The sequence below is a fragment of the Streptomyces sp. NBC_01197 genome, assembly GCF_036010505.1.
Classification (GTDB): Bacteria; Actinomycetota; Actinomycetes; order Streptomycetales; family Streptomycetaceae; genus Streptomyces.
This window is the reverse complement of the sequence record NZ_CP108569.1, coordinates 2,888,774-2,946,444: the sequence shown is the minus strand read 5'-3', so window position 1 is coordinate 2,946,444 and position 57,671 is coordinate 2,888,774. Positions and strand designations below refer to the sequence as shown.

The window sequence follows — 57,671 nt, the reverse complement described above, 5'->3', positions numbered from 1 at the left end:
TACGTCCCCGACCTTCGTCATCGCCCGTGTCCATCCGCCGCTGGGCGGCGGTCCCGCGCTGGTGCATGTGGACGCGTACCGGCTGGGTGGCGGGCTCGACGAGATGGAGGATCTCGATCTGGACGTCTCGCTGCCCGACTCGGTGATCGTGGTCGAGTGGGGCGACGGGAAGGTCGAGGATCTGTCGGACGACCGGCTCCGGGTGGTCATCGAGCGGGGTGTGGGCGACACGGACGACGAGCGCCGCGTGGTGACGGTCAGCGGGTTCGGGGCACGCTGGGCGGCAGCGGAACAGGACGCGGACCTCGACGGGCTTCGGGCGCTGGGGGAGAGCTGAGGGGCCCCGGGGGGGGTGACCGGCTCCCGGGCTGAGCGGGCTCCCGAGCGGAGGGGGATCTGGGGCCCTGAGGGGCGGCGATGGGGCTGGGCTGCCCGGGGGTCCCAGACGAGGGTTCGGTGGGGTTTCGGGCGGCCCGGGGGATTTTCCTGGAATTTCCCGGAAGGGCTGAGGGCTTCGGATGGCCTGAGAAGCCCCTGAGGAGAAGGAACCCCCGTGCTCGGGACCGCCTGAGCAGTTCGCATACGCATCCGGAAATTCACCCCGTACTTTCCGACAAGCCGTCGGCAAGGTGTTGCACAGATCCCACCAGGCGTGGTCACATGGATACCAAGACCTGGTTAGGTCTACCTAACCATGCCTGACGAGGAGGCAGCCATGTCCGCATCGGAGACCGAAGCGCAGTCGCCGTCCCCCATGTCGATGCGCGATCTACTCGCCTCTTGCGAGGCGGCGAACGCCGTGTCCACACCACCGCGTGCCCCTGCGCCCGAGCCCGCTGTCGTCACCGGGGAACCTGAAGAGCGCGACGCCGCGTAATCCGTACGGGTTAAAGCTCGGTCGTCGAAGGGTTGCGCAGGGAGGCCGCGCGAGCCAGGCAGCAGCCGCGGGTGACTAAGCGGTCGGCTCCGTAAATCCTTCGGGGGCTGATCACGTCGCCCGTCCGACAGAGGATTCTTCCTGGTGATCGGCGGTGTGCCGGTCGAGCCTGGCCAGTAGATCGTCCAGGTCGGAGGTAGGGAACCTCCACTGGAACGGCTGTGCTGTGCGTTGTAGCGCTCTTCGAAGGCTCGGAGCCGGCCCCTGACCTGAGCGAGGTCGGTGAAGTCGTTGGGGTGGACGACCTTGCGCTGCACGACCTTGAGCTGCCCAACGGAGAGGTAGATCTCCACTTGGTTCAGCCAGGAAGCATGCACTGGGGTGCGAATCAGCACCGCGTCCGGGAAGGCGGTCGGCAAGCGGTCGGCAACCGGTCGGCAGCCTTCTTGCCGCGGTGGGAGGAGCCGTTGTCCACGATCCAGAACACGCGTTTCGCGCTGGCGTAGGGCTCGCGGGTCATGTCCTGGGTGACCAGGTTCATGAACGGGTCGATGCCGGTGGTCTTCTCACAGCGGCCGAGAACGTCTTCGAGGCGTGGACGTCGTAAGCGGCCAGGTAGGCCAGGGCGCCGCCGCGTCCGTAGGTGTGGTGCACCCGCATCGCGCGGGCCTGGCCCGGGGCGAGGGCGGGGTGGCAGCGGGCCCTGGGTGGAGGTCTTCTCGGCGCTGATACGTACTCGTCGGCGTCGGGCCAGGTGCGGGCGTACAGGTCCAGCACACGCTGGGCTTTGGCGCGGAAGTCGGGGTCGGCGATGAAGATCCAGGAGCGGTGCTGCCAGGGCTTGAGCGCATCGTCGGCCGGCCAGCGGCGCAGGGACGACGCCGACATGAACACGGCGATGCCCCGCCGGGTGGCCTCATAGGCCAGTTCCGGGCATGAGCGGCGCGACAGCGGCACTCCGCTCTCGGCGGGCAGCCGGCAGGCCAGCGCCTTGACCTCGGCAACCGCAGCGGCGTGAATACCGGCGGGCGGCCGCAGCGTTGACGGTCTTTGAGCCCGGGCAAGCCCTGTCCGGCGAACCGGCCACGCCAGCAGCGCACGGTGCCCAGGTGCCGCCCCGTCTCCTGGGCGATGCGCGCGTTGCGGCGTCCGCGTGCGGCGTGCAGCACCACTTGTGCACGCACCGCAGCCGGTGCTCGGTCTCGTGGCCGTAGGCCATCGCCTTCAGCCGCGCGCGTTCGGCGGCACTCCGGGCTATTCCGACAGGCAGTGCGGAGGGGTATGGCGGGCGAGCCGATCGGCCGAAGTGGATCACTGGCAGGCCGCAGCCTTCCGCGCCCGCCGTGGGAGCGGAGCCCAGGCATCGCGGCGGTCAGCGGGCGCCCGAGCTTGGACTCACCAGATCACTCCGTCACTGGCAGGCACTCGGCGAGCAGGCCGACAACATCGCGCCAGGCTCGCTGTGCGTGCCGTGGGTGGTAGCCGACGCCGGGGCGCACGGAATGGTCGACCGGCGGGTGGTGGAAGGCGTGCAAGGCGCCGCCATAGACCACGAGGCGCCAGTCGACGCCTGCGGCCTGCATCTCGGCGGTGAACGCGTCCCGCTGCGCGGGCGGCATGATCGGGTCTTCCGACCCGACCCCGGCCCACACCGGGCAGCGAATGCGCGCCGCCTCGCCCGGTCGGCCCGTGACAGTCGCGTTGACTGTCCCGATCGCGCGCAGGTTGACGCCGTCGCGCCCGAGTTCGAGCGCGACTGCGCCCCCGGTTCCGTAGCCGACGGCGGCGATCCGGTCGGGGTCGGTCCGCGGTTGGGCGCGCAACACGTCGAGCGCCGCGTGGCCGATGCCCCGCAGCCGGTCGGGGTCGGCGAGCAGCGGCATGCAACGGGCCAGCATCTCCTCAGGGTTGCCCAAATAGCGCCCGCCGTGGAGGTCGAAGGCCAGCGCCACGTATCCCAGCTCGGCGAGAGCATCGGCCCGGCGGCGCTCGACGTCGCTGAGCCCGGTGCCCTCCGGTCCGAGCAGCACCGCGGGCCGGCGGTCGGCACCGGCCGGGAGCGCGAGGTGTCCGATCATCGTCAGACCGTCGGCCGGGTACTGGACCGTGCGCGTGGTAATCGTCGTCATGGGACTGGACCGTAGTGATCGCCGAGTCCGGTCGGGCCGGGGTTCGCCGCTGGCAGAACAGCGCGGGTGCCCTCCGAAATGCGGCGGTGCTCACAAGATCCGTCACAACCCCGGTTCCCACGGCAGCACCTGCCTCCGCACCACGCACGCCACAGGTTCCGGAGTCAACCCCGAAGGATTTACAGAGCCGACCCTAAGGCACGACGACGATCTTGGTGCCGTACGTCGCGAGTGGCCACATCGCGTCGCCGTCCGCGCGCTTCATCCGGATTCCACCGGTCTTCTGCTGCGGGTCGGGGCTGGACATCGAGTTGTCCGTAGCGGCGCTGAACCCGACCGTCACCCCGTCGACGCTCGCGAACCGCACTACATGCTCGATCGGCACCCCGTCGGAACCCATGGTGCTGCCTGTGCGCGAAGTCACCTGGTACGTCCCCGGCCGCGGGTTCACCACGCTCGGCATGACCTCGAAGGTCCGCACGCCGACCCCGGTGTCGCTCACCAGCCACACCCGCTTCGCCCTGAGCGAGTACACGACGCGGGAGCCCGCACCCGAGTGCGGCGGCACCGCGTGGCTGTTCTGCTTTCCCGGCTTCGTCGGGGTGCCCGACGGGTTGGCAGAGGAGGACGCTGAGGACGAGGGCTTGGGGGCCGCGAGGCCGGCGGGGGCATTGGCCGAAGCCTGGTAGGCGAGGAAGCCGACCACGGCAAGCGCTGCCCCGGTGAGCCCGGCCACGATTCCCGAGCTGCTCCTTGACACCTGAGGCTCCCCATTTCTCGTACGTATTCTCGGTGACGGTAGCAGCAGCGGGCTGACTGGACGGGGCGGCGTGCCCCCGTCGCGGGAGCCGTAGGCTGTTTGTGTGCTCCTGCTCGCTGTTGATACCGCCACGCCCGCCGTCACTGCCGCCCTCCACGACGGAACATCCGTGGTCGCCGAGTCCAGTCGGACCGACGCCCGCCGTCATGGGGAGCTGCTGCTGCCCACCGTCGATCATGTTCTCGCCGAAGCCGGACTGAAACTGGACGCCGTCACGGGCATCGTCGTCGGCGTGGGGCCGGGACCCTACACCGGGCTGCGCGTCGGGCTGGTGACGGCCGCCACGTTCGGGTCCGCTCTGGGCGTGCCCGTGTACGGGCTGTGCACGCTGGACGGCCTCGCATACGCGTCCGGGCTCAGCGGCCCCTTCGTCGTCGCGACGGACGCCCGGCGCAAGGAGGTCTACTGGGCGCGGTACGACGGATTCCGGACCCGGCTGGGTGAGCCCGCCGTGGACCGGCCCGCGGACATTGCCGAACAGGTCGCGGGGTTGCCTGCGGTGGGGGCCGGCGCGTTGCTGTATCCCGATACCTTCCTCGACGCGCGCGCTCCCGAACACGTACCGGCGGGGGCCCTCGCGGCACTGGCGGCCGAGAAGCTGGCGCGGGGAAGCGGTGCTGACGGAAATGGGGCTGGCGCTGACGGAAATGGTGCTGACGGGGCCTGTGCTGAGGGGAGCAGTGGCGGCGGAATCCGGGGCGAAGGAATGCATGTCGATGGCAGTGCCGGCGGCGGAGCCGGGATCGAGACGGGTGACATGGTGATCGCTGAAGGGTTTCTTCCGGTCACGCCGCTCTATCTGCGGCGCCCCGACGCCCAGGTGCCGAAGAACTACAAGGTGGTCACCCCACAGTGACGGCCGTACTGCGCGAGATGCGCTGGTGGGACATCACGCCCGTGCTGGAGCTCGAACACGAGCTGTTTCCCGACGATGCCTGGTCCGAGGGCATGTTCTGGTCCGAGCTCGCCCACGCGCGCGGACCGGCCGCGACCCGGCGCTACGTGGTCGCGGAGACCGCCGAGCGGATCGTCGGCTACGCGGGCCTCGCGGCTGTCGGCGGCATGGGCGACGTACAGACGATCGCCTCGGCCCGGGATCAGTGGGGCACAGGCCTCGGCGCCGAGCTCCTGACGGATCTCCTCAAACACGCCACCGCCTTCGAATGCGCTGAGGTCCTGCTCGAAGTACGGGTCGACAACATCCGTGCCCAGAAACTCTACGAACGCTTCGGCTTCGAGCCCATCGGCTTCCGCCGGGGCTACTACCAGCCGGGCAATGTGGACGCGCTCGTCATGCGCCTCGAACTGCGCCCGGAAATGGGCCTCGCACAAGGAACAGAGATCCATGGCTGACGAACCTCTCGTACTCGGCATCGAGACCTCCTGCGACGAGACAGGGGTCGGTATCGTCCGCGGGACGACACTGCTCGCCGACGCGGTCGCGTCGAGCGTCGACACGCATGCCCGCTTCGGCGGAGTCGTGCCTGAGATCGCTTCGCGCGCGCATCTGGAAGCGATGGTTCCGACCATTGAACGGGCGCTGAAGGACGCCGGGGTCGCCGCGAGGGATCTCGACGGGATCTCCGTGACGGCGGGGCCCGGTCTCGCTGGGGCCTTGCTCGTCGGCGTATCGGCGGCCAAGGCGTACGCATACGCGCTGGGAAAACCGCTGTACGGCGTCAACCATCTGGCCTCGCACATCTGTGTGGACCAGCTGGAGCACGGGCCGTTGCCCGAACCGACGATGGCGTTGCTCGTATCGGGCGGACACTCGTCGCTGTTGCTGGCGCCTGACATCACTGCGGACGTCCGGCCGCTGGGCGCGACGATCGACGACGCGGCCGGCGAGGCCTTCGACAAGATCGCACGCGTGTTGAACCTCGGCTTCCCGGGTGGGCCGGTCATCGACCGACTGGCACGGGAGGGAGACCCGACGGCGATTGCGTTCCCGCGCGGGCTGACGGGGTCGCGCGACGCGGCGTACGACTTCTCGTTTTCCGGGCTCAAGACATCGGTGGCACGCTGGGTCGAGGCGAAGCGGGCGGCGGGCGAGGAACTTCCGGTGCGCGATGTGGCGGCGTCGTTCCAGGAGGCGGTCGTCGATGTACTCACGCGGAAGGCCGTCCGTGCGTGCAAGGACGAGGGCGTCGACCACCTGATGATCGGCGGTGGTGTCGCCGCCAACTCCAGGCTGCGCGCACTCGCCCAGGAACGGTGCGAGCGGGCCGGTATCCGACTGCGAGTACCTCGTCCCGGACTGTGCACGGACAACGGCGCGATGGTCGCGGCACTCGGTGCGGAAATGGTGGCGCGGAACAGGACGGCATCGGACTGGGAACTATCCGCGGACTCGTCGTTGCCCGTGACGGACCCGCATGTGCCCGGTGTCGCACGGAATCATGGTGAGGGGGCTGACCATGCCGATGTGGACGGTCCGGGGCATGGCCGGGCGGGTGGACGGGGGCTTGGTGGTGGGCCCGTACATGATCACGACCATGTCCACGAGATCAGCAAGGGCAACCTCTACTCATGACCGTCGCGCTGATGTGGGAGGCACGCGCGGCGGACGGCCGGGGCGGCGAGTTGCTGGAGTGGGCGCGGCAGCAGGCACAGGCAGAGGTTCCCAGGGAGGGCGTGGAGGGAACGAGCTGCCCTCTGCGCCGCGAGTTTCTGCGTGCTCCGCAGGACCGAGTGCTGGTCCTCACCTGGTGGGACGCTCCTTACGATGCGGACCTGCCCGAACTTCCCGAACCCGACGCTGACTTGGTCACTCGTGCGGTGCACCGGTGGCGCTTTGAATCGGTCTGGGCGGAGTAGCGGTCTGGGTGGAATGGGCCGGCTGTGGCTGTGTTCCCTGGACTGCCCACGCACGCGTTGCTCGCTGGTCATCCGGGCCGAATGCTTCGCCGCTACCTGCTCTTAGCCTGGATCGGTAGCCGGCCCTGGAGGTGCCTGGCGCCTTGCTATTCCGCGTAGTTACGCGGCGTATTGAGGTAGATGTGGCCGGTCGGACTGACCCAGGTGGTGATTCCGGTGACTGAGTCCCGCGTGACGCTCCAGTTGCCGCGGTGTTTCATCAGGTGGTGGCGACGGCAGATCGGGATGAGATTCTCCGGGACTGTCTTCCCGCCCGACTCGGGATGTCCGTGATCGAACTCCTTGACGTGGTCGAGGTCGCATCGCTGTGCGGGCATGCGGCAGGAAGGGAAGGCGCACTGCTGGTCTCGGGCGATGACGTGCCGTTCGGTTTCGGCGGTGGGGCGGTAGCTGGTGGGGTCGGTCTTGATGAGCAGGCCTGTTTTGGGGTGGGTGATCAAGCGGCGCCAGATCGTTCCCTCGGCGAAGGCGATGGTGCGGGCCTGCGTAGCGGTGATGGGACCGTAGCCCTTCAGCTCTGCGGGATCCTCACTCGCTCCGATCAGTACGTCGAGGGGCACGGTCACGTGCACGAGCGCCGTGGCGGCGGCGGGCCGACCAGAGAGGCCCTGGGGCGCCTCGGTTTCAGCGGACACCTGGGAACCGCTGAGCAGGACGGGTCGGTTGAGGATGAGATCGGCCAGAGCATCCACTCGACGCTGGCTGAGGGTACGGCCGTCCATGACAAGGGTCGTGGCGTGGGCGTCGACTGCTTGGTCGAAGCGGGCACCGAGGTCCGCAGGCACCGTGGCACCCCAGGTGATCATGCCGTCGTCCTGCGGATAGCGGACGATCTCCCGCTCCTTCGTCCGCAGTTCCAGCCGACGCTGGTAGCCCTCCGGGTCCGCCTTGATTACCTGACGGCGCAGCGCTCGGGAACTCTGGCCAGTGGCCTGGGTGGGCATCTTGGTCGCCATGGCCGTCTCGACTCGGGCGGCTGCCTTCGGTTCGAGCACCCGGCAGGCGTTGGCCAGGTTCCTGGCCTGCATGTAACAGATCTCTCCACCTTCGAGCAGGCCGAGTGTGTTGGAGTACCGGCCGGCCAGTTCCTTGGCGATCCGAAGCCGCTCGGTGGCGGTCGTGTTGCTGATGCGCAGGGCACAGGCCACCTCTTCGGCCGCGTAGTCCCCGTTGTTCAGGAGCTGGCTGTCGGTATCGCGTTCGTGCGGGGGAGGCTCTGACTCGGCATGTGCCGCGATGTCCGCCAGCAGATGGACTTGCCTGGCAGCGAACCACGCTGCGTGGCGCTCCAGTACGGCCAGAGCGTCGATACGTCCGCGCGGCGACAGCTCTTTTGACTCGAGGACTCCGAGGAGCGCAGCAGTCTGGGCTGAGGGGGCTGTCTCCCGTAGGTGAGCGGCCCAGTCGTCCGGTGTCTGAGGGCCGACTGGGTTCGGTGGAGCTGCTGGAACTGCTGGAGTTGAAGACCCCGAAGTACCCGAAGTACCCGAAGTACCCGAAGGAACTGGTGGATCGGGCAGGGCGGGTGCACCGGGCAGCCGGAGTCGGAAGTCTTTGTCCGGCCTGCCTGGTCCGTTCAGTCCGTTCGGCCCGTCCAGCGCGTCCGCCGCGCCAAATGGGGCGGGCGGGCTGGATGAAGGCGGTGGCTCAGGCTCATTTCTGTCCAGCACAGCCGTCTGGGTTACGTACGTCGACCGGTCGCTGCCGACCCGGGTTGCCTGACTGGACTGGGCTGCCCGGATGGACTGGCCTGCCTGGCCGGCGCCTGCCGTTCGGTTCGTCTGATCAGTCTGGATGGTCATGGCCCACACCCCCGTGATTGGCCTCAACTCTCGCCATTCCCTTGGCGAGCCGCACCCTAATCGTTACTCACTCTCTGTAGTAACGCCAGGTTGGGACGCGCTTTCACTCGTATGAATGGCAGATCCGGAACACGGAACTCAACATCGTTGCCCTGCTGCGCGGGACGAGCCAGTGCTGGCCGAGCCCATTGAGTACGGTCGCTCCTGGACGCACGAAGTGCCGTGCAGGGACGGGAGACGTGACTGCTGTGGCCATGAGCGAGCGTCAGTGGGCAAGAGGTCCTGGCCACCCGCCGACACTGTGTCCCCTTGGTGGCAGAGCACCCTTCAGACCCGGCCGGGGAGCCCCTGAGGTCGCGGGTGCTACCTGTGGTGTCCACTGCCACGCGGTCGGGCGCGGTCACGGGGTCGGTCCGTCCCGCCCTGCCTTACGCTGTGGCGCCATGTCCCCCACTCCGCCCGCCATGGACCTCGACCCCGCCCGTCGGGCCGCCTTCGCTCAGGAACTCCGTAACGCGCTCGCGGCGCAGTGCGCCGGCTCGGTGGCGGATCTGCGTGGTTCGCTTGCCCGGGGCACGGCGGATCCGTACAGCGACATCGACCTTGTCTGGACTGTCCCCGACGCGCAGTTCGAGCCCTGTGCGGCTGCCGTCGGACCCTGCCTGGGTGTGGTTAGAGCGGTCGTCTCGCTGCGCAGTGATCCGGATACTCAACGGAATTCTCAATGGCCTTTCCGCCGGAGGCTGTTGTTCCTCGCCTTCCGGGATATGCCACTGTTCTGGCGGCTGGATCTGGAGATCGCGGCAGTGGCCGACGAGTCGGCGGGTCCGGTAAGGGCGGGCACCGGTGAGGACCGAGCGCAGGACGGTGGCAGTGCCGCAGCAGTGTGGGATCCCGAGTGGTCTCTCGCGGCCAGTGCACTCGCCAATGCCGTGACTGTCGTCAAGGCGGTACTGCGCGGGCAGCCGGAGGTGGCAGTGGGGCTGCTGGAGCGCGGTCTGCGGCGGGTCGGCGCCAGCGGGTCGGCGAGCGGCCGGTGGCGTGCGGACGTCGTACGGCTCGCGGACGCGGCAGCCCGGAACGAGCCCGCTCAGCGCCCCCTTGCCAACCAGGTCAAACGCCTTGCGGCGGAGTTGCTGGAGGAGTGAGAGCTCCAGAGAGGAATGCCGGCTCCAGCGAAAAGTAGCAGCCCCAGCGAGGAACGTCAGCTGTAGCTCGGAGCGCGGCTGGTCCTTGGGGCCGCCCTCGCCCCGGGGCCCCACGCCTCGCCCTTCCCCTCGGGGGGCCCCGCTCCCCGCCTCTCCTCCCGCCCCCACAGCGGCCCCCTCCCGGCCCCGCGTCAGGAGCAGCCAGTCCCGTATGCCGGTACCTTCCCGTCCAGCAGATACGCGTTCGCCGTGCCGTCGATGCACGCGCTGCCGTTCCCGTAGGAACAGTGCCCCTCCCCGCCCTTCCAGGTGACCAGCACCCCGACCCCCTTCCCGAGCCGCCGCGCCATCGCCTTCGCGCCGCCGTACGGGGTGGCGGGGTCGCCCGTATTGCCGATGACCAGAATGGGCGGGGCTCCCTTGGCGCTGACCTCCATGTGCTTCATGGCTCCCTTGACGGGCCAGTACGTGCACTGGTTCAGCGCCCAAGCGAACTGCGCGCCGAACAGCGGCGACGCTTTGCGGTAAGCAGGCAGGCGCCGCTCGATCTCGTCTTTCTGCACCGGTACGCCGGAGTCTGCGCAACTGGTCGCGGAGAAGACGTTGTTGCTGTTCGAGTAGTGCCCCTTGGCGTCGCGGCCCGTCATGCTGTCGGCCATTGTGAGCAGCGCCGCCGGGTTGTGCGTACGGAGGTATCCTGCGACCGCGCTCGCCATCCGCGGCCACCCGGACCCCGGCGAGTACAGGGCGCCTTCGATCGCTGTCAGGGCGAGCGAGTCGTTGAGCTTGCGGCCTCCTGCTCCAACTGCGGGGTGCTTCTCCAGACCCGCCACGAGCCCGGTCAGTACCTTCTCGACTCCTTCAGGAGTGGCGCGGTGCAGCGGACAGAGGTACGTGGCCGCGACGCAGGAGCGCGCGAAGTGGTCCAGGGCCAGCTGAAAGCCTTTCAGCTGGTAGAAGGCCCCTTGTGTGAAGTCCTTGTCGGGGTGCATGACCCCGTCGAGCACCGCACGGCCGACCTTCCGCGGGAAGAGGTGGGCGTAGGTCGCGCCGAGCTCCGTACCGTACGAGAAGCCGTAGTAGTTCAGCTTCCTGTCGCCCACCGCCGCGCGGATCCGGTCCAGATCCCTGGCCACATTGGTGGTCGTCAGATACGGCAGGAGCGGGCCGGACTTCTTCGTGCACTGCGCCGCGAAGTTCCGGGTCGCGTCCATCCACCGCCGGACCTCGGCGGGGGTGTCGGGGGTGGAGTCGACGGCGTTGAACGCATCGGTCTCCGGGCCGGTCAGGCAGTGGACGGGTGCGCTGTTGCCGACTCCGCGCGGATCGAAACTCACCAGGTCATAGCGGGTGTTGAGCTTCGCGAACGTGGGGGTGAAGGCAGGCAGTGTGTCGACGCCCGAGCCGCCGGGACCGCCGAAGTTGTAGACCAGCGAGCCGATGCGCTTGCCGGGGCCGGTCGCACGATGCCGGATCAAGGCCAGCGGAATCGTCTTCCCGCCGGGCTTGGCGTAGTCGAGGGGGACGTTCAGAGTGGCGCAGGCCCAGCCGGTGCCGGGAGCCTTGCCGCCGCCCTGTGCCGGGGAGGGCGCGGGGCACGTGGTCCATGTCGGCCGTTCCCGAGCCGGGGATGCCGCGCCTGAGCCGGTGGCTGCCGACGGTGTGGCGGCGGGCGGTGCCGGCGCGGCGGCGAACGCGGGCCCGCCGAGCAGCAGGGAAGCGGCAGCGGCGCATCCCACGGCACGCCCGGCGGCTTTACGCGACACGCCGGCCCACGCCTTACGGGGCGGCTCGCCGGTGGACGCAGCGGCCGGCGCACGGAGCGGCGTGCCGGGCGGCATCCGGAGAGGCGTGCGGAGAAGCCTGAAGGACGGTGAGGGGAGGGACGTGCGGGACGAACGGAGCGACAAACGCGCCGACGGGCGCGACGGCTTACGAGGCGTCATGTCGATCATCCTCTGACGGCCCGTCGGATTCCGCCCGGCGCAAGGTCCGTACGGGGGACGGGCGGGCCAAGCCCCTCCAGCCCGGCCGCCCCAGCCCGTCCAGCCCGGCCCACCCCAGCCCCTCAGCCGCCCCGCCCCTCCCGGCAGACCGGGCCCGGATTACCGTCCGGCCCTACGGCTCCCGGCGTCTGTACGCGTAACCTTGAAGGCCGGGACGCACCGGCCGGGGGAAGGGGCCGCAAGTGAGCTGGTTCTGGTGGGTATTCGTCTTTTTCATGGTCGGCGGCTTCGGCTGGATCGCCGACACGGGCCGCACTGCTCTGCGCACGCGCCATGAGCGCCGGATGGAGCGGCTGGATACAGCCGAGCGGGAGCGCCGGGAGATCGAGGCGGCGCGCAGACCGCCCGAGCCGGTCTGCGGCTGTACGCATCACCTTGCCAAGCATGACCGGCAGGGCAAGTGCCATGAGACCGTCGAGGTTCCGACGTCCTGGGACGAGAACAAGAAACCGCTGAGCTTCGAGCCCGGAGTCTGCAACTGCCAGCAGTACGTGGGGCCGCAGCCGCTCTCCCAGGTGTACGCGGACGAGCTGACGGACCTGGCCTGAGGGAGAGGGGCCGCGGAAGAAGGCCTGAGGGAGAGCACCTCACCGAAGAGGGCCTGAGGTAGAGGGTCTGACGGAGAGGACCTGCGGAAGAGGAGAGTGCCAGACCAGAGGTACGGAATCGCAGTGCCCGGCTCCGTCAGGGGTTCGATGGGGGGCCCGCAGGCTGTCCGATCAGCATCGTCGGCGCGCCGGCGACGCGGGTGAGGATCACGGTGGCCGCGTTCGGCCCCTGCGGCTTGACTCTGCGTCGTACCTCTTCCGGTTCGACTGCGGAGCCGCGCTTCTTGACGGTGAGGTTGCCGACCTCCCGCTCGCGCAGCAGGGCCTTCAGTTTTTTCAGGCCGAAGGGGAGCTCGTCCGTGATCTCGTAGGCCCTCGCATACGGGGTGGGGCGCAGTTCGTCCGCTGTGACGTAGGCGATGGTCTCGTCGATCAGCCCGCCGCCGAGTTCCTCGGCGACCTCGGCGACGAGGTGGGCGCGGATGACGGCGCCGTCCGGTTCGTACAGATACCGGCCCAGTGCGCGTACGGCGGGGTTGGGGAGTCCGCGGCCGGTGAGGGTGGCCCCCGAAGGAAGCAGCGTGGCGCGGCGCGCCCCCGGATCCGTGCCGAACCAGAGCACCGCTTCCTTGACGTCGCCGCCGTCGGAGATCCACTCGGCCTCGGCGCTGTCGGGGATCATCTCGTGCGGGATGCCGGGAGCGATCTTGATGGCTCCCGCTGCCCGGGGCGACCCGCCGGACACCGGGCGGTCGGCCACCGCGCCGACAGCCCAGGACAGCGGCGGTGAGTACGCCTCGGGGTTGAAGATCCGGCCGCGGCCGCCACGCCGTGCCGGGTCGGCGAAGACAGCGTCGTACGAGTCCGTGCCGACCTCCGCCACATCCGTGCACCGCACCTCGATCAGGCTGCTCAGCCCGAGGGCGCCGGCGTTGGCTCGTACGACTTCGGCCGTCAGCGGGTCGCGGTCGACCGCCAGTACGGAGATCCCGGCGCGGGCGAGCGCCAGGGCGTCCCCGCCGATGCCGCAGCACAGGTCAGCGACGCTGCGTACGCCCAGCTCGGCGAAGCGGCGGGCGCGGTACTCGGCGACGGATTTACGGGTGGACTGCTCCACGCCGTTGGGCGTGAAGAACATCCGGTACGCGTCGTCCGCGCCGAATTTCGGCACCGCCCGCTGCCTCAGCCGAGCCTGGGCCAGGGCGGCGGAGACCAACTCGGTGGGGTACGTGCGGCGCAACCGGGTGGCGACGGCCAGCTCCTGTGCGGGGTCGTACTCCCGCAGGGATGCGAGCAGGGCCGCGCCCTCATCGGTGAACAGCGCGGTGAAGGCGTCGAGATCGGTCACCTGTCCATTGTGGGTGATCGCCATTGTGGGCGATGGCTGTCCGTTCATTGAGGGGGACAGGCGGCAAGGGGCGGAGGGCAGGGAGCAGGGGTGAACTACTGGAGGGGCGAGGCACTGGACGGACGAGAGGCGCAGGAGGAAGGCGACATGGCCGGAGCAGATTGGCACTCCGCTTGACCGAGTGCTAACTGCCGTCCTAGTCTCAGTTCTGGCACTCCCCACGGGAGAGTGCCAAATATGGCGACGGGCCGGTCCGGCACCCGCGACGACGGATCCATCCGGTCGCCACTCAGACAGTTCACCCCGTGAGATCTCCGAAGGGGGAGACCGGATCGTGTCGACAACCAGCTCCAAGGTTGCCATTAAGCCGCTCGAGGACCGCATTGTGGTCCAGCCGCTCGACGCCGAGCAGACCACGGCCTCCGGCCTGGTCATTCCGGACACCGCCAAGGAGAAGCCCCAGGAGGGCGTCGTCCTGGCCGTGGGCCCGGGCCGCTTCGAGAACGGCGAGCGTCTTCCGCTTGACGTCAAGGCCGGCGATGTCGTGCTGTACAGCAAGTACGGCGGCACCGAGGTGAAGTACAACGGCGAGGAGTACCTCGTCCTCTCGGCTCGCGACGTGCTCGCGATCGTCGAGAAGTAATTCACCGACGTATTTCTTGATCTGCGCCCCTGGCCCCGCATCTGCTGTGTTCGCACACCGAGTGACGGGCACTGGGGGCGCAGTTCGTTTTTGAGAGGACTGAATCAGCTCCATGGCGAAGATCCTGAAGTTCGACGAGGACGCCCGTCGCGCCCTTGAGCGCGGCGTCAACAAGCTTGCCGACACGGTCAAGGTGACGATCGGCCCCAAGGGCCGCAACGTTGTCATCGACAAGAAGTTCGGCGCTCCCACCATCACCAACGACGGTGTCACGATCGCCCGCGAGGTCGAGCTCGACGACCCGTACGAGAACCTCGGCGCGCAGCTGGTGAAGGAGGTGGCGACCAAGACCAACGACATCGCGGGTGACGGCACCACCACCGCCACCGTGCTGGCCCAGGCGCTGGTCCGTGAGGGTCTGCGCAACGTCGCCGCCGGTGCTTCCCCCGCCTCCCTGAAGAAGGGCATCGACGCCGCGGTCAAGGCTGTGTCCGAGGAGCTCCTCGCGACCGCCCGCCCGATCGATGACAAGTCCGACATCGCCGCTGTCGCCGGTCTCTCCGCGCAGGACAAGCAGGTCGGCGAGCTCATCGCCGAGGCGATGGACAAGGTCGGCAAGGACGGTGTCATCACCGTCGAGGAGTCCAACACCTTCGGTCTGGACCTGGACTTCACCGAGGGCATGGCCTTCGACAAGGGTTACCTCTCGCCGTACATGGTGACCGACCAGGAGCGTATGGAGGCCGTCCTCGACGACCCGTACATCCTGATCCACCAGGGCAAGATCGGTTCGATCCAGGACCTGCTGCCGCTCCTTGAGAAGGTCATCCAGGCGGGGAGTTCCAAGCCGCTGCTGATCATCGCCGAGGACGTCGAGGGCGAGGCCCTGTCGACCCTGGTCGTGAACAAGATCCGCGGCACCTTCAACGCGGTCGCGGTCAAGGCCCCCGGCTTCGGCGACCGCCGCAAGGCGATGCTCGGCGACATGGCCACCCTCACCGGTGCCACGGTCATCGCCGAGGAGGTCGGACTCAAGCTCGACCAGGCCGGTCTCGACGTGCTGGGCACCGCCCGCCGCGTGACCATCACCAAGGACGACACCACCATCGTCGACGGCGGTGGCAAGTCCGACGAGGTCCAGGGCCGCGTCAACCAGATCAAGGCCGAGATCGAGTCCACGGACTCCGACTGGGACCGCGAGAAGCTCCAGGAGCGCCTGGCGAAGCTGGCCGGCGGCGTGTGCGTGATCCGCGTCGGTGCCGCCACCGAGGTGGAGCTCAAGGAGAAGAAGCACCGTCTGGAGGACGCCATCTCCGCGACCCGCGCCGCGGTCGAGGAGGGCATCGTCTCCGGTGGTGGCTCCGCTCTGGTGCACGCCGTCAAGGTGCTCGACGGCAACCTGGGCAAGACCGGCGACGAGGCCACGGGTGTCGCGGTCGTGCGCCGCGCCGCTGTCGAGCCGCTGCGCTGGATCGCTGAGAACGCTGGCCTCGAGGGCTACGTCATCACCTCGAAGGTCGCTGAGCTCGACAAGGGCAACGGCTTCAACGCCGCGACCGGTGAGTACGGCGACCTGGTGAAGGCCGGCGTCATCGACCCGGTCAAGGTCACCCGCTCCGCGCTGGAGAACGCCGCGTCCATCGCTTCGCTGCTGCTCACGACCGAGACCCTGGTCGTCGAGAAGCCGGCGGAGGAGGAGCCCGAGGCGGGCCACGGCCACGGCCACTCGCACTGAGGCTGACACCACGCACGCTTGAGGCCCGGCACCCCTTCACTTCGAGGGGGTGCCGGGCCTCGGTGGTTACGGGGCCGGGCTCGGGTCTCCGGATTCGAGTCACCGGATCCGGGTCTCCCGGCTCGGGTCTGCGGGCTCGGGTCTGCGGGCTCGGGCCGCCGGTCAGGCCGAGTGCGTCAGGTCCGACGGAAGCACGGGATCCGCGAACTCCTGCCCCGACGCGTAGCGTTCGAGTTCGTCCAGAGCCTGGTCCGCCATCCGGTGCAGCTCGCCGCCGAGCGACCCCGCGACATGCGGGGTCAGCAGGACGTTCGGCAGGTCGTAGAGCGGTGAATCCGCGTACGGGGTCTCTGGATCCGTCACATCGAGCACCGCGTGCAGCCGCCCGCTCGCCAGTTCCGGAACTAGCGCCTCCTCGTCGATCAGCGAGCCGCGGGCCGTGTTGATCAGCGTCGTACCGTCCCGCATCGCGGCCAGCTGACGGACTCCGATCATGTGCCGGGTAGCGGGAAGCTGCGGGGCGTGCACACTGACGACGTCGCTGCGGGCACACAGTTCGTCCAGCGGCACCGGCTCCACACCGAGCGCGGCGGCTTCTGCCGCATCGACGTACGGGTCGTACAGCAGGACCCGCAGATCGAAGGGGCGCAGCAGTTCGATCACCCGTCGGCCGATCCGGGAGGCGCCGATGATGCCGACGGTGCGCCGGTAGTTGCCGGCGCCGTCCAGTTCGTCCCGCCAGTCGTGGTCGCCGCGCATCGCGCGGTACCGGTAAGCGGACTGCAGGACACGCTTGTTGGCGAGCAGGATCGCGGCGAGGGTGTACTCGGCCACGGGCAGCGCATTGGCCGCGGCGGCCGAAGCGACGGTGATGCCGCGCTCCCAGCATGCCTCGGTGATGTGGTGTTTGACTGACCCGGCCGCGTGGACGACGGCGCGCAACCGGGGTGCGGAGTCCAGGATCCGGCGGGTGAGCGGGGTCGCGCCCCAGCAGGTGAAGAGGACTTCGGCCTCGGCGAGAGCCGCGGCGACCTCGGCCGTGGGTCTCGCCAGATCGTGAGCGACGAGTCGGCTGTCCGTACGCGCCAGGGTGGTGAGCCGGACGTGATGACGCTCGGCGAAAAGGCGCTCCACGATGCCCGGAGCCATCGCAAGCAGGACGCCCGGCCGATTGTCAGTGGCGTGGTGCATGGTGGTCCCAGTGCTCCTTCTCAGTTGCTCCGGGCGCAGCCCGGTAGGAGTCGGCCCGGTCTGTGTCGGCCCGGTCTGTGTCGGCTTGGGCGGAGTCGGCTTGGCCGGCGACGGCCTCGTCGGAGTCGGCCCGGACGATCCACCCAGTACTGGAATGGACAGGGCTGGTCCAGCCAGGACTGGTCCGGTCCGGACTGCGATGGTCGGTGGCCGCTCGGCGGTGGTCATTTGACGCTTCCCGCGGTCAGGCCGGCCTTCCAGTGCCGCTGGAGGGAGACGAAGGCGACGATCAGGGGGATGACGGCGAGGAGGGAGCCGATGACCACGAGCGGATAGAAGCTCGGCTCGCCATGGGTGTTGGTGTTCCACGAGTACAGGCCGAGGCTCAAGGGGAAGAGATCACGGTCCGAGAGCATGACCAGGGGGAGGAAGAAGTTGTTCCAGATCGCCGTGAACTGGAAAAGAAAGATCGTCACGAACCCCGGCATCATCATGGGCATACCGATGGACCAGAAGGTCCGCAGCTCACCGGCCCCGTCGATGCGGGCTGCCTCCAGCGCCTCATTCGGTATGTAGCCGGCGCTGAAGACCCGGGCGAGGTAGACGCCGAAGGGGTTCACCAGGACCGGGATCAGCACCGACCAGTAGGTGTTGACGATGCCGATCTTGCTGGCCAGCAGGTACATCGGCAGCGCGAGTGCGGTGGTGGGGACCAGTACGCCGAGCAGGACGAGCCCGAAGAGTTTCTCCTTGCCCCGGAACTCGTACTTGTCGAAGGCGTATCCGGCGGCGACGCAGATCAGTGAGCAGAGGACGGCGCCCACACCCGCGTACAGCAGGCTGTTCCCGTACCAGCGGAAGTAGACGCCGCCACCGTAGGAGGCCAGGTCGGAGAGGTTCTGCCCGAGGTTGAAGCCCTTGAACGAGAAGGCGTTGCCGGAGAGCAGCCCGCCGGTGTCCTTGGTGGAGGCGGTGACCAGCCAGATGAGCGGGAAGAGCATGTAGACGACGGCGAGGATCAGCGCGCCGTTGACCGCGGTTTTCGAGAGCCAGCGGTTCTTGGCTGCCGGGCGGGGGCTCATGCGTTCTTCCCCTTGCGGCCGGTGAAGCGGGTGACGAGGAACGAGAGCAGTGCGGCGGTGAGAGCCAGGAGGACGGAGGCGGACGCCGCGAGCCCGTAGTCGTTGCGGGAGAAAGCTGCGGTGTACGCGTACATGTTCGGTGTCCAGGTGGAGGAGACGGCGGACCCGGCGCCGCTGTTGAGGATCAGCGGCTCGGTGAACAGCTGGAGCGAACCGATGATGGTGAACAGCGCGACCATCACGACAGAGGCGCGGATCAGCGGGAGTTTGATGCTGAGGGCGGTGCGCCAGCCGCCGGCGCCGTCCGCCGTGGCCGCTTCGAGAACCGAGCGATCAATGGCCTGCAGGGCGGCGTAGAAGATCACCATGTTGTAGCCGAGCCACTCCCACAGTGCGATGTTGACGACGGAGGGGAGAGCACCCGACGAGGAGAAGAAGTTGAAGCCGATGCCACCCGAGTGCATCGCGGAGACCACCGGGCTCAGTCCGGGTGTGTAGAGGTAGACCCAGATCAGCGCCGCGATGATGCCGGGAACGGCGTGCGGCAGGAAGAGCGCGAGCTGGAAGAAGCGCTTGGCGCGGGCCAGCGCGGAGTCCAGGAGCAGTGCGAGTGCGAGGGCGCCGCAGACCATCAGGGGGATGTAGATGACGCAGTATCCGAGCAGTACACCGAAGCCCTCGCGGAAGGCCCGGTCACCCAGCGCCGCCGCGTAGTTGTCGAGACCCGAGAACACGGACTCGGAGCCGCCGAACCCAAGTCCCGACTGCTTCTCGGTGAAGAGGCTGAGCCAGACCGCGTATCCGATCGGCACCAGCATCACAGCGGTGAACAGGACGTAGAACGGGGTCAGCAGGATTGCGGCGGCGCGGGTGCGGGCCTTCATACCGTCAGCCCTCGACCTTCAGTCCGCGCTTCTTCAGTTCCTGAATGGTCGCATCATGGCCGGCCTTGACCGAGCCGCTGATCGTGGAGCCACCGCCGGCGACCTTGCCGAACTGGTCCTTGATCGCGGTGTTCGTGGTGCCGGTCGCCGGACCCCAGGTCCAGCCCTGCTTGATCGAGGCTGCTGCGGTGCCGAACAGCTGGTAGATGTCCTGGCCGCCGTAGTACGAGGCATCGAAGGCCTTCTTTGCGGCGGGCAGCAGTTCGGTCGCGGCCGGGTAGGCGCTGGAAGTGCCCGAAGAGATACGGGCCTTGATGCCGTCCTGCGTGGTCGACATCCACTTGGCGAACTCGACTGCCGCGTCGGCGTGCTTGCTGTCCTTGGTCACGGCCCAGGTGGAGCCACCGAGCATGCCGCTGGCGGCCTGTCCGTCCCAGGTCGGCATCGGGGCGATGGCCCACTTGCCCTTCTGCTCGGGCAGCGTGGACTTCAGGACTCCGGCACCCCAGGCGGCGCCGAGGTACCCGATGGTGCCGCCGCTCTTGAGGGAGTTGGTCCACTCCGGGCTGAAGGAGGCCTGCGAGCGGATCAGGTCGTCTTTGATCAGCCCCTGCCAGTAGTCGGCGACCTTGTTGGTGGCGGCGTCCGTGGTGTTGACCTTCCAGGTGTCCCCGTCCGCCTTGAACCACTGGGCGCCGGCCTGCCAGGCCATCGCCTCGAAGGTGGTCGGGTCGTCAGGGAAGAAGGTGCCGATCCGGGCCTTCTTGTCGGCCTTCTTGATCTTCTCCGCGGCCTTGCGGAAGTCGTCCCAGGTCTTGGGTACCGCGATTCCGTACTTGCTGAACAGGTCCTTGCGGTAGTAAAAGGCCTGCGGCGACGCGTCGAACGGGACGGCCCAGTTCTTGCCGCCCAGCGTGGTCTGGTCGACGGCCTGCGGCAGGAACTTCTTCTTGACGTCGTCGGTCATGTACTTGCTGATGTCCTGGAGCGCGCCCTGGCTGACGTACTCCGGCAGCTGGGGGTACTCGATGGAGACCAGGTCGGGGGCGTTGCCCGCCTTGACCGCGTTGGAGATCTTGGCGTAGCCGCCGGCGTTGCCGGACGGGATCTCCTCGTACTTCACGTGGATGTTCTTGTGCGAGGCGTTGAACGCGTCCACGGTCTCCTTGGAGCCCTTGGCCCAGCCCCAGAACGTGATGGCCACGGGCTTGCCGTCCGTGCTCTTCGCGGAGTCGTCGCCGCTGCTGCCGCAGGCCGTGAGGACGGCCAGTGCAGTGGCGGCGCCGGCTATGGAAATGGTCGTTCTGCTCCAACTGCGGCTCACAGTGAGACTCCTGAGCTAGCGGCGACATTGACGTTGGCCGTGATCCTTGGCCCCGCAATGACCGAAGTCAAGAGCGAAAGATTGAATGATCGAAAAAAGATCAGAGTGTTATCGAAATCCGGACGGGCTGGAACCCGTGGAAGGCCGGTGGAATCCCTCTGGGTCGCGGTGAATCCTGTGCCTGGTTCCCCCGTGTCCGTGCCCGTGTCCGTGCCCGGGTCCGTGCCCGCGCTCCGCCGCTCGCTGGGCCCCCTCCGCCTACCGGGGTGCGGCGGCCCCGCAGGAAATCCGTACGTGCAGCCTGGGCAGCAGCGCCATGTGCTGGCCCGGCTCCTCCTGCTCCTGACGTTCCGGTGTCCGGCTGCGCGGTCCCGTGCTCAGCCGCTCGACCAGCATCCGGGTCCCGTACAGCCCGACCTGGCGCTTCGGCGGAGCCACCGCGGTGAGCGGAGTGTCCGCGAGTGCGGCCACCTCGTCGTCGTAGGCGACCAGGGCCAGATCCTCCGGCACACGTACGCCCAGCTCGGCCAAGCGCTGCACCAGATGGATGGCATCCACGTCGTTGTGGACCAGGGCCGCCGTCACGTCCCCGGTGGCCACCGCGGCCTGCACGGTCCGTACGGCGTCCTCGAAGCGGCTCCGGTCGAGTTCGGCCGGCACTGAATCGATCACGGGGTGCGGCTGCTCCAGGCCCAGCGCACTCAGTGCCTCGTCGTAGCCGGTCCGTACCGCGAGCGCGGTCGGGCTGTCCGTGCGCGCGACCAGCAACGGTGCGCCGTGGCCGAGGCGGATCAGATGGCGCACGGCCAGCAGCACCCCGTGCCCGTGGTCGGAACAGACCCGGTCCATGTCGTCGAGGGGACTGCCCAGGGCAGGCTGCCGTTCCAGGAGCACGGCAGGCACGGGCAGCCCGGACATCCAGTCGCCGTACGCCGCTTGGTCGCCCGCGGCCTGCCAGCCCGGCGCGATCAGCAGTCCCTCGGCACCCGCCGCAAGCAGACCCTGGGCGCGGGCCTTGTCCTCCTTGGGGCGGTAGTCGGAGATCCGCAGGATCAGCCGTGCGCCGGCCTGTGCGGCCGCGTCGTGGGCGCCTCTGATCACTTCGGCGAAGTAGTACGTCGCCGAGGGGACCAGCAGCCCGAGAACCAGGCCGCTGCCTCCGGGCGGTGCCGCCGTGCCGACTGCGGCTGCCGCGGACTGCGGCCAGGAGACCGAGCCGTGCACCCGGTCGAGCAGGCCGCGTTCCGCCAGTGTCTCGACGTCCCGCCGGACTGTGACCGGGGAGACGCCGAGCTGCGCCGCGAGATCGGAGACGCGGGCCGATCCCTGCTCCCGTACGAACTCGAGCAGTCGGTCATGGCGTTCGTCGGCACTCTCGCGCACGGCGGCGGTCCCCCTCGCGGTCTGGTGGATGGCTGTGTGGTGGTTGGTGATGTGGTCGCTGGTGGTGTGCTGGGTGGCGGTGTGTCGGGAGGCGGTGTGTCGGGAGGCGATGCGGCGACTGGCTGGGGAAGTTCGAATGCCACGGCCAGACCCTAGTGCAATTTGATCGAACGATGGGAGTTTCGATCATTCGTCACTCATGCATTGACGTTCGATCATTCGTGGGTTCAAGATGCCGGGCGACGACGAAGTCCGCCCCCAGGGAGCATCATGCTGAGCCCGAACCTGTCGAGCCAGCCCAGCCCGCACGGCCAGCCCAGCCCACACGCTCAGCCCGGTGCACCCGGCCGGGCCACCCCGTCCGCTCAGCTCGTCCCGTCCGGTGGGGACTCTGTCCCGTCCGGCGGGACCCTCCCGTCCGGTCGGCCTGCCTCGCTCGGCCGGTCTGTCCCGCTCGGCCGGCCTGTCCCCTCCTCCGGCCGGTCTGACCCGTCCGTTGGGCTCAGCCCGTACACCGGTTGGACCCGTGCACAGTGGGAGGGTGCGGCCGATGAGTTGCTGCTGGCCGTGCGGCCCTACGCCTCGCCCCGTCATGGTCTGATCAATCTCCCCGGCCACCGGCCCAGTTGGTCGGGCCCGCGCTCCGACGGCCTTGAAGGGTACGCCCGCACCTGGCTCCTTGCCGCCTTCCGGGTCGCCGGTGCGGAGGGTGATGATCCGCACGGCTTCCTCCCGCGTTACGCCGAGGGCCTTGCGGCGGGCACATCGCCCAGCCCGGAGGGGGCAGGTCCCGCTGATGCGGACCGCTGGCCCCGGATGGCAGACACCCCGCAGGCCGTCGTGGAATCCGCCTCCGTCGCGATCGGTCTGCGCCTCACGCGGCCCTGGCTCTGGGACACCCTCGACGGCCGCACACAGCAGCAGGCCGTCGACTGGCTACTGCCCGCGCTCGGCCCATCGCCGGTGAACAACAACTGGTGGCTCTTCGGCCTCACTGTCGCAGGTTTCCTGCAGGATGCCGGAATCGAGACCGACCGGGCGCGGCAGACGATCGACCGGGCACTGGAACGCATCGAGGAGTGGTGGCTCGGCGACGGCTGGTACAGCGACGGCCCCAACCGTTCCTTCGACCACTACAACGCCTGGGCGATGCACTTCTACCCGGTCCTGCACGCCCATCTGAGCCGGGATGAGGAACTGCTCGCCCGGTACGGGCCCCGGCTGCGCGTCCACCTCGACGGGTATACGCGGATGTTCGGCGCGGACGGCGCACCGATGCCGTACGGCCGCTCGCTCAGCTACCGTTTCGCCGCAGCGGCAGCCCCATGGCTCGGCGCCATGACCGGTCACACCCCGCTGACGTTCGGGGCCACCCGTCGCCTGGCCTCCGGAACCCTGCGGTACTTCCTGGACCGGGACGGGGATCCGCAACCGAGCCCGGCCCCCGCGCCTCCGGTGGAGCCAGTAGCCCCGGCGGACCCAGTAGCCCCGGCGGGCCCGGTAGCCCCGGCGGGCCCGGTCATCCCCAGCCGTTTGGCGAGCCGCCGCGCGATCGACGAACGCGGGCTGCTCACTCTGGGCTGGCACGGTCCGTACGAACCGATCATCCAGCCGTACTCGGGCCCGGCATCGCCGTACTGGGCGTCCAAGGGGTTCCTCGGGCTGCTGATGCCGGCCGGTCACCCGGTCTGGACGGCGACGGAGGAGCCGCTGCCCGCCGAGACGGCAGACGCCGTGACCGTGCTGGGTCCGCCCGCCATGCTGATCCAGTCCACCGCGGCGGACGGGCTCGTACGTCTCCACAACCACGGCAGTAACCACGTCGGCGAGGACGACGACCCGGGGTATTCCCGTTACGCGTACTCCACCCGTACGGGATTCACGAGCGCGGTCAGGACCGGCACGACTCCTAGCCGTCCTGCTGGTTCCGCAAGCTCGCCCAGCCCTGCCCCCACCCCCGCGGTCCCCACCGCTGCCACCGTTCCCAACGCCCCGGCCGACCCCCATGTCTCACCGCGCGACAACCACTTCGCACTGGTCATCGACGGTGAACCCACCCCTCGTGGCCCGGCCACGCCCCTCGCCTCCGGGCCCAGTTGGGTGGCGTCCGTGACCGCACCGCTCCCCGGTGTACGAATCGTCTCCACGACTGTGGTCCACGGTCGTGCAGAGCTCCGTGCGCATCTGGTCGTCGGAGCGGACGTGGGCACCCCCGTACGCCAGACCGGCTGGGCCGTCGCCACGGAGGTCACATCCAGCGCTGCCGCCGCAGCCAAGGCCACCATCACGACCACCGCCACGATCGCCACCACCGGAACAGGGGCCACGACCGCTACACCGGACCAGGCGGCCACCCGACAGACCACGCTCACCCCGCCCACCCCATCCGAACCGACCGCCGGCCACGAACCTGCCCGCCTGCCTGCGCACCAGACCGCCCCCGCGCCTGCCCACCTGACCGCCCAACTCCACCCCGTCCACGGCTACGCAGGGGCAACACGCCAACTCGCCGCAGGGTCAACCCTGTTCGGTCCGAGCTCGCAGATTCTCGCGCTCGACGGCGTCACCACGGCCCCCGAGTCACTCTTCGTCACGCTCGCCTCGCTTACCGCCGAGCGGGACCCCGCCCCCGTCGCAACCCTGGCGGACATTCATGTCAGCGATTTCCGCACGATCCACGTGACCTGGCAGGACGGCACCACCGACATTCTGCAACTCCCGGAACCGTCGCAACTCCCGGAACCTTCGAAACCCCCGCAACTCCGACAGCTCCCGGAACTCCCGCAGTCCCCGCAACCACCGGAGGAACGATGAGACTTCGCCCTGCGCCCACCCCCCTGACCTCCGCGTCCCTCACCGCACTCGCGGCGACGAGGCCGGCTGTCACGAGGCTGGCTGTGACAGGACTTGCAGTGTCCGGTCTGGCAGTGTCCGGTCTGGCAGTCACCGGTCTGGCCACCTCCGCCCAGGCGGCTCCCCACCCCGGAACCACCTTCCACGTCGACTGCGCCGCCGCACCCGCCGCACCCGCCAGGGGCGACGGCTCGGCGCGCCACCCCTGGACCACCCTCGCTCAGGCCAACACCCACACCTACGGCCCCGGCGACCGTCTCCTCTTCAAACGAGGTACGACGTGCACAGGTTCCCTCGCCCCGAAGGGAGCCGGATCGTCCAGCGCGCCCTTCACCATCGCCGACTACGGCCCGGGCAACGGCCGCGCCGCGATCAACGGTGCGGGCGCGCACGACGCCGTACTGCTCTCCAACACGCAGTACGTCCACCTGTCCCGACTGGAGATCACCAACGCCGCCGCCCCCGGCAGCGAGCGCAACGCCGTCCGGCTCCGCCTCACCGACTTCGGCACTGCCCACGGCTTCGAGATCGACCACCTCTACATTCACGACGTACGCGGCGGCGACGCCAAGACCCTTACCGGTTCCAGCGCCATCCACATAGGCGTCGAAGGCACGACGAAGGCCAGCAGTTACGACGGCCTGGACATCCACCACAACCGCATCGAGAACGTCGACCGCGAGGGCATCTACTTCAAGTCGACGTTCTCCAAGCGCGATCTGGTCGGCCGGCAACAGGACCCGAATGTCTACCCCGGCGCCTGGACCCCGTCCACCGGCGTCCGTGTCCACGACAACAGCCTGAAGTCCATCGGCGGCGACGGGATGAAGCTGGACACCACCAGCGGCGCGGTCGTGGAGCGCAACCGGGTCGACGGATTCCAGCTGCGTTCGCCCTCCGCCAACGCCGGTATCTGGACGTTCAACACCGACAACACCCTGATCCAGCACAACGAGGTCTCGGGCGGCGGGAACAGTCACGACGGCATGTCCTTCGACGCGGACGGTGCCTCCAGCCACACGGTCTTCCAGTACAACTACAGCCACGACAACAAGGGCGGCTTCCTGCTGGTCTGCCCGTACAGCGGGGCGAAGACGATCGACACGGTCGCCCGTTACAACGTCAGCCACAACGACGGCACCCGACTGCTCCAGAACTGCGCCGGCCCCATCCTCAACACCCAGATCTACAACAACTCCTTCTCCAACAAGGAGACGATCCCCGGGTATCTGGTCCAGGACGACAACAGCAGCCCTGCCACCACCCAGCACGAACAACACATCCGCAACAACATCTTCGTGAGTGGAGGGACCGGCGGCTACGGCTTCTCCAACCCGACGGCCGGCCTGGCGCTCGACCACAACGCGTTCTACGGGATCGACATGACCCGCCCCAACCCCGGAGGCATCACCACCGACCCGCTGCTGCGCGGCGACTTCCGCCTCTCCGAGGGCTCACCCGCCATCGGCGCGGGAACGGCCATCCCTGACAACGGTGGCAAGGACTACTTCGGCAACAAGCTGAAGCCGGGCGCACCCAACATCGGTGCCTACGCAGGGCCGGCCATCACCCCCTGACCAGGGCCTCTGCGACTTTCCGGAGACCCCTGCCGCCACCGCTACCGCCGCCGCTGCCGAAGGCCGTGGCTGCCGACCGTCACTGAGGACCGTACTTGCGGCCTGTCTTGGAGGTGATACCTCCGAGCAGGCCGCGCGGCGCCAGCTTCGCGGCGCCCATCAGCGCCTTGTACCGGGGGTCGGGAATCGACAGCGACTTCCCGCGCGAGAGATCGGCGAGCGCCGCCGTCACCAGCTTGTCGGCGTCCAGCCACATCCACCCGGGGATGTTGTCCGTCCCCATGCCCGCCCGCTCGTGGAACTCCGTACGCACGAAGCCGGGGCACAGCGCCATCAGCCGCACCCCCGAGCCGTTCAGGTCCCTGGCAGCGCCCTGGGTGAACTGCACGACCCAGGCCTTCGAAGCGCCGTACGTCCCGCGCGGCAGGAAGGCCGCCACCGACGCCACGTTGACGACGCCACCGCGGCCCCGCGCCCGCATCCCCGGCACCGCGGCGGAGGTCAGCCGCAGGACGGCCTCGCAGTGCACTTTGAGCATGGTCAGTTCCTCGGCCATCGGAACGTCGAGGAACTGACCCTTGTTTCCGAACCCGGCGTTGTTGACCAGCAGGTCGATCGCGTTCCGGGAGTCCGTGAGGCGCTTCTCTACGAGGGCGATGCCGTCCTCGGTGCCGAGGTCAGCGGTCAGCACCTCGGCTTCGATGCCGTGCCGGTCGTGCAGTTCGGTCGCCTGCTCCTGCAACCGCTCGGTATTGCGTGCCACCAGAACGAGGTTGTGCCCGTCCGTGGCCAGTCGCCGCGCGAAGGCGGCTCCGATTCCCGCTGTCGCGCCCGTGATCAGTGCTGTCGTCATGGGCGGAACGTTAGTGCCCCGGTCGGCACCTGCGGCGACCGGCGATCCGGCCGCCCCGTGCCCGTCACGTCAGTCCGAACTCCCGTGCTTGTCCGTATAGTCACGCGCCACGCCCAGCAGCCCCGACTCCATCCACTCCGCCGCCACCAGCGTCCGGGGCAGCAGTTCACGCTCGATCGTCGCCGCGCGAAAGAGCAGCGCCACCGTGATGTCGTGCTCCGGGCGGCGTACGACCTCGACGGGATCGCCCGCACGGAAAGCACCCGGCTGGATCACCCGCAGCAGCGCTCCGGGGGCGCCGGCCAGAGTGAAGCGCTTGACCCAACCCGGCTCGCCCACGTGTCCCTGGAATGTGCGGCAGGGAATGCGGCCGCCGGTGACCTCGAGTACGACATCGGGCCCGACGCGCCACCGTTCACCGATGAGTGCGCCGCTCACATCGACTCCGCTGGTGGTGAGGTTCTCGGCGAACGAGCCGTCGGGGAGCGGGCGTCCCAGCTCCTGCTCCCAGGCGTCCAGGTCCTCGCGCGCGAAGGCGTACACCGCACGGTCGTCGCCGCCGTGGAAGCGCAGGTCGCAGACCGAGTCACCCTCGACCCCACTGGCGCCCACGCCCTTGGGGCCCGGCTGGAAAACCCGTATGGGCCCGTCGACCGGCCGCTTGTCGACACCGGTCCGGCCGCCCTCGGCGTCCGTATACGCGGCGGTTTTGGCGCGCCCCACATTCACTGACAGAAGTCTCATGGAGAGAGGCTAGAGCCTTGCTGACACAGCGTCTCTGTCCGGGACGGCGTCCGGTGCTCTGTCCCGAGCTCTGCCGGGCACCATCGCCGCGTCGCCCATCCGCCGTCATAGCCAGTACGCGATAATCCGCGCCCGCCCCAAGTATCGCTTATGCTCGCATCATGATTGAGGCCCGTCATCTCCGCGTCCTGCGAGCCGTCGCCGCCACCGGATCCTTCTCCGCCGCCGCCCGGGAGCTTGGCTGCACCCAGCCCGCGGTCAGCCAGCAGATGAAGGCCCTTGAGACGTCATCGGGCACGACGCTGCTGATCCGTACGGGCCGCGAGATGCGCCTCACGCAGGCGGGGGAGGCCCTGGTCCGCCACGCGGGCGGGATCCTCGCCGGGCTCACGGCCGCCGAGGAGGAGGTCGCCGCCATCGCCGGGCTGCGCGCGGGCCGGGTGCGGCTCGTGTCGTTCCCCAGCGGCAGTTCGACGCTGGTGCCCACCGCCCTGGCCGCACTGCGGGCCGCCCACCCCGGTACCCGGGTGTCCCTGGTCGAGGGCGAGCCGCCGCGCTCCGTCGAGATGGTGCGCGACGGGGACTGCGATGTGGCGCTCGCCTTCCGCTACGGACCCGCCACGGACGAGTGGGACGACCTGGTCGTACGGCCGCTGCTCACCGACCGCATGATCGGACTGGTGCCGGACGGGCACCGGCTGGCCGGCGCGGATGCCATCGGCGTGGGTGACCTGGCAGGCGAATCCTGGATCGCGGGCTGCCCGCGCTGCCGCCGTCAGCTGGTCGAGGTCTGCGAGAGCGCGGGCTTCACCCCCCGGATCGACTTCGCTACGGATGACTACCCGGCGGTCATCGGCCTGGTCGGCGCGGGTCTCGGGGTCGCTGTGCTGCCGGAGCTGGCGATCGAGTCCGTACGGTCCATGGGGGCCAGGACGGTATCGGTGGAACCGGCGGTCCAGCGCGAGATCGTCGCCCTCACCCTTCCGGATCTGGCCCAGGTCCCCGCCGTCGCGGCGACTCTGGACAGGCTCGCTCGGGCCGCCGCGCGCTGATCGCTGAATCGCGGCCTGTGCCACCTCGCCACCCGCTGCCCGGCTGGCCGCTGCCCTGATGACTGTTGCCCTGCTGACGGTTGAGTCGCTGAAGTGCGGGCGGGAACGGAGGCGGTGCGCGGAAGGGAGTGCGCAGGAGGCGGGCGTGCAGAAGGCGAGCGTGCATGGGGGGCGGGAGGCCAACGTGCAGGAACGTTTCCTCTCAAGGCTTCCGGTGCTGAGCCGCTAAGCGGCCCCGGGGCCGTTCGGGCTCGTCGCGGTAATCAGCCGGTTGCGGGCGCGCCCCATCAGCTCCTCGCGTTCGTCCTCGGTCAGGCCGCCCCACACTCCGTAGGGCTCGCGTACGGCAAGTGCGTGCGCCGCGCACTCGGCGCGGACCGGGCAGCGCATGCACACCTCTTTCGCCGAGGTCTCGCGCGCGCTGCGCGCTGCGCCTCGTTCGCCCTCCGGATGGAAGAAGAGCGAGCTGTCCACCCCGCGGCAGGCCGCGAGGAGCTGCCAGTCCCATAGGTCGGCATTGGGTCCGGGAAGGCGGGAGAAATCTGCCATTGCTTGTCCCCTTGAAGCCGTTGCTGAGGCGGGGGCGGTGATGTCGACCGCGCCCGCGACCGTACATCCACGATGTAAGTAGATGTAAATATGACTCATTACGAATCTAGTCATAGACACCAGCAAAATGGAAGAAAAGCAGCTGAACGGGTCATTACCTTTCAAACTAGACAAATGGTGCGTGGGACTCTCCTCCGCGACTGTTCCCTCACGTAGAGTGTCGAAGGCGGCCGTCCGGCCCGTAACTCTTTCGAGTGACCATCGTTGAGAGTGCGTGGGCGGTTGAAACAAGAAGCGCTCGGGCACATGTCCGAGAGGCGTCGACCGCACAGGTGACGATTCGTACCCAGCCTGGAGGCTCAAGGTGACGCGCATCAGCTGCGGAGGGCGGTCATGACATCCGTCCTCGTCTGCGACGATTCCCCGCTTGCCCGAGAAGCGCTCCGTCGCGCGGTCGCGACGGTGCCCGGCGTCGAGCGGGTGACGACGGCGGCCAACGGCGAGGAAGTCCTCCGCCGCTGGGGAGCCGACCGTTCGGACCTGATTCTGATGGACGTACGCATGCCCGGTCTGGGTGGTGTGGAGACGGTGCGCCGGCTCCTCTCGGCAGACCCAGGTGCCCGGATCATCATGCTGACGGTCGCCGAGGACCTGGACGGCGTCGCGCTGGCGGTCGCCGCCGGTGCCCGCGGCTATCTGCACAAGGACGCCTCGCGCGCCGAGTTGCGTGCGACGGTCACGCAGGCGCTCGCCGATCCGACCTGGCGGCTCGCCCCGCGGCGACTCCGTTCGGCCGAAATGGGCGCTGCTCCCACGCTCACCGCGCGTGAGATCCAGGTACTCGAAGGGATGAGTCACGGTCGGTCGAACGCGGAGATCGGCCGGGAGCTCTTCCTCTCCGAGGACACAGTGAAGACGCACGCCAGGCGACTGTTCAAGAAGCTCGGTGCCTCGGACCGCGCGCACGCGGTGGCGCTCGGTTTCCGCTGGGGCCTGGTTCGTTAGAGGATGACCGGCAGGACCCCCGTCCGCTCGATTGCGGACGGGGTGGCGGACGCCCCAACTCTGTTTCCCGCGCGATGCCGCATCCTTGAGGGTGTGGAGTTCCTCGGGGACGAGTCGTTCGAGCGGGAGGGGAGGGCGCAGCGGATGAGTTCCGGCGCACCTGCTCATAACGCTTCAGTGCACAACTACGAGCGCGGTGAAGCGGATGGTTCGGTGCCGAGGCACCATGGACCGATGCGTGACGACGAGGCTGCGAATGCCCATGGGGCCATCGGCGCGCTCGTCCACCTTGCTGTCGACGGAGACCAGCAGGCCACGCACGACCTGCTGGCGCACGTCCACCCGCTGGCCCTGCGCTACTGCCGTACGCGGCTGAACCGGCTGCCCGGCGACGCCCGCCACTTCGTGGAGGATCTCGCCCAGGAGGTCTGCGTCGCCGTCCTGATGGCACTGCCGCGCTACAAGGACACGGGCAGGCCCTTCGAGGCTTTCGTTTTCGCCATCGCCACCCACAAGGTCGCCGATCTCCAGCGGGCGGCCATGCGCCATCCCGGATCCACGGCCGTGCCGTCGGACGAGATGCCCGAGCGGCCGGACGACTCGCTCGGGCCCGAGGAGCGTGCGCTGCTCAGCAGCGATGCCGCCTGGGCCAGGAAACTGCTGGCCAACCTCCCGGAGAACCAGCGCGAACTGCTGGTGCTTCGGGTCGCCGTCGGGCTGACCGCCGAGGAGACCGGGCAGATGCTGGGGATGTCACCGGGGGCGGTACGGGTCGCTCAGCACCGCGCACTGAGCCGGCTGCGGGCACTGGCCGAGCAGTAGGCACCCGCAGGCAGTAGGCACCCCCCAGGCAGTAGGCCCCCGCAAGCAGTAGGTACGGGCAGGCGGGCATCGGCCGCGCGCAGGCGCCCGCCCGGACCCATGCCCGTCCGGGGGTTCCACGCCCGCCCGGCCCCACGCCTGCGCAGGGACATTCGTCACAGCCGCCGGCAGTCATCGGCGGTCGCGGCCAACCCGCTCGCCGCCCTCGGCAAGCATCTCCAGCCCGCACGGCCGCTCACAGCCACCGGCGGGCCGGGCGCCGGATACCACGCCCGGCGGTAGAAACCTCCAAGGATGCCGGATCGGGCCGATCGTGGAATGAGACGCCTCTCCGGCCCGTTAGCATGGACATCCGCACCGATCAAGGCCATTTGGGGAAGGTGTCATGACTGCAAACGTCGACGGAGTGCCCGAGAAATTCGCGACGCTCGGGCTGACATACGACGACGTGCTGCTGCTGCCGGGCGCATCCGAAGTGCTCCCGAACGCTGTCGACACCTCGTCCAGGATCTCGCGGAACGTCACCGTGAACATCCCGCTGCTGTCCGCCGCCATGGACAAGGTCACCGAGGCCCGGATGGCCATCGCGATGGCCCGGCAGGGCGGCGTCGGTGTGCTGCACCGCAATCTTTCGATCGAGGACCAGGCCAACCAGGTCGATCTGGTCAAGCGTTCCGAGTCCGGCATGGTCACCGACCCGATCACGGTGCACCCCGACGCGACGCTGCGCGAGGCCGACGAGCTGTGCGCCAAGTTCCGCATCAGCGGTGTCCCGGTTACCGACGCCGCGGGCAAGCTGCTCGGAATCGTCACCAACCGTGACATGGCGTTCGAGTCCGACCGGAACCGCCAGGTGCGCGAGGTCATGACCCCGATGCCTCTGGTGACCGGCAAGGTCGGCATCTCCGGCGCCGACGCCATGCAGCTGCTGCGCCGGCACAAGATCGAGAAGCTTCCGCTGGTCGACGACGCGGGCATCCTCAAGGGCCTGATCACGGTCAAGGACTTCGTCAAGGCCGAGAAGTACCCGAACGCGGCGAAGGACGCCGAGGGCAGGCTGCTCGTCGGTGCGGCCGTCGGGGCGAGCCCGGAGGCGCTGGACCGCGCCCAGGCGCTGGCCGAGGCCGGAGCCGACTTCCTGATCGTCGACACCTCGCACGGCCACAACAGCAACGCCCTCAACTGGATGGCGAAGATCAAGTCGGGCGTCTCCGTGGACGTCATCGGCGGGAACGTCGCCACCCGCGACGGCGCCCAGGCGCTGGTCGACGCGGGTGTGGACGGCGTCAAGGTCGGCGTCGGACCGGGCTCGATCTGCACTACCCGCGTGGTCGCCGGTATCGGGGTCCCGCAGGTCACGGCGATCTACGAGGCCGCGCTCGCCGCGCGTGCCGCGGGCGTCCCGGTGATCGGCGACGGTGGCCTCCAGTACTCCGGCGACATCGGCAAGGCGCTGGCCGCCGGCGCCGACAGCGTGATGCTGGGCAGTCTGCTCGCGGGCTGCGAGGAGTCGCCCGGAGAGCTGCTGTTCATCAACGGCAAGCAGTTCAAGTCGTATCGCGGCATGGGCTCGCTCGGCGCTATGCAGACGCGCGGCCAGGCCCGCTCGTACTCCAAGGACCGCTACTTCCAGGCCGATGTGGCGTCCGACGACAAGCTCGTGCCCGAGGGCATCGAGGGGCAGGTGCCGTACCGGGGACCGCTGGGCAACGTCCTGCACCAGCTCGTCGGCGGTCTGCGCCAGACGATGGGATACGTCGGCGCTGCCAGCGTGGACCAGATGGAGAGCAAGGGCCGGTTCGTCCGGATCACGTCGGCGGGGCTCAAGGAGAGCCACCCGCACGACATCCAGATGACCGTCGAGGCGCCGAACTACGCACGGCGCTGAGGCGTACGTACCACCGCGGAAGCCCGCGGGCCGGACGGCCCGCGGGCTTCCGCGCGCGCGTCGGGGATACTGGAACGGCAGACGTAGAGGGAAAGGCCACACATCGTGACTGAGATCGAGATCGGGCGCGGCAAGCGCGGCCGCAGGGCGTACGCGTTCGACGACATCGCCATCGTGCCGAGCCGGCGCACCCGGGACCCGAAGGAGGTCTCGATCGCCTGGCAGATCGATGCCTACCGGTTCGAGCTGCCGTTCCTGGCGGCTCCGATGGACTCGGTCGTGTCCCCGCAGACCGCCATCCGCATCGGTGAGATGGGCGGTCTCGGAGTCCTGAACCTCGAAGGTCTGTGGACGCGGTACGAAAACCCGCAGCCACTGCTCGACGAGATCGCCGGGCTCGACGAGGAGACCGCGACGCGGCGTCTCCAGGAGATCTACGCGGCCCCGATCCAGGAGGACCTGATCGGCCTGCGGATCAAGGAGGTGCGCGACTCCGGTGTGGTCACCGCCGCCGCACTGTCCCCGCAGCGCACCGCCCAGTTCTCCAAGGCGGTCGTGGACGCGGGTGTCGACATCTTCGTCATCCGCGGTACGACGGTCTCCGCCGAGCACGTTTCCGGTGCCGCCGAGCCGCTGAACCTGAAGCAGTTCATCTATGAGCTGGACGTTCCCGTCATCGTCGGCGGCTGTGCGACGTACACCGCCGCGCTGCACCTGATGCGTACCGGAGCGGCGGGCGTGCTCGTCGGCTTCGGCGGCGGGGCCGCGCACACCACGCGCAATGTGCTGGGCATCCAGGTCCCGATGGCGACCGCGGTCGCCGATGTGGCCGCGGCCCGCCGCGATTACATGGACGAGTCCGGCGGCCGCTATGTGCACGTCATCGCGGACGGCGGCGTCGGCTGGTCGGGCGACCTGCCGAAGGCCATCGCCTGCGGCGCGGACTCGGTCATGATCGGCTCGCCGCTCGCCCGCGCGTCGGACGCGCCCGGCAAGGGCCACCACTGGGGCATGGAGGCCGTCCACGAGGACGTGCCGCGCGGCAAGCTGGTGGACCTGGGTATCGTCGGCACGACCGAGGAGGTCCTCGCCGGGCCTTCCAACATCCCGGACGGTTCGATGAACTTCTTCGGGGCGCTGCGCCGCTCGATGGCGACCACGGGGTACAGCGAGCTCAAGGAGTTCCAGCGCGTCGAGGTGACGGTGGCGGACGCCCAGCACAAGCGCTGAGCCGACGGGGCGGTACCGGGCTGGTACCGCACACGTCGCGCCCTACGCAGGCCCGGACCGAAGCTGCGGTCCGGGCTTCGTGGTGGGTGCTTCGTGCTGGGCGTTGGGTGCTTCGTAAGGCTGGGTACTCGCGGCGTCCGCCGTCGGAGCGCCTGCCGTCAGAGGGCCCGCTTCATGCCGGCGAAGGACGCCCCCACGGCGATCGCGATGAAGAGGTAACTGAGGAAGTCCGCATCGGCCCGCCAGGCGTCGTTGAGCAGGCCGAAGTGCTGGAAGAACAGCTCAGCGACGGAGACCGGGAGCTGCTTGGACGCGATGATCGCCTCGCCCAGCAGCTGCCCGAAGTACACGGACGCCAGTGACAGGACGGCGCCGACGGCCGCGAGCCCGACATGGTCGCCGCCCACCTTGCCCGCGGCGAAGCCGATGATGAACCCCACGGCGACGGCCGCGTAACCGAACTCGTGCTTGGTGGCGCCGAGGATGCCCCCGTACGCCGCGCCCACCACCAGGGCCGTGAGCACGGCGGCCACGATGCCGCCCGCGATGTTGACCTTCGCCGGGGCGGCCTGCGGCGCCATCGGGTAGCCGAAGTCCGGCGGCGGGTACGAGGACGGGTCCGGCGTATGGGGCGGTGGCACGGGCTGGGTCATGGCGGGATCCCCCTGGGATGGATACGCACGGCTGTGCGAGAAGCGAACGCCGCACGCTAGCAGTCCGCACCGACATCCACACATGAAATCCACACACGGTGTTCACAGGTGGCCGACCGCCCTGAGTGGCCGCTCTGAATATCCGGCCCGAGTGGCCGACATCAGCAGCCGGCGTGAGCGGTGGCACGGGCAGTCGGCCTGAGTAGTCGTCATGTGCAGTCGGACTGACCGGTCCGCACCCGGGGTCACAGCCGGTGGGCGGCTCCCACCGGGGTCGCTCCCCTGGTGTCCAGCAGGAGTTGGGCCTTCACCGCGAGGCCCTGGAGGTCGTACGTACGGTGGTGCTGGAGCAGCACCGTCAGGTCCGCGCCCGCCGCCGCCTCGTAGAGGGAGTCCGCGCGGGGCACCGGCACGTCGCGGATGCGCCAGTCCGGGACGTACGGGTCGTGGTAACTCACCGACGCGCCCAGGTCCATCAGCCGGCGGGCGATCTCGCCCGCCGGGGAGTTCTGCCGGTCGGCCAGGTCGGGCTTGTAGGTGACGCCGAGGAGCAGCACGCGGGCGCCGCGCGCCGACTTGCCGTGCTCGTTGAGGAGGGTGGCGCAGCGCTGGATGACGTACTGCGGCATCCGGTCGTTCACCTGCTGGGCGATTTCGACCATGCGCAGCGGGCGAACGGTGTGCGGGGGGCCCGCTGTGTCGACGGGGACGCCGTGGCCGCCGACACCGGGGCCGGGGCGGAACGGCTGGAAGCCGAAGGGTTTCGTCTCGGCGCAGCGGATGACGTCCCAGAGGTCGACGCCCAGCTCGTGGCAGAGCACGGCCATCTCGTTGACCAGGGCGATGTTGACGTGCCGGTAGTTGGTTTCGAGCAGTTTGGTCATTTCGGCCTCGCGGGGGCCGCGGGCCCGTACGACCTTGTCACTCAACCGGCCGTAGAAGGCGGCGGCGGATTCGGTGCAGGCGGGGGTCAGGCCGCCGATGACTTTGGGGGTCGCAGCGTACGGGTGGGTCCGGTTGCCGGGGTCGAGTCGGCTGGGGGAGTAGGCGAGGTGGAAGTCCCGGCCGGCCCGCAGCCCTGAGCCCTCCTCCAGGAGCGGGCGCAGGATTTCCTCCGTGGTGCCCGGGTAGACGGCCGATTCGACGATGACGGTGGTGTGCGGGCGGAGTCTGGCGGCGAGTGCGCGGGTCGCTTCGGTGACGGGTGCCAGGTCGAGTGCCCGGTCCTCACCCAGTGGGGTGGGTGCGCAGATGACGGCGGTACGGACCCGGCCCAGTTCGGCCGGATCGGTGACGGGCCGGAAGCCCCCCGAGAGCATCCGGCGGATGTCGGCCGCGCTGAGGGAGCCGTCGACGGGGGTGTGGCCGGCGGCGAGTTGCAGCAGCCGGCGCGGGTCGGTGTCGTAACCGATGGTTACGAGGCCGGTGGCGACGGCGGCCTGGGCGAGCGGCAGGCCGAGGTGGCCGAGTCCGATCACGGCGAGATCTGCGGGCATGGGTGATCCGTCCTTCCCAATAGCCGGAGGGGGACGAGTGCGCAAGTCCTGTGGACAGCGCAATGTCAGGTTAGGAGTAAATATGACCGATTTGCGGTATTGGGCGGGCCGGGGTGTCCGTGTGTTGTCCACAGGCGGTGGCTGAAGTGGGAGATCGCGGACAGAATCGAGGGTGCACCGGACACCGCTTCGGCGGCCTGATCAACGGGAGGCAGCAGTGAGGACAGCGACACTGGGGCCCGAGGAGCGCGCACAGGCGCTCGCCGGGATGGCCGAGCGTGAACTGGACGTACTGGTCGTGGGGGGCGGTGTGGTCGGCACGGGGACGGCGCTGGACGCCGCGACGCGCGGGCTGGCGACCGGCCTGGTCGAAGCGAGGGACTGGGCGTCGGGGACGTCGAGCCGGTCGAGCAAGCTCATCCACGGCGGCCTGCGCTATCTGGAGATGCTCGACTTCGCGCTCGTACGGGAGGCGCTGAAGGAGCGCGGGCTGCTTCTTGAGCGGCTGGCACCCCACTTGGTGAAGCCGGTGCCCTTCCTCTACCCGCTGCAGCACAAGGGCTGGGAGCGCTGGTACGCGGGCTCGGGTGTCGCGCTGTACGACGCCATGTCGGTCTCGTCCGGACACGGCCGCGGGCTGCCGCTGCACCGGCATCTGACACGTAAGCACGCGCTGCGGGTGGCGCCGGCGCTGAAGAAGGACGCGCTGGTCGGCGCATTGCAGTACTACGACGCGCAGATGGACGACGCGCGTTATGTGGCGACGCTGGCGCGGACGGCCGCGAGCTACGGCGCACTGGTGGCGAACCGGGCCAAGGTGACCGGCTTCCTGCGGGAGGGCGAGCGGGTCGTCGGTGCGCGGGTGCAGGACGTCGAGGGCGGTGGGGAGTACGAGATCCGCGCCAAGCAGGTCGTCAACGCCACGGGGGTGTGGACGGACGACACCCAGGGGCTGATCGCGGAGCGCGGGCAGTTCCACGTGCGTGCCTCGAAGGGGATCCATCTGGTCGTACCGAAGGACCGGATCCACTCGACGACCGGGCTCATCCTGCGGACCGAGAAGTCGGTGCTGTTCGTGATCCCGTGGGGGCGCCACTGGATCGTGGGGACCACGGACACGGACTGGGACCTCGACAAGGCGCATCCGGCCGCGTCCAGCGCCGACATCGACTATCTGCTCGAACACGTCAACTCGGTGCTCGCCGTGCCGCTGACGCGCGACGACGTGCAGGGCGTTTACGCCGGCCTGCGGCCCCTGCTGGCCGGGGAGTCCGACGCGACCAGCAAGCTCTCGCGGGAGCACACGGTGGCGCATCCGGTGCCGGGGCTCGTGGTCGTCGCGGGCGGGAAGTACACGACCTACCGCGTGATGGCGAAGGACGCGGTGGACGAGGCGGTGCACGGTCTGGACCAGCGGGTCGCCGAGTGCGTCACGGAGAATGTGCCGCTGATCGGCGCCGAGGGGTACAACGCGCTGTGGAACGCGCGGGCGCGCATCGCCAAGCGGACGGGCCTGCATGTGGCCAGGGTGGAACACCTGCTGAACCGCTTCGGTGCGATGACTCAGGAGGTCCTCGACCTCATCACCGAGGACCCGTCGCTGGGCGAACCGCTGGGCGGCGCGGACGACTACCTGCGGGCGGAGATCGTCTATGCGGCCTCGCACGAAGGGGCCAGGCACCTGGACGACGCACTCACCCGGCGCACGCGCATCTCGATCGAGACGTTCGACCGGGGCACGCGCAGCGCGCGGGAGGCGGCCGAGCTGATGGCCACGGTGCTGGGCTGGGACAAGAACCGCGTCGAGGCGGAGATCGAGCACTACGAGAAGCGAGTCGAGGCGGAGCGGGAGTCGCAGCGTCAGCCGGACGACCTGACGGCGGACGCGGCGCGGCTGGGGGCGCCGGACATCGTGCCGCTGGAGTGAGCAACTGGAGGGGGTCGGTGAGTGGACGGGGGAGTGGGCTGATGGGTTGCTGTGAGTGAGTGAGTGAGTGAGTGAGTGAGTGAGCGGGTGAGCGGGTGGGGTGCGGCCGCTCGGGAATGGCTTTGGCAGGGCCGGACGGAGCTGGTGGAACTCCTTATTGGGAACGGCTGTTTCCAGGCATGGGGGCTTGGCCCGACCGAGCCGGGTGGGGCCCGGGGGGATGGTGGTGTGTGCGGGTGGGAGGGCGCCGTACGCCTGCTTGACCTCGGGTTCTCCGGGCAGGGACTGGGCGGTGCTGCCGAGTGGTACTGGCGTCAGCCGCGGTGGCGAGCGGCAGGTGGGACACCGGCGTGGCAGGAAACGCCTCCCGTATGGCCCATGATGGTCGCCCACGGACCCGGCACCATCATCGGTGCCGGAGTGAGAGACAATGGACGCTCTGCCAGGGCGGGTTGAACGCAGAGGGGACGCATGTCGGAGGCGGAGCAGGCGAAGGACACCAAGGGGCGCCTCCTGGCGGGGCGGTACCGGCTCGGGGGGGTGCTCGGCAAGGGCGGCATGGGCACCGTCTGGCGGGCTGTGGACGAGACACTCGGCCGCACCGTCGCGGTGAAGGAGCTGCGTTTCCCCTCGGCCATCGACGAGGACGAGAAGCGCAGACTCGTGACGCGTACGCTGCGCGAGGCCAAGGCGATCGCCCGGATCCGTAACAACGGAGCGGTCACTGTCTACGACGTGGTCGACGAGGACGACCGGCCGTGGATCGTCATGGAGCTCGTCGAGGGCTGCTCGCTGGCCGAGTTGGTACGGGAGAAAGGCGTCCTCACGCCGGTCCGCGCGGCCGAGGTGGGCCTCGCCATTCTCGATGTGCTGCGCCTCGCGCACCGTGAGGGCATCCTGCACCGCGATGTGAAGCCGTCCAACGTGCTGATCGCCGAGGACGGCCGGGTCGTGCTGACCGACTTCGGGATCGCCCAGGTCGAGGGCGACCCGTCGGTGACCTCGACCGGGATGCTGGTCGGCGCCCCCTCGTACATCTCGCCCGAGCGGGCGCGCGGCCACAAGCCCGGCCCGCCGGCCGACCTGTGGTCACTGGGCGGGCTGCTGTACGCGAGCGTCGAGGGCGTGCCGCCGTACGACAAGGGGTCGGCCATCGCGACCCTCACCGCGGTGATGACCGAACCGCTGGACCCGCCGAAGAACGCGGGAGCCCTGTCGGAGGTCATCTACGGTCTGCTCGCCAAGGATCCGGACCAGCGCCTCGACGACGCGGGTGCCCGCCGACTGCTGAACGACGTGATCCACGCCCCGGACGTACCGGAGGCCGCTGCCGAGCCGGTCGCGGCCGACGCGACGCGTGTGGTGCCGCTGCCGCCTGTTCCCGACGAGCCCGGGGACGCGGAGGAGTCCAGACCCGCGAAGCCCGTCAAGGCGCCCAAGCCCGCCAAGGAGCCCCGGCCTGCCAGGGAGCCTCAGAAGCTCAGGGACACCGCTGCGGCCGACCGGGTGCGCAGCGCGCTGAACTCCGTACGGAACGCCAGGTCCGAGCCCGCTCCGGCCAGGCCGGCCACGGTACCGGCCGGGCCGCCCGCCCGGGTCAGGGCGCCGCTCACCGATGTCGTACCGCGTCGCACTCTGGTGATAATCGCGGCCGTTGTCGCACTCGCGGTGCTCGGAACGGTCTTCGCCTTCGCTCTCAACGGAAACAGCGGCAAGGACAATCAGGGCAAGTCCAAGGGCGACAAGAGCGCTTCGAGTGGTGCGACGGCCGGGGGCGACAGCAAGAACGACGACAAGAGCGCGGACAAGGGGAAGACGGGCGACCAGGGGAAGAACGGCGATCAGGGCAACGGGAAGAGCGGTGACAGCCCGTCGCCCTCGCCCGACGACAACCGTTACACGCCGCCCGCCGGTGACGCGCTGCCCAGCGGGTACAAGAAGGTGACGGACGGCAGGTTCCGCTTCACGATGGCCATGCCCGCCGGCTTCCACCGGACGGCCATAGCGGGTGTGAGCTCGGGCGGGATCTACAACAAGTCCAGGGGTGGCTTCCCGCGCGTCCAGATCGACTTCAACGACTCGCCCAAGGACGACGCGGCCGCCGCATGGCAGGCAGCGGTCGGTGGTCTGTCCGCCAGCGTCGGCGGTTACCACCACCTCGGCATACACAAGGTCGAGTACAACGGCTATCCGACCGTCGCAGACTGGTCGTTCGAGCGTGACCAGAACGGCCAGCGGGTCCGGGTACTGAACCGGGGATTCAAGGTGGACGCCAAGCGCGGCTACTCCATCATGATCAGCTGCAAGGCGAGCGACTGGAACGGCGGCGAGTGCACCACGCTGCGTAATACGGCGTTCAAGACGTTCGCTCCCAAGAAGTGACCCAGGGCACGTATTGTGAGAGAGCGCGGACCGTACGCAGCCGCAATCGGCCTGTAATCGACCGCATTTGACGGTTTGATGCGGGTTGATGTGGTCCCTGAGACCAGGGAACAGCGCGCTCCGGGGAGGCGTCGTGGATGAGTACGCGGGAAGGGTCCTTGCCGACCGCTACCGCCTTCCGCTGCTGCCCGGTGACGAGTTCGAGCCTGCGGAGATCCGCGCGTTCGACACCTACAGCGGTCAGGAAGTCCTCGTCCGGCAGGTGCCGTTGCCCGAGGTCGTGGACGCGGAGATGCTCGATGAGAGCGGCGCGGGGACGGGCTTCGGCGGCGGGTCGGTCGGCGGTCCGGGGGCTGGGGTTTCCGAAACGCGTCGTGCGTCGTCCCGTACCACCCGCAGGCCCGCCGACCCCGCGGTACGGCGGGCCATCGAGGCGGCGCAGTCCGCAGCGCAGATTCCCGACCACCCCAGGCTGGACCAGGTCTTCGACGTCTTCGCGGAGGGCGGGTCGCTCTGGGTGGTGAGCGAACTGGTCGAGGCCACACCTCTGGCCGCGATACTCGCCGAGCGCCCCCTGAACCCGTACCGCGCGGCGGAGATCGCCTCCGACGTGCTCACCGCCCTGCGGGCGCTGCACGCCCACGGGTGGACTCATCGCAATATCACCGCCCGGACCGTGCTGGTCTGCGACGACGGCCGTGTGGTCCTGACCGGGCTCGCGGCAGGAGCGGCCGAGGAGGCACTGTGCGGTTATGACCCGGTGCCGGCCGCGGAGTTATCGCTGCCGACCGCTGGAGCGGGCGGGAGCCTCGGGCCCGATTCCCCGGCCGGGCCGGGAGCGGATGGCGCGGTGGAGCTGTACGACGCAGGTGGCGAGGGGGACCCGTACCGGGCTGAGGGCGCGGAGAGGCTCCCGGCCGGGCCTGCGCTGCCGCCCGGTTACACCCAGGGCGAGCGGCGCGGGCAGCCGGGCGGCCGGATGTACGACCAGTTGCAGGACGCGCCGGGCGCCTCCGGACAGGAGCCCGAAGCGCCCGCCGACAGGGGTGGTGGCGGGGTTTCGGCGGGGGACGTCCGTGCTGCCCGGGCCGGTGCCATCGCCGCCTACCGTGCGGGTGCACGGGCCGCGGCACGCGTCAGCGGGGACGAGCAGGGGAGTGACACCGGGGCCTTCCCCGTCCAGCGTCCGGCGTCGGGGCCCTCGCAGCCCGGACGGCAGGAAGCGGCCGGCTTCTGGCACGGAGCACAGCCGCGTTCCGGCGCCGGGGACGGCATGCGCGCCGACGACCTGCGCGGCGCCCACGACCGGGAGGCGCAGGAACGGGCAGCGCAGAGCAGTGCGGTTCAGGGCCGCAACGCCCACGAGCAGGCCCAAGACCGGGCCATCCAAGACCGGACAGCCCAAGACCGGGCAACCCAAGACCGGACAGCCCAAGACCGGACAGCCCAAGACCGGGCCGCCCCCCACCGGAGTGCCAACGACCCCGGTACCCCCCGCCCCCGGGCGGCCGCCGCTGTGCCCGAAGGGTGGGATCAGGACACTGGAACCGCGGTGACCCCGCGCCGCGGGCCTGGGACTCCGCTCGCCGCCGAGCGGGCCCGGCAGGCGCGTATCACCGTCGTGGGCGCCGTCACCGAACGGTGGGCGCCCGAGCAGGCGGGCCCCGTCCACGGCAACTGGCAGCTCGCCGCCCCGGTCGGGCCCGCCACCGATCTGTGGGCGCTTGGTGCGCTGCTCTTCCGGGCCGTGCAGGGCCACGCCCCGTACCCGGAGGATAGCGCCGCCGAACTCGTCCAGCTGGTCTGCGCCGAACCGCCCGCCTTCGCCGAGGAGTGCGGCCCGCTGAGGCCCGTCGTCGAGTCGCTGCTGCGTCAGGACCCCACGGAGCGCCCGGACATAGAGGAGCTGCGCGGCTGGCTGCGCTCGCTGGTGCGGTCGGCGCCCGAGCCCGACGCCGGGCAGGGGATCGTCCCGGTCCCGCCGGTCGACGCCACGCGGCTGCCGATCGTACGGCGCAGGGGTGAGCTCGTACGGCGGCGCCGTCGCAACTCCGGTGGGGACGGTGTCCACGGCCGTCACCGCCAGCAGCGGAGGGGCAGCCGCAGGAGGGAGCAGGGTCTGGCCGGGGCCGGGCGGCCGGTGCAGCCCGCGCAGCCGATGCACTCCGTGGCGGCGGGCCTGTCCGAGCGTTCCGCACCTGCGGGCCGCCGGCCCGGGCCGGACGCGAAGCCGCGCTCACTCGGCCGTACCCTGCTTGTCGTCATCCTGGTGGTCCTGGTCGCCGCCCTCGTGTACGCCCTGAAGTTCATGCCCAAGGCCGACGACTCCCGGCAGGGCGACGCCGGTTCGCCCGGTTCGGTGCCGACCGCCTCCGCGTCCGGGCAGCGGAACTCGCCGGTGTCCGGCGGCCCCGGAGACTCCCAGCAGTCCGGGTCGGCCCGGACGCCCCAGCCGCCGCAGGGCACTGAGCCCGACAGCGGTGGACCGGCGGCCGGTTACGCCATCCGCAAGGATCCCGAAGGGTTTCAGGTGGCGGTGGCCAAGGACTGGGAGCGCCGTCCCGTCAACGACGCCGGCCAGGTGCGTTTTGTCGGCAGCGACTTCGAGCTCGTCGTCGTTCCCGGCCGCGACAGCGTCAAGGACGAAGGCGCCGATCCCATGGCGTACCAGCGCGACAAGGAGCGGGAACTCAAACCGTTCCGTGACTCCACGTGGTCGTCCGCTTCGGGGCTGCGCCGCATAGACGTCGGCAAGCAGGCCATGGCCGAAGGGCAGTTCACCTGGCAGGACAGCAGCGGACGCGAGGTGTACGTCCGCAATGTGGCCATGATTATCGCGGGCCGCTATCACATCGTGCAGGTCATAGGCCCCGAAGCGCAGCGGGACAAGGTCACCGAGATCTATGAACAGGCCGTTGCCACCTACCGGTCGGTGAGCTGAGCGGACTCCACGATTCCCGTCACAGTGCGGTATCACGGCGAGCCCCGAGGTTCCACGACCGAATATCCGTCCGTAACCTGGCAGTCGAGGGAACGGACAGGGGCACGTGGAACACACTCACAGCGCGGACTTGGTGCTCGCCGGTCGCTATCGGCTGGGCGAGCTCATCGGTCGCGGCGGCATGGGCAAGGTCTGGCGGGCTCACGACGAGGTGCTGCACCGGACCGTCGCCGTCAAGGAACTGACGGCCGGTCTGTATGTGTCGGAGGCCGACCGGGCCGTACTGCACGCCAGAACGCAGAAGGAGGCGCGCGCCGCCGCGCGCATCAACCACCCCGGCGTCGTGACCGTTCATGACGTCATCGAGTTCGACGACCGGCCGTGGATCGTCATGGAGTACATCGACGGCCCCTCACTTGCCGACGTGGTCAAGGAGTCGGGGGCGCTCGACCCCCGTGAGGCCGCCCGGGTGGGCCTGCACGTTCTGGGGGCTCTGCGCGCCGCGCACGCGGCGGGAGTGCTCCACCGGGACGTGAAGCCGGGCAACGTCCTGCTCGCCCACGACAGCCGGGTCCTCATCACCGACTTCGGTATCGCCGCCATCGAGGGCGACTCGGAGATCACCCGGACCGGCGAGATCGTCGGCTCCATCGACTACCTCGCGCCGGAGCGGGTCTACGGCGAGGCGCCCGGTCCCGCATCCGACCTCTGGTCGCTGGGTGCCACGCTCTTCACCGCCGTCGAGGAGCGTTCGCCGTTCCGCCGTACATCGCCGATCTCCACGCTCCAGGCCGTTGTGAACGACGAGCCGCCGAAGCTCACCAGGGCCGGGCCGCTCACTCCCGTCATCACCGGACTACTGCGCAAGGACCCCGCCGAACGGCCCGGGTCCGCCGAGACGGAGCGCATGCTGCTCGACGCCATGGAGGGGCGCAGGCCCCGGCAGGCCGAGGCGTACGTCCCGACGCAGCTGGTGGCCGAGGGGATGCTCCAGGACGCCACGCCCACGAGCCGGATCAGCACCTCCGGAGCGCCGGTGGCGGCCCCGCCCGAACCAGACCAGGCACAGGCACAGGCAGAGGCAGCGGGGCAGGCACCGGAGCAGGGTCAGGCGTCGACCGCTGTACCGGCTCCCGTAACGGCACCAGTACCGGCTTCCGGAGGCGGGGCCTCCGCGGTCGCTCCCGCCGGACGGAAACGTGGCCGTAGGCGGACCGGCGCCCTGGTCGTGGCTCTCGCCGTGATCGTCGGTGCCGGGGTCGGTTTCGGGGTCATGAAGTACGAGAACCGGCCCACGAATTCCGGTGGTGGTCCGCCGTCCGGCTCTGGCGGGCCGGACGGCGGCGGCGGTAAGAACAAGCAGCACGAGGACGTGCCGGCGGGCTGGCACCGGGTCGACGAGCCCGAGGGCTTCAGCCTGGCTCTGCCCAACGGCTGGAAGCGCCAGATGGACGGTTCCAACGAGATCGACTACACGCCTGACGACGGCGTCCACTTCATCCGGATAAGCATCGACAAGAACCCGGACTACGCGACCCCGTATCTGCACGAACTGGCCCTGGAACCACAGCTCAAGCGGCTCCCCGACTACCGGCGGATCACGTTGCACGTGAACAACTTCCGGGACCAGGACGCCGCGCTCTGGGAGTTCACCTGGACCGAGACCAAGGGGCAGCCGGGGCGGCGCCGTGCCATAGACCAGATGTACAACGTGGATCACGGGCAGGCCGAGTACGCGATCTACATGGGCGGCCCGGTCAAGGACTGGAACCGCAACCGGTTCGACACCGTCCTGCGCTACTGGCAGCCGCCGGGCTGAACCGCGCACTGAGACGTACTGCGCGCTGCGACGTACTGAACCGCGCACCGGGACGTACCGGACCGCGCACTGAGACGGGCTGTACGGCGTCCGGCGCGCGCTACGGCGGTGGATGCCGTGCGGCATGATGGGCTCAGGGGGACGTAGGGGGAGCGCCAGTGGCACAGGATCCGCGCAACAGCCGTCTGATCGCCGGACGTTATCTGCTCGGGGACCGGATCGGCCGGGGCGGCATGGGTACGGTCTGGCGGGCCACCGACCAGCTGCTCGGGCGGGATGTCGCCGTCAAGGAGCTGAACCCGGAGACCGGAGCCGCCACGGCATCGGCGCTGCGTGAGGCGCGTGCGGTCGCCCAGATCAAGCATCCGCATGTGATCGTCGTCCACGACGTGGTCGTCGAGGACGACGAACGCCCGTACATCGTCATGGAGCTGGTGGTCGGGGGTTCGCTGGCGGGCCGCCTCTCCGAGTACGGCCCTGTGGGGACCCGGGAAGCCGCCCGGATCGGCATGGCTCTGCTGGGCGCGCTCCGGGCGGCGCACGCCAGGGGCGTACTGCACCGGGACATCAAGCCCGCCAACGTCCTGCTGGAGGGCGACGGCCGGGTGGTCCTCACCGACTTCGGGATCGCGCGGCTCGCGGGGGCGACCACGATCAGTGAGACCGGGGCGTTCGTCGGTTCGCCCGAGTACACATCGCCGGAGCGGATGCGGGGCGAAGAGGCCGGCCCCCCGTCCGATCTGTGGTCGGTCGGCGCGCTGCTGTGTGCGGTGCTGAGCGGGGAGTCGCCCTTCCACCGGGATTCGCTGGGCGGCGTGCTGCACGCGGTGGTCGCCGACGAGATCCGCCCGCCGGCCGAGGCCGAGCCGCTGCTGCCCGTCGTCCTGGGCCTGCTCGAACGGGACGCGGTGCGCAGGATGGGGGTGGATGAGGCGGAGCGGCTGCTGGGCGCGCATGTGGCTGCGTACGCCACCGGGGGTGCCGGTGGGGACCGCGGGGGCGGCGGTGCCGGTGGTCGTGGTGCCGGTGCTGGTTCCGGTGTCCCGAGCGCCGCATCTGGGCCAGGAGCCGCATCCGCCCGGGATGCCTCTCCGGCCTCTCCGCCCGCCGTGCTGGACGCCGTTCCGCCCGCCACGCTGGACGCTGTGTCGGCCGCCGCTTCGCCGACCCTTCCGCCCGCCGCTCCGCCGCCCGGGCCCTCGCGTCCCGCGCTCCGGCCGGCTGCCCTCGTCGCGGGGGTGCTGGTCGCCGCGGCCGCGGGGGCCGGGATCGTCCTGTACGCGGTCGGCGGCGCGGGAGTGGGCCGTACGGACAGCGCCGCGCCGCCCGGAAGTGTGGCCTCCGCTCAGACCGCGGCACCCACGGCCACCCCGGATCGCGGACCGCAGCAGAAGCCACACCGCGCTGCCGTACCGGGCCCGGACGTGAACCCCACCGTGACACTGACTCATCAGGCGTCACCGGCACCGTCCGGGTACCGGGCCGTCGACGACCCCGGCGGTTTCTCCCTCGCCGTTCCGGCCGATGCCACCCGTTCCGCCGACGGCAAACGTGTCTACTACATGACGCCGGGCCAGGTCTTCCGTATCGGCATCCGGATCCACAGCAGCCCCGGCGGCGGACCGATGGCGACACAGCGCGCATCGGACTCGGCCGGCCCCCGTACCAATCCCGGCTACCGGGACGGCGTGGTCACCGCGACGGCGCACGACGGACATGACGCGGCGCTCTGGGAGTTCACCTGGAACGGTTACTCCAAGGGCGAGGGCGCCCGTCACACGTACGACCTCTGCTGGGAGGAGGGCGGCCGTCTCTACGACGTGTGGGTATCGGCGCCGGTCGGCCGCCTCGACACCGCGCAACGGCACTTCGCCACGGCCATCGGTACCTTCTCGGCGTCGGCGGCGGGCACCGGAGATCACCACTGACCTGGACGGCGGGGACAACTCGGCCGCCCGGAACAGCCGGGCCACCAGGAACGGCGACCCCCGGGGAGAAATGCCCGGCAGCCACCGCTCAGGCGGCCAACCCGCCTGATCAGGGGTTGTGTCGCCAGCGATCACTGGCGGTGTATGTAGGGACGGTGAAAAGGTATTACTCATGGGTACCGAAACTTCCCACCGGGGCATAGCCTCCCCTCATGACGGACTCGCAGGCTCCCGCCGCCACGGCCCCCCACGGCACGAACCCGATAGCCCCCACCCCCGCCGGTGTGCGGACCGCGGCCGACGTGGTCACCCCCGAAGTGGTGGCTCACCTGACCCGCGGCGTGGTGGGTTCCGGACGCACGGCCAACCACACCCCCTTCACCGGCGGGAAGCTGGCCGAACTGCCCGAGTCGAGCCCCGAGGACGTCGCGACCGCCTTCGAGCGGGCCCGTAAGGCCCAGGCGGTGTGGGCCGCGACCCCCGCCAGGACCCGGGCCGCCGTCCTGCTGCGCTTCCATGACCTGGTGCTCTCCAGGCAGGCCGAGGTCCTCGACCTCATCCAGCTGGAGACCGGCAAGGCCAGGCTGCACGCGCACGAGGAGGTCCAGGCCGTCGCCGTCGCCGCGCGCCACTACGGCCGCAAGGCGCCCTCGTACCTCAAGCCCAAGGGCCACACGGGTGCGATCCCCACATTCACCAAGGTCACCGAGTTGCGCCAGCCGCGCGGTGTGGTGGGCCAGATCGCCCCCTGGAACTACCCCTTCGAGCTGTCCATCGGTGACGCGCTGCCCGCCCTGGTCTCCGGCAACGCCCTCGTGATGAAGCCCGACACCGAGACCGCTCTGACCGCGCTGTGGGCCCGCGATCTGATCATTGAGGCCGGACTGCCCGCCGAGGTCTTCCAAGTGGTCCTCGGGGAGGGCCCGGTCATCGGCCCCGAGCTGGTCAAGCACGCCGACTTCGTCTCCTTCACGGGCTCGACCCGCACCGGCCGCGAGGTGGCCCGGGGCGCGGCCGACCGGCTCGTCGGCGTCTCCCTCGAACTCGGCGGCAAGAACGCCATGCTGGTCCTGGAGGACGCGGACATCGAGAAGGCGGCAGCGGGCGCTGTCCGCGCCTGCTTCTCCTCGGCGGGCCAGCTCTGCATCTCCATCGAGCGGTTGTACGTCCACGAGTCGATCGCGGACGCGTTCCTGGAGCGCTTCGCCGCACGCACCAAGGCGATGCGTCTCGGCGGCTCCCTCGCCTACGGCGCCGACATGGGGTCCCTCGCCGGGGAACGGCAGCTGGAGGCCGTACGGCGACACGTGGAGGAGGCTGTCGCCAAGGGCGCCACCCTGGTCGCGGGCGGTGTGCACCGTACGGACATCGGTCCGCTCTTCTACGAGCCGACCATCCTGGACGGCGTCGAGGCCCCGATGGCCGTCTGCACCGAGGAGACGTTCGGCCCGGTGGTCTCCGTCTACCGCTTCAAGGACGAGGACGAGGCCGTCGCGACCGCCAACGCCACGCCCTACGGCCTCAATTCGAGCGTCTGGACCAGGAGCGGCAGCCGCGGCCACGCCGTCGCCGCCCGGCTGCGGACCGGCACGGTCAACATCAACGACGGGTACGCGCCCGCGTACGGCAGCGTGCAGTCCCCGATGGGCGGCATGAAGGACTCGGGTCTCGGCCGCAGGCACGGCTCGGAAGGCATCCTCAAGTACACCGAGGCGCAGACCGTCGCGCACCAGCGGGTGATGCCGATGGCGCCGTCCTTCGGGATGGACGACGAGAAGTACGCCGCGTTCATGAGCCGCAGCCTCAAGGCGATGAAGGCCCTGCGCCTGCGCTGACCGTCGTTGCCCTGCCCGCTCCCCCCTTACCCCCCCGGCCCCTGCCCCTCTGACTCCTTGCGCCTTCGCCTCCGCCCATTCCTTCTCTGAGGAGAGTCCATGTCACAGGAGAACTCTGTCCGCAGTGAGGCCGATGCGTCCGACGAAGCCGACGCAGCCGACGCGCCGTACGACTACGACGTCCTGGTGGTGGGGTCCGGCTTCGGCGGGTCGGTCACCGCACTGCGGCTCACGGAGAAGGGGTACCGGGTCGGCGTCCTGGAAGCGGGGCGCCGTTTCACCCCCGGCACCCTCCCCAAGAACTCCTGGGACATCAAGAACTACCTCTGGGCCCCGGCGCTCGGCCTCTACGGGATCCAGCGCATCCACCTCCTCGGCAATGTGATGGTGCTGGCGGGCGCGGGGGTCGGCGGCGGCTCCCTCAACTACGCCAACACGCTGTACATCCCGCCGGCGCCGTTCTTCCAGGACCGGCAGTGGGCGTCGATCACCGACTGGCAGGCCGAGCTGGCGCCGTACTACGACCAGGCGCAGCGGATGCTCGGTGTGCGGCTCAACCCGACGATGACGCCGTCGGACGTCCATCTGAAGGCGTCAGCCGAGGCGATGGGCGTGGGGGGCTCCTTCCACATGGCGCCCGTCGGAGTCTTCTTCGGCGACGGGGAGGACTCGGACGGCACGGTGAGGGCGGAGCCGGGCAAGGCCGTCGACGACCCGTACTTCGGCGGGGCGGGCCCCTCCCGCAAGGCGTGCACCGAGTGCGGCGAGTGCATGACGGGCTGCCGCCACGGCGCGAAGAACACCCTCACCGAGAACTACCTCTACCTCGCGGAGAAGGCGGGTGCGGTCATCCACCCCCTGACCTCGGTGACCGCGATAGCGGAGCACGGCGAGGGCGGATACCGGGTCACCACGGTCCCGACCGACGCCCGCAAGAGCGGGCCGCGGGTGCTGCGTGCCCGGCAGGTGGTGGTCGCCGCGGGCACATACGGCACGCAGACCCTGCTGCACACCATGAAGGACCAGGGGCTGCTGCCGCGCATCTCACCGAAGCTCGGGGAGCTGACCCGCACCAACTCCGAGGCGCTGGTGGGGTCGCAGACCACGGACCGCCGCTACCGCAGGAAGCACGGCACGCCGAAGGCCGACTTCACCCAGGGCGTGGCGATCACCTCGTCGATCCACCCGGACGCGGACACCCACATCGAGCCGGTGCGGTACGGCAAGGGGTCCAACGCGATGGGCGCCCTGACCATCATCCAGGTGCCCTTCAGCTCGCGCCGGGTCCTCGGCTGGCTCGGCAACGTCGCCAAGCACCCCTGGCTGGCGGCCCGTTCACTCTCCAACTGGCACTGGTCCGAGCGGACCATCATCGGTCTGGTGATGCAGTCGCTGGACAACTCCCTTACGACGTACCGCAAACCGGGCGGGATCGGCCGGGGTCTGCTCACGGCCAGGCAGGGTCACGGCGCGCCCAACCCGAAGCAGATCGCCGAGGGCACCCGGGCCGCAACGCTGATCGCCGAGGAGATCAACGGCTTCGCCGGCTCGAACCTCGGCGAGCTGATGGGGACCCCGCTGACCGCCCACTTCCTGGGCGGCTGCCCGATCGGCGCGTCCGCCGATGAGGGGGTGATCGACCCCTACCACCGGCTGTACGGACATCCGGGCATCTCGGTGGTCGACGGCTCGGCGGTGTCGGCGAACCTCGGCGTCAACCCCTCGCTGACCATCACCGCGCAGGCGGAGCGCGCCATGTCGTACTGGCCCAACAAGGGCGACGCGGACCCGCGCCCCGAGCAGGGGCAGGCGTACGAGCGTCTCGCCGCCGTCGAACCGAACTCGCCGGCGGTACCGGGGGAGGCTTTCGGCGCGCTCAGGCTGCCGTTCCTGGGGATGCCCGCTGTCCCGCCCAGGCGGACGGCGGGCACGGAGTCGGCGGAACCGCGGAAATAGCTTCCCCCTTTTTCCGGAACCGCTTTTCCGGCGCCGCGGTTTCCGCTTCTGCCCGGGGCCTCGTACAGGGCGGGAGGGCTGCACCCCCCTCCGAGTGCAGCCCTCCCGAGTCCGTGCCGACCGGCCCTGCTGTGTCGTTCGTGCACACATATGGGGCCACTGGTGGGTACGCATGGATGACCGACCGGCCCACTGAATGGTTGCTTCCGGGCCCACGGGTTCCTCGTGTGACCTCCGTCACGGGGCGCAGTAAAAGCCAGGGGCCCGCGGAAGGGATTCCACGGGCCCCTGGCTTCGGCACCGGCGTCAGGGGAGCCACCGGTGCCGGGCGGCGGCGCCGGGGGGTGTGCGCCGCGGAAAGGAGGGGGAAAGGAGAGGGGAAAGCGCGGGATGCGTATGTGCAGTGGGACGTGCCGGCCTTGCCGGGACTGAGCCTGCCGGGATCGGACCTAACGGGACGGGGCTGACTGGATCTGGGCTGTCCGGCTCTGGGTCGACCGGATCTGGGCTGACCGGCTCTGAGCTGTCAGCCCCGGGCTGTCGGCTCCGGGCGTCCCCGGAACCGACGGCCGTGGGTGACCGGGCCGCTGTCCCCTGCCGCCCGGTCACACGCGCTGAGATGTGGTCCCACGACGCACCTGCAGTACGTCACACGCCTCAGCGGAGCCACGCGTGGTTTTCTCTTTTCCAACAGGCCGCCCCTGGCTGACACGGACGCTTGGACCAACGAAGGGCCGCCGGGCCCGGTCACGCGCCGTACGGGTGAGAGCGGGCCCGAACTCAGATCCGGGCTGTCCCCGGTCTCAGATCCGTCCCCGGCACAGTTCCAGCACGGTCATCGCGAGACCCGTGCCCGGCTTGCCGAGCGCCTCGCTGTAGTGGCCCAGGACCTCCATCTCGCGGGAGAGGTTCACCCGCCGCCCGCCGGAGGTCATCCGGGCGTCCTGGATGACGGCGGACACCGCCATCCGCTCCTGGATCAGGCCGATGATCCGGTCGTCGAGGCTGTCGATGCGGCCGCGCGCGCCCGTGATCACGCCCGCCGCCTCACTGCTGTGCGCGCCGGTGCTGTGCAGGCCGGCGGCGTCGGTCTCACTGCCGTGCAGGCCGGTGCTGTGCGTCTTGGTGCCGATGTCGGTGCTCATGTGTCCGGAACTCCTGAACCTGAAGGGGTGCGGTTCCCCGGGAGCGGCACGGTCCGGAATGCACAGACGCCCCGGACCTTGCCGGTCCGGGGCGCCTGGGGAAGTACTGATCAGTGGGTGATCAAGCAGCACGACCATGGCAGCCGGACGGGCCGGTGCCATAGGTAAAGACGAAGGTCAGCTGCTGATGCATGGGGCCAGTATGGACGGCGTTCGGAGGGAGAGACAAGCCGGTTCCGCCGACCCCGTTAGAATCGACATACAAGACCCCTGTACAAGACCCCTCCTTTCCCGCCGGAAGGCCGCCCCGTGCCAGCAGCACCCCCCGCCGCCCCCGAGGTCGTCCTCGTAGTCGACTTCGGCGCGCAGTACGCCCAGCTCATCGCCCGTCGCGTCCGTGAGGCGCGGGTCTACAGCGAGATCGTGCCGTCCACCATGCCGGTGGCCGAGATGCTGGCGAAGAACCCGAAGGCGATCATCCTCTCGGGCGGCCCGTCGTCCGTGTACGCGCCGGGCGCGCCCGTCCTCGACCGGGCGCTCTTCGAGGCCGGGGTTCCCATCTTCGGCATGTGCTACGGATTCCAGCTCATGGCGACCACCCTCGGCGGCACGGTCGACGACAACGGCGCACGGGAGTACGGCCGGACCGCGCTCACGGTCTCCAAGCCGTCCTCCACGCTCTTCGAGGGCACCCCGGCCGAGCAGTCCGTGTGGATGTCGCACGGTGACGCCTGCTCCGCCGCCCCGGAGGGGTTCACGGTCACCGCGTCCACCGACGTCGTACCGGTCGCGGCCTTCGAGAACGACGAGAAGAAGCTGTACGGCGTCCAGCACCACCCCGAGGTGATGCACTCCACGTACGGCCAGCAGGTCCTTGAGCACTTCCTCTACCGGGGCGCGGGCATCGACCCGTCCTGGACCACGACGAACGTCGTGGAGGAGCAGGTCGCCCTGATCCGCGAGCAGGTCGGCACCAAGCGCGCGATCTGCGGACTCTCCGGCGGTGTCGACTCCGCCGTCGCGGCCGCCCTGGTGCAGAAGGCCATCGGCTCCCAGCTGACCTGCGTGTACGTCGACCACGGGCTGATGCGCAAGGGCGAGACCGAGCAGGTCGAGAAGGACTTCGTCGCCGCCACGGGTGTCCAGCTCAAGGTGGTCGACGCCGAGGACCGCTTCCTGACCGCTCTCAAGGGGGTCTCCGACCCCGAGGAGAAGCGGAAGATCATCGGGCGTGAGTTCATCCGGGTCTTCGAGCAGGCCCAGGCCGAGATCATCGCCGACGCGGGCGAGGACGTCGCGTTCCTGGTGCAGGGCACGCTGTACCCGGACGTCGTCGAGTCCGGCGGCGGCACCGGCACCGCCAACATCAAGTCCCACCACAATGTGGGCGGGCTCCCCGACGACATCGAGTTCAAGCTCGTCGAGCCGTTGCGGCAGCTCTTCAAGGACGAGGTCCGGATGGTCGGCCAGGAGCTCGGCCTGCCGGACGAGATCGTCCAGCGCCAGCCCTTCCCCGGCCCCGGACTCGGCATCCGTATCGTCGGAGAGGTCACCAAGGAGCGGCTCGACCTGCTGCGCGAGGCCGACGCCATCGCACGTGAGGAGCTCACGGCGGCCGGTCTGGACCGCGAGATCTGGCAGTGCCCCGTGGTGCTGCTCGCGGACGTCCGGTCGGTCGGCGTCCAGGGCGACGGCCGTACCTACGGCCACCCGATCGTGCTGCGGCCCGTCTCGTCCGAGGACGCCATGACGGCGGACTGGACGCGTCTGCCGTACGAGGTGCTGGGGAAGATCTCGACGCGAATCACCAACGAGGTCGCCGATGTGAACCGTGTGGTGCTCGATGTGACGAGCAAGCCCCCGGGCACCATCGAGTGGGAGTAGGCCCGCCCGCCCGGCCCCGCCGCCACCTCAGCAGCTGACGAGCGCCGCCGTACCGGACATCCGGTACGGCGGCGCTTCGCTGCATTCCGGTACGGCGGCGCCGCGCTGCCGTAGCGCACGCAGCCACTCGACCGGCAGTCATGATTCGTTCACCGCATGACTCTGTTCACCTGCGGTAACGCGCGGTAGCTTCCGGCCATGACTGAGATGCCAGCCCCGATATCGGCCTCTGCCCCCGGTTCTGCCCCCGGCTCTGTTCCCACCCCCGGTGCCGCCCCCCTTTCCACCCCCGCCCCCACCGCTGCTCACGCCGCCGGGCCGTCCGCCGCGCCCGAGCCCGTACCGGTCGATCAGCTCCGGTTCGCGATGCCGCCGGTCCACGAGACCCTGTCGGAGGAGCGGCAGTACCGGAAGACGAGGCTCGCGGGGGCGCTGCGGCTCTTCGCGCGGTACGGGTACGAGGACGGCGTCTCGGGCCACATCACCGCCCGCGACCCGGGGTACCCCGACTGCTTCTGGGTGAATCCTTTCGGGGCGCCGCTGGCGGAGCTGGGGGCGGGCGATCTGATCCTGGTCAACGGCGACGGGCAGGTAGTGGAGGGCAGCCACCACGTCAACCAGGCCGCCTTCGCCGTGCACGCCCAGGTGCACCGGGCCAGGCCCGCCGTCGTCGCGGTCGCGCACAGCCACTCGCTGCACGGGCGGGCGCTGTCCACGCTGGGCGAGCTCCTGGATCCCATCACGCAGGAGGCCTGCGCCTTCTACGAGGACCTCGCGCTCTACGACTCCTACACCGGTGTCGTCGTGGACGAGGAGGAGGGCCGCAGCATCGCCGCCGCGCTCGGCGAGCGCAAGGCGGTCATCCTCCGTAACCACGGGCTGCTGACCGTGGGCGACTCGGTCGACGCGGCGGCCTGGTGGTTCATCACCCTGGAGCGCTCCTGTCAGGTCCAGCTCGCCGCGCGGGCCGCCGGGAAGCCCGTACTCATCGACCACAGGAACGCGGTCGCCACCCGGGAGCAGCTGGGCAGCGACCTGGTGGCCTGGATCAACTACCAGCCGCTGTGGCGGCAGATCAGCGCAACCGGACCCGACGCGGGCGCGTGAACGGCACCCGTGCGAGAGCGTTCCCGTACACGTCCCGGCGCCGCCCCCGGACACCTCCGTCAACCTGACGTGTCGTCAATCACCCTGCCTGACCTGACCTGCTGCCGGTACGGCTCCGTGAGTGCGGCACAATTCCCTGGAACTGCAAGGAAGTTCAAGGGTGTGCAGGGAAGTTCACGGGGCGGGAAAAAGGGCGGCGTTCTGCGTGGCGGTACAGGAAGCAAGACAGGGCGACGGTCCGCGCGCCGGAGCGCACGGCGGCGGGTGCACCTGCCAGGACTGCCCGCACGGCGCACGCGAGGGGCACCGGCGGGCAGTTGCCGCGTTCCTCGCCCAGCGGGACGGTCTGGCGGCCGGCGAGGGACTGCCCGCCGGAGTCGCCCACTCGGCCGGAGCGTCGCGGCAGTGGGTCTCCGACGAACTGACGGAGTCGGCACGCGCGGTGGCCGAACGCGGCCGGGAGGCCGGTGAAGCCTGGTTCCGGCAGGTGTGGGTGCGGACGCTGCTGGTGGTGTGGGGCGGCGCGGTGGCCCTCGTGCTCGCCGAGGCGTTGACCGCGATCGGGGCGGGCTGGAGCGCGGCCCGTACCGCCGGGCTGATCGCCGCGGTGCTCACCGCCGCACTGCTGACCGGCGCCGCCCGTACCCACCGGGCGCGCGGCGGGCTGCTGGCCCCCCTGATCGGCGAGGACAACCGGCTCTCCACCTCGCGCGCGGTCGCCGGGTCGTGGGTGCTGCTTGTCGTCTTCTCCGTCCTGGTGCTCTCGCTCCAGCTCGCCGGGGCGTCCGGCCACGGCAGGCGCGACGCCCTGATCGCCGGACTCGGGCCGGCCCGGGGCGCGGGCACGGTGACCGTGCTCGCGCTGGTCTGCGCCGTGGCGGTGGTGGTGCGGCGCGTGGTCGCGCTGCGGGTCCTGGCGCAGAAGCTCCAGAAGGTGCGCGCCGACCGCCCCCGCGCCGCCGATCTGCTCACCGACGACTCGGGGCGCGGCAGCTTCGCGGACGTACAGTACGTCCTGGTCAGCTCGGCCGCGGTGCTGTTCGCCGCCGTACGCCTGGCCCGCCGGCCCGATCAGCTGCCCGACCTTCCGTGGGGGCTGGTGCTCCTGGTCGTGGTCTCGGCCGCCACGTACTTCGCGGCCAAGTACGCGGAGGGCGGCAGGCCGGTGGTGCTCTCGGTGGTCCGGTCGCGGGAGGCGGGGGACCTGGATGCCCCGGTCCGTACCGGCGACGACATCGAGATCCGGGGTGCGGGCTTTGTACCGCCGGGGGCTGGGACCCCGGACCGGCTGGCCCGGATGGTGGTGCGGATCGGCACGGTGCACGTCCATGTGCCGCTGGTCCCGGTGCCGGGTGGTTTCGCCAACCCGTCGGACACGGTGCTGACGGTGCCCGTACCGGTGGAGGTGGAGCCGGGCCGGGTGGAGGTACGCGTGGTGACGGCGGCCGGGGTGGAGACGGCGGCGTGCGAGATCGACGTCACGGACTAGCCGCCCCTGGGCGCCCTGGGCGCCCTGGCCCCCCTGGCCCCCTGGTCCTGCTGGTCCGGCTGCGTCCTGCGTCAGCGGGTGAACTTCTCGATGGCGGCCGGGGTGACGGGGGTGAAGAAGTTGACCAGGTTGCCGTCGGGGTCGCGGAAGAGCAGCGCCCGGTTGCCCCAGGGCATGGTGGTGGGCTCGTTGACGAAATCGGTCACCACGCCGCCGAGGTTCCGGTGCACGCTGTCCACGTCGTCGACGAGGAACTCGATGATCACGCTGTGATTGTCCGCCGGGCGGGCCGAACCCGGAGCGAACAGCGGGACGGTACTGGTACCCGCGATCGCAAGGGTGGCGTGGGGCGTACGGAGCTCGGCGAACTCCTCGGTGGCCCAGGCAGCCTGCACCCCGGTGGCCTTCTCGTAGAACTCGACAAGGCGCGCCACGTCGCTGGTGATGATGCGGATCGAGACGAAGTCCATGGTGTTCTCCCTGGTTCCTTTGTTACTGGTTCCTGGTTGATGAGGTGTGGTGCTGAGGTGTGGTGCTGGGTTGGTTGTGGTGCTCGCTTCGCAGCCTAGGACCAATAGAGGACAGAATCGGTCCGGTATGCCCTCTAGGCTCTGCACCATGTCTCGACCTACCGCGCGGGTGCTGACGCTCCTGGAACTGCTGCAGTCGGGCGGCCTCCGGACCGTGGCCGAGCTCGCCGACCGGCTCGGCGTCGACGGACGGACCGTACGGCGGTATG

46 protein-coding genes and 2 pseudogenes (2 of these 48 running past the window's edge) are annotated in these 57,671 nt (G+C 69.8%); 28 read left to right on the top strand and 20 right to left on the bottom strand.

Translation table 11 applies throughout. The features are described 5' to 3' along the window. Both tsaE and OG452_RS13240 read left to right on the top strand, forming a co-directional pair. Positions 1-337, top strand: the 3' portion of a protein-coding gene (gene tsaE / locus OG452_RS13245) for a tRNA (adenosine(37)-N6)-threonylcarbamoyltransferase complex ATPase subunit type 1 TsaE (protein ID WP_327295837.1). The gene continues 212 nt to the left of window position 1, outside the view; only the last 337 of its 549 coding nucleotides appear in the window; the start codon falls outside the window, past its left edge; its stop codon occupies positions 335-337. A gap of 378 nt (positions 338-715) precedes the next feature. Further along, the gene (locus OG452_RS13240) at positions 716-877 is read left to right on the top strand and encodes a hypothetical protein (protein ID WP_327295836.1); all 162 of its coding nucleotides are present in this window, start codon (positions 716-718) and stop codon (positions 875-877) included. 388 nt (positions 878-1,265) lie between these two features. Here OG452_RS13240 and OG452_RS13235 read toward each other — a convergent pair whose 3' ends face one another. The 5 genes and pseudogenes from OG452_RS13235 to OG452_RS13215 form a co-directional block, all read right to left on the bottom strand. Next, positions 1,266-1,418 (bottom strand): hypothetical protein, encoded by a 153-nt coding sequence (locus tag OG452_RS13235; protein WP_327295835.1) that lies wholly within the window; start codon positions 1,416-1,418, stop codon positions 1,266-1,268. After that, positions 1,415-1,765, bottom strand: a complete 351-nt coding sequence (locus OG452_RS13230; protein ID WP_327295834.1) for a hypothetical protein — start codon at positions 1,763-1,765, stop codon at positions 1,415-1,417. Before OG452_RS13230 ends, OG452_RS13235 begins: the two co-directional genes overlap by 4 nt. Before the next feature lie 149 nt (positions 1,766-1,914). Continuing rightward, positions 1,915-2,241: pseudogene (locus tag OG452_RS13225) on the bottom strand (helix-turn-helix domain-containing protein); the annotation flags it as partial. 39 nt (positions 2,242-2,280) lie between these two features. Continuing rightward, complete coding sequence (locus tag OG452_RS13220; RefSeq protein WP_327295833.1) at positions 2,281-3,006, bottom strand: dienelactone hydrolase family protein; 726 nt, start codon at positions 3,004-3,006, stop codon at positions 2,281-2,283. 193 nt (positions 3,007-3,199) lie between these two features. After that, a complete protein-coding gene (locus OG452_RS13215) occupies positions 3,200-3,766 on the bottom strand; it encodes a hypothetical protein (protein ID WP_327295832.1) in 567 nt (188 codons plus the stop codon). A gap of 103 nt (positions 3,767-3,869) precedes the next feature. Between OG452_RS13215 and tsaB the strand changes: the two genes are divergently transcribed. From tsaB to OG452_RS13195, 4 genes are read left to right on the top strand one after another with little or no spacing between them, the layout of a single operon-like run. Next, positions 3,870-4,682 (top strand): tRNA (adenosine(37)-N6)-threonylcarbamoyltransferase complex dimerization subunit type 1 TsaB, encoded by an 813-nt coding sequence (gene tsaB, locus OG452_RS13210; RefSeq protein WP_327295831.1) that lies wholly within the window; start codon positions 3,870-3,872, stop codon positions 4,680-4,682. A 17-nt stretch (positions 4,683-4,699) separates the two neighbouring features. Continuing rightward, complete coding sequence (gene rimI, locus OG452_RS13205) at positions 4,700-5,179, top strand: ribosomal protein S18-alanine N-acetyltransferase (RefSeq protein WP_327299613.1); 480 nt, start codon at positions 4,700-4,702, stop codon at positions 5,177-5,179. Further along, the gene (gene tsaD, locus OG452_RS13200; RefSeq protein WP_327295830.1) at positions 5,172-6,359 is read left to right on the top strand and encodes a tRNA (adenosine(37)-N6)-threonylcarbamoyltransferase complex transferase subunit TsaD; all 1,188 of its coding nucleotides are present in this window, start codon (positions 5,172-5,174) and stop codon (positions 6,357-6,359) included. Before rimI ends, tsaD begins: the two co-directional genes overlap by 8 nt. Then, the gene (locus tag OG452_RS13195) at positions 6,356-6,643 is read left to right on the top strand and encodes a hypothetical protein (protein WP_327295829.1); all 288 of its coding nucleotides are present in this window, start codon (positions 6,356-6,358) and stop codon (positions 6,641-6,643) included. Before tsaD ends, OG452_RS13195 begins: the two co-directional genes overlap by 4 nt. Positions 6,644-6,789: 146 nt before the next feature. Here OG452_RS13195 and OG452_RS13190 read toward each other — a convergent pair whose 3' ends face one another. Beyond that, on the bottom strand, positions 6,790-8,031 hold the full coding sequence (locus OG452_RS13190; RefSeq protein WP_327299612.1) for an HNH endonuclease signature motif containing protein: 1,242 nt from the start codon (positions 8,029-8,031) through the stop codon (positions 6,790-6,792). Between the two features lie 917 nt (positions 8,032-8,948). On the opposite strand from OG452_RS13190, the gene OG452_RS13185 reads away from it, so the two are divergent. Continuing rightward, a complete protein-coding gene (locus OG452_RS13185; RefSeq protein WP_327295828.1) occupies positions 8,949-9,653 on the top strand; it encodes a nucleotidyltransferase domain-containing protein in 705 nt (234 codons plus the stop codon). A 191-nt stretch (positions 9,654-9,844) separates the two neighbouring features. Here the strand turns inward: OG452_RS13185 and OG452_RS13180 are convergent, their stop codons facing one another. Next, positions 9,845-11,419, bottom strand: a complete 1,575-nt coding sequence (locus tag OG452_RS13180) for an alpha/beta hydrolase (RefSeq protein WP_327295827.1) — start codon at positions 11,417-11,419, stop codon at positions 9,845-9,847. A 422-nt stretch (positions 11,420-11,841) separates the two neighbouring features. On the opposite strand from OG452_RS13180, the gene OG452_RS13175 reads away from it, so the two are divergent. Beyond that, positions 11,842-12,207 (top strand): hypothetical protein, encoded by a 366-nt coding sequence (locus tag OG452_RS13175; RefSeq protein ID WP_327295826.1) that lies wholly within the window; start codon positions 11,842-11,844, stop codon positions 12,205-12,207. Positions 12,208-12,343: 136 nt separating this feature from the next. Here the strand turns inward: OG452_RS13175 and OG452_RS13170 are convergent, their stop codons facing one another. Next, positions 12,344-13,579 carry a class I SAM-dependent methyltransferase gene (locus tag OG452_RS13170; protein WP_327295825.1) on the bottom strand — a complete coding sequence of 412 codons (1,236 nt, stop codon included), beginning with the start codon at positions 13,577-13,579 and terminating at the stop codon, positions 12,344-12,346. A gap of 310 nt (positions 13,580-13,889) precedes the next feature. Here OG452_RS13170 and groES point away from each other — a divergent pair, with 310 nt between their 5' ends. Continuing rightward, the gene (gene groES / locus OG452_RS13165) at positions 13,890-14,198 is read left to right on the top strand and encodes a co-chaperone GroES (protein WP_164262571.1); all 309 of its coding nucleotides are present in this window, start codon (positions 13,890-13,892) and stop codon (positions 14,196-14,198) included. A gap of 112 nt (positions 14,199-14,310) precedes the next feature. Continuing rightward, on the top strand, positions 14,311-15,933 hold the full coding sequence (groL, locus tag OG452_RS13160; protein WP_327295824.1) for a chaperonin GroEL: 1,623 nt from the start codon (positions 14,311-14,313) through the stop codon (positions 15,931-15,933). 162 nt (positions 15,934-16,095) lie between these two features. Here the strand turns inward: groL and OG452_RS13155 are convergent, their stop codons facing one another. The 5 genes from OG452_RS13155 to OG452_RS13135 form a co-directional block, all read right to left on the bottom strand. Next, a complete protein-coding gene (locus tag OG452_RS13155; RefSeq protein WP_327295823.1) occupies positions 16,096-17,124 on the bottom strand; it encodes a hydroxyacid dehydrogenase in 1,029 nt (342 codons plus the stop codon). Between the two features lie 224 nt (positions 17,125-17,348). Then, the gene (locus OG452_RS13150) at positions 17,349-18,206 is read right to left on the bottom strand and encodes a carbohydrate ABC transporter permease (protein WP_327295822.1); all 858 of its coding nucleotides are present in this window, start codon (positions 18,204-18,206) and stop codon (positions 17,349-17,351) included. Further along, positions 18,203-19,090 (bottom strand): carbohydrate ABC transporter permease, encoded by an 888-nt coding sequence (locus OG452_RS13145; RefSeq protein WP_327295821.1) that lies wholly within the window; start codon positions 19,088-19,090, stop codon positions 18,203-18,205. The genes OG452_RS13150 and OG452_RS13145 overlap by 4 nt, the downstream gene beginning before the upstream one ends. 4 nt (positions 19,091-19,094) lie before the next feature. Further along, the gene (locus OG452_RS13140; RefSeq protein ID WP_327295820.1) at positions 19,095-20,414 is read right to left on the bottom strand and encodes an ABC transporter substrate-binding protein; all 1,320 of its coding nucleotides are present in this window, start codon (positions 20,412-20,414) and stop codon (positions 19,095-19,097) included. A gap of 258 nt (positions 20,415-20,672) precedes the next feature. Then, positions 20,673-21,797: a substrate-binding domain-containing protein gene (locus tag OG452_RS13135; RefSeq protein ID WP_327295819.1), complete on the bottom strand. Its 1,125-nt coding sequence runs from the start codon at positions 21,795-21,797 to the stop codon at positions 20,673-20,675. 504 nt (positions 21,798-22,301) lie between these two features. Between OG452_RS13135 and OG452_RS13130 the strand changes: the two are divergent. Next, a pseudogene (locus tag OG452_RS13130) lies at positions 22,302-24,032 on the top strand (DUF2264 domain-containing protein); the annotation flags it as partial. 692 nt (positions 24,033-24,724) lie between these two features. Further along, the gene (locus OG452_RS13125) at positions 24,725-26,227 is read left to right on the top strand and encodes a right-handed parallel beta-helix repeat-containing protein (RefSeq protein ID WP_327295817.1); all 1,503 of its coding nucleotides are present in this window, start codon (positions 24,725-24,727) and stop codon (positions 26,225-26,227) included. A 79-nt stretch (positions 26,228-26,306) separates the two neighbouring features. Here the strand turns inward: OG452_RS13125 and OG452_RS13120 are convergent, their stop codons facing one another. Both OG452_RS13120 and OG452_RS13115 read right to left on the bottom strand, forming a co-directional pair. Then, complete coding sequence (locus tag OG452_RS13120) at positions 26,307-27,080, bottom strand: SDR family NAD(P)-dependent oxidoreductase (protein ID WP_327295816.1); 774 nt, start codon at positions 27,078-27,080, stop codon at positions 26,307-26,309. 69 nt (positions 27,081-27,149) lie between these two features. Beyond that, the gene (locus tag OG452_RS13115) at positions 27,150-27,824 is read right to left on the bottom strand and encodes an MOSC domain-containing protein (protein WP_327295815.1); all 675 of its coding nucleotides are present in this window, start codon (positions 27,822-27,824) and stop codon (positions 27,150-27,152) included. 161 nt (positions 27,825-27,985) lie between these two features. On the opposite strand from OG452_RS13115, the gene OG452_RS13110 reads away from it, so the two are divergent. Beyond that, the gene (locus OG452_RS13110) at positions 27,986-28,876 is read left to right on the top strand and encodes a LysR family transcriptional regulator (protein WP_327295814.1); all 891 of its coding nucleotides are present in this window, start codon (positions 27,986-27,988) and stop codon (positions 28,874-28,876) included. Between the two features lie 225 nt (positions 28,877-29,101). Here OG452_RS13110 and OG452_RS13105 read toward each other — a convergent pair whose 3' ends face one another. After that, on the bottom strand, positions 29,102-29,425 hold the full coding sequence (locus OG452_RS13105) for a WhiB family transcriptional regulator (protein WP_327295813.1): 324 nt from the start codon (positions 29,423-29,425) through the stop codon (positions 29,102-29,104). Between the two features lie 393 nt (positions 29,426-29,818). Between OG452_RS13105 and OG452_RS13100 the strand changes: the two genes are divergently transcribed. The 4 genes from OG452_RS13100 to OG452_RS13085 all read left to right on the top strand — a co-directional run bounded on the left by OG452_RS13100 (position 29,819) and on the right by OG452_RS13085 (position 34,370). Next, on the top strand, positions 29,819-30,430 hold the full coding sequence (locus OG452_RS13100) for a response regulator transcription factor (RefSeq protein WP_003948568.1): 612 nt from the start codon (positions 29,819-29,821) through the stop codon (positions 30,428-30,430). A 234-nt stretch (positions 30,431-30,664) separates the two neighbouring features. Then, positions 30,665-31,252 (top strand): sigma-70 family RNA polymerase sigma factor, encoded by a 588-nt coding sequence (locus OG452_RS13095; protein WP_266854188.1) that lies wholly within the window; start codon positions 30,665-30,667, stop codon positions 31,250-31,252. Between the two features lie 385 nt (positions 31,253-31,637). Beyond that, positions 31,638-33,140: an IMP dehydrogenase gene (gene guaB / locus OG452_RS13090; RefSeq protein ID WP_327295812.1), complete on the top strand. Its 1,503-nt coding sequence runs from the start codon at positions 31,638-31,640 to the stop codon at positions 33,138-33,140. A 105-nt stretch (positions 33,141-33,245) separates the two neighbouring features. Next, positions 33,246-34,370, top strand: a complete 1,125-nt coding sequence (locus OG452_RS13085) for a GuaB3 family IMP dehydrogenase-related protein (RefSeq protein WP_327295811.1) — start codon at positions 33,246-33,248, stop codon at positions 34,368-34,370. 158 nt (positions 34,371-34,528) lie between these two features. Here OG452_RS13085 and OG452_RS13080 read toward each other — a convergent pair whose 3' ends face one another. After that, positions 34,529-35,023 carry a hypothetical protein gene (locus OG452_RS13080; RefSeq protein ID WP_327295810.1) on the bottom strand — a complete coding sequence of 165 codons (495 nt, stop codon included), beginning with the start codon at positions 35,021-35,023 and terminating at the stop codon, positions 34,529-34,531. Between the two features lie 245 nt (positions 35,024-35,268). Further along, on the bottom strand, positions 35,269-36,519 hold the full coding sequence (locus tag OG452_RS13075) for a nucleotide sugar dehydrogenase (protein ID WP_327295809.1): 1,251 nt from the start codon (positions 36,517-36,519) through the stop codon (positions 35,269-35,271). A gap of 217 nt (positions 36,520-36,736) precedes the next feature. Between OG452_RS13075 and OG452_RS13070 the strand changes: the two genes are divergently transcribed. The 7 genes from OG452_RS13070 to OG452_RS13040 all read left to right on the top strand — a co-directional run bounded on the left by OG452_RS13070 (position 36,737) and on the right by OG452_RS13040 (position 51,307). Continuing rightward, a complete protein-coding gene (locus OG452_RS13070; RefSeq protein WP_327295808.1) occupies positions 36,737-38,446 on the top strand; it encodes a glycerol-3-phosphate dehydrogenase/oxidase in 1,710 nt (569 codons plus the stop codon). Positions 38,447-38,917: 471 nt separating this feature from the next. Continuing rightward, positions 38,918-40,828 (top strand): serine/threonine-protein kinase, encoded by a 1,911-nt coding sequence (locus OG452_RS13065; protein WP_327295807.1) that lies wholly within the window; start codon positions 38,918-38,920, stop codon positions 40,826-40,828. A 133-nt stretch (positions 40,829-40,961) separates the two neighbouring features. Beyond that, the gene (locus tag OG452_RS13060) at positions 40,962-43,769 is read left to right on the top strand and encodes a protein kinase (RefSeq protein ID WP_327295806.1); all 2,808 of its coding nucleotides are present in this window, start codon (positions 40,962-40,964) and stop codon (positions 43,767-43,769) included. Between the two features lie 181 nt (positions 43,770-43,950). Continuing rightward, positions 43,951-45,588: a serine/threonine-protein kinase gene (locus OG452_RS13055; protein ID WP_442810153.1), complete on the top strand. Its 1,638-nt coding sequence runs from the start codon at positions 43,951-43,953 to the stop codon at positions 45,586-45,588. A gap of 158 nt (positions 45,589-45,746) precedes the next feature. After that, on the top strand, positions 45,747-47,516 hold the full coding sequence (locus OG452_RS13050; protein ID WP_327295804.1) for a serine/threonine-protein kinase: 1,770 nt from the start codon (positions 45,747-45,749) through the stop codon (positions 47,514-47,516). Positions 47,517-47,728: 212 nt separating this feature from the next. Next, positions 47,729-49,351 (top strand): succinic semialdehyde dehydrogenase, encoded by a 1,623-nt coding sequence (locus OG452_RS13045; protein WP_327295803.1) that lies wholly within the window; start codon positions 47,729-47,731, stop codon positions 49,349-49,351. A 99-nt stretch (positions 49,352-49,450) separates the two neighbouring features. Next, positions 49,451-51,307, top strand: coding sequence for a GMC family oxidoreductase (locus OG452_RS13040; RefSeq protein WP_327295802.1), 1,857 nt, complete (start codon positions 49,451-49,453; stop codon positions 51,305-51,307). A gap of 803 nt (positions 51,308-52,110) precedes the next feature. Here OG452_RS13040 and OG452_RS13035 read toward each other — a convergent pair. After that, on the bottom strand, positions 52,111-52,452 hold the full coding sequence (locus OG452_RS13035) for a chorismate mutase (RefSeq protein ID WP_327295801.1): 342 nt from the start codon (positions 52,450-52,452) through the stop codon (positions 52,111-52,113). Positions 52,453-52,761: 309 nt separating this feature from the next. Between OG452_RS13035 and guaA the strand changes: the two genes are divergently transcribed. The 3 genes from guaA to OG452_RS13020 all read left to right on the top strand — a co-directional run bounded on the left by guaA (position 52,762) and on the right by OG452_RS13020 (position 56,932). Beyond that, the gene (guaA, locus tag OG452_RS13030) at positions 52,762-54,336 is read left to right on the top strand and encodes a glutamine-hydrolyzing GMP synthase (protein ID WP_327295800.1); all 1,575 of its coding nucleotides are present in this window, start codon (positions 52,762-52,764) and stop codon (positions 54,334-54,336) included. A gap of 198 nt (positions 54,337-54,534) precedes the next feature. Continuing rightward, complete coding sequence (locus OG452_RS13025; protein WP_327295799.1) at positions 54,535-55,443, top strand: class II aldolase/adducin family protein; 909 nt, start codon at positions 54,535-54,537, stop codon at positions 55,441-55,443. A gap of 205 nt (positions 55,444-55,648) precedes the next feature. Beyond that, a complete protein-coding gene (locus tag OG452_RS13020; RefSeq protein ID WP_327295798.1) occupies positions 55,649-56,932 on the top strand; it encodes a hypothetical protein in 1,284 nt (427 codons plus the stop codon). Positions 56,933-57,003: 71 nt separating this feature from the next. Here the strand turns inward: OG452_RS13020 and OG452_RS13015 are convergent, their stop codons facing one another. Further along, the gene (locus OG452_RS13015) at positions 57,004-57,402 is read right to left on the bottom strand and encodes a VOC family protein (RefSeq protein WP_327295797.1); all 399 of its coding nucleotides are present in this window, start codon (positions 57,400-57,402) and stop codon (positions 57,004-57,006) included. A gap of 148 nt (positions 57,403-57,550) precedes the next feature. On the opposite strand from OG452_RS13015, the gene OG452_RS13010 reads away from it, so the two are divergent. Next, on the top strand, positions 57,551-57,671 hold the 5' end (the start) of the coding sequence (locus OG452_RS13010; protein ID WP_327295796.1) for a helix-turn-helix transcriptional regulator. 941 nt of this gene lie beyond the right edge of the window; 121 of the gene's 1,062 nt are visible here — the first part of the coding sequence; the start codon lies at positions 57,551-57,553; its stop codon lies off the right edge, out of view.

What these genes read in the sequence shown, in the direction of transcription:
- OG452_RS13115 (WP_327295815.1), bottom strand. Translation starts at nt 27,824, where the DNA reads ATGAGACTTCTGTCAGTGAATGTGGGGCGCGCCAAAACCGCCGCGTAT.
- OG452_RS13055 (WP_442810153.1), top strand. Translation starts at nt 43,951, where the DNA reads ATGGGCAAGGTCTGGCGGGCTCACGACGAGGTGCTGCACCGGACCGTC.
- OG452_RS13075 (WP_327295809.1), bottom strand. Translation starts at nt 36,519, where the DNA reads ATGCCCGCAGATCTCGCCGTGATCGGACTCGGCCACCTCGGCCTGCCG.
- rimI (WP_327299613.1), top strand. Translation starts at nt 4,700, where the DNA reads ATGCGCTGGTGGGACATCACGCCCGTGCTGGAGCTCGAACACGAGCTG.
- OG452_RS13015 (WP_327295797.1), bottom strand. Translation starts at nt 57,402, where the DNA reads ATGGACTTCGTCTCGATCCGCATCATCACCAGCGACGTGGCGCGCCTT.
- OG452_RS13025 (WP_327295799.1), top strand. Translation starts at nt 54,535, where the DNA reads ATGACTGAGATGCCAGCCCCGATATCGGCCTCTGCCCCCGGTTCTGCC.
- OG452_RS13185 (WP_327295828.1), top strand. Translation starts at nt 8,949, where the DNA reads ATGTCCCCCACTCCGCCCGCCATGGACCTCGACCCCGCCCGTCGGGCC.
- OG452_RS13170 (WP_327295825.1), bottom strand. Translation starts at nt 13,579, where the DNA reads ATGGCGATCACCCACAATGGACAGGTGACCGATCTCGACGCCTTCACC.
- OG452_RS13035 (WP_327295801.1), bottom strand. Translation starts at nt 52,452, where the DNA reads ATGAGCACCGACATCGGCACCAAGACGCACAGCACCGGCCTGCACGGC.
- OG452_RS13045 (WP_327295803.1), top strand. Translation starts at nt 47,729, where the DNA reads ATGACGGACTCGCAGGCTCCCGCCGCCACGGCCCCCCACGGCACGAAC.
- OG452_RS13080 (WP_327295810.1), bottom strand. Translation starts at nt 35,023, where the DNA reads ATGACCCAGCCCGTGCCACCGCCCCATACGCCGGACCCGTCCTCGTAC.
- OG452_RS13220 (WP_327295833.1), bottom strand. Translation starts at nt 3,006, where the DNA reads ATGACGACGATTACCACGCGCACGGTCCAGTACCCGGCCGACGGTCTG.
- OG452_RS13040 (WP_327295802.1), top strand. Translation starts at nt 49,451, where the DNA reads ATGTCACAGGAGAACTCTGTCCGCAGTGAGGCCGATGCGTCCGACGAA.
- OG452_RS13120 (WP_327295816.1), bottom strand. Translation starts at nt 27,080, where the DNA reads ATGACGACAGCACTGATCACGGGCGCGACAGCGGGAATCGGAGCCGCC.
- OG452_RS13065 (WP_327295807.1), top strand. Translation starts at nt 38,918, where the DNA reads ATGTCGGAGGCGGAGCAGGCGAAGGACACCAAGGGGCGCCTCCTGGCG.
- OG452_RS13235 (WP_327295835.1), bottom strand. Translation starts at nt 1,418, where the DNA reads ATGAACCTGGTCACCCAGGACATGACCCGCGAGCCCTACGCCAGCGCG.
- guaB (WP_327295812.1), top strand. Translation starts at nt 31,638, where the DNA reads ATGACTGCAAACGTCGACGGAGTGCCCGAGAAATTCGCGACGCTCGGG.
- groL (WP_327295824.1), top strand. Translation starts at nt 14,311, where the DNA reads ATGGCGAAGATCCTGAAGTTCGACGAGGACGCCCGTCGCGCCCTTGAG.
- OG452_RS13100 (WP_003948568.1), top strand. Translation starts at nt 29,819, where the DNA reads ATGACATCCGTCCTCGTCTGCGACGATTCCCCGCTTGCCCGAGAAGCG.
- OG452_RS13240 (WP_327295836.1), top strand. Translation starts at nt 716, where the DNA reads ATGTCCGCATCGGAGACCGAAGCGCAGTCGCCGTCCCCCATGTCGATG.
- OG452_RS13105 (WP_327295813.1), bottom strand. Translation starts at nt 29,425, where the DNA reads ATGGCAGATTTCTCCCGCCTTCCCGGACCCAATGCCGACCTATGGGAC.
- OG452_RS13155 (WP_327295823.1), bottom strand. Translation starts at nt 17,124, where the DNA reads ATGCACCACGCCACTGACAATCGGCCGGGCGTCCTGCTTGCGATGGCT.
- OG452_RS13110 (WP_327295814.1), top strand. Translation starts at nt 27,986, where the DNA reads ATGATTGAGGCCCGTCATCTCCGCGTCCTGCGAGCCGTCGCCGCCACC.
- OG452_RS13095 (WP_266854188.1), top strand. Translation starts at nt 30,665, where the DNA reads ATGCGTGACGACGAGGCTGCGAATGCCCATGGGGCCATCGGCGCGCTC.
- tsaD (WP_327295830.1), top strand. Translation starts at nt 5,172, where the DNA reads ATGGCTGACGAACCTCTCGTACTCGGCATCGAGACCTCCTGCGACGAG.
- OG452_RS13150 (WP_327295822.1), bottom strand. Translation starts at nt 18,206, where the DNA reads ATGAGCCCCCGCCCGGCAGCCAAGAACCGCTGGCTCTCGAAAACCGCG.
- OG452_RS13145 (WP_327295821.1), bottom strand. Translation starts at nt 19,090, where the DNA reads ATGAAGGCCCGCACCCGCGCCGCCGCAATCCTGCTGACCCCGTTCTAC.
- OG452_RS13195 (WP_327295829.1), top strand. Translation starts at nt 6,356, where the DNA reads ATGACCGTCGCGCTGATGTGGGAGGCACGCGCGGCGGACGGCCGGGGC.
- OG452_RS13230 (WP_327295834.1), bottom strand. Translation starts at nt 1,765, where the DNA reads ATGTCGGCGTCGTCCCTGCGCCGCTGGCCGGCCGACGATGCGCTCAAG.